The organism is Burkholderia contaminans, from assembly GCF_029633825.1.
In the GTDB taxonomy this organism is placed as follows: Bacteria; Pseudomonadota; Gammaproteobacteria; order Burkholderiales; family Burkholderiaceae; genus Burkholderia; species Burkholderia contaminans.
In genome coordinates this window covers 57,672-113,009 of record NZ_CP090644.1, presented here as the reverse complement: position 1 = coordinate 113,009, position 55,338 = coordinate 57,672, and the positions used below count along the sequence as shown (strand labels likewise).

Sequence of the window (55,338 nt, the reverse complement as noted above, 5' to 3'; positions counted from 1 at the left end):
AGTCCGACGGTACCCGTAGCGAGCTGGCCAGCCAGGGCGGAGACGCTCTGGTTCGTCGCATAGAGTTGACGTCCCGAGACCGCGTCGGTGCTGTTCGCCGTCAAGGCCGCATCAGCGACGTTGGTTAGGGCGACGGGCGCGCCTGCCGTGCCGAATGTGACCCGCGTATGCGAGGCGTCGTCGTAGGCGACCGCGCTCGCGCCGAGCGCGCTGGCCTGAGATGCCACGCCCTGCAGCTGCTGGAGGTTGACCGCATCGGTGGCGTCAGTGCCGGCAGCTACGCCCTTGACCTGGCGCGCGCCGGCAGTGCCGGCGATGTCAAACGCCGTACCGCCGGTGCTGGCGCCGACCGTGATCGTGCCCGTGCTGGAACCGCTGGCTTGCTGCACCAGGCCAATCGTACCGGCCGCCAGTCCCGATTGCAGCGCGGCCAGCGTCGCCCCGCCGTTGGCGACGCCGGTGGACAACGACGACACGGCGAGGCCAGTCGACGTCGACAGCATTGCGATCGAGACCGCGTTGGCGCTGATCGCCTGGTTGGCGGTGTAAAGCTGCCGACCAGACACGGCGTCCGTGCTGGTGGCCGTCAGTGCCGCGTCTGCGACGTTGGTGAGCACGACGGGCGATCCGACGCCGGGGGCGCCGAGCGTGACGCGCGAATGCGTCGAGTCATCATAGGAGACTGCGCCGTCGCCGACGGCGCCCACAGCCGCCGTTACGCCCTGCAGTTGCTGCAGGTTGACCGCGTCGGTGGCGTTTGTGCCGGCGGCTACGCCCTTGATCTGGCGCGCGCCCGCAGTTCCGCCGACGTCGAGCGCGATGCCGCCGGTGCCGGCGCCGACCGTAATCGTGCCGGTGCTGGCGCCGCCGGACTGCTGCACCAGCCCGACAGTCCCGACCGCAAGACTGGACGCGAGGGCTGATATGCCGGCGTTGGCCGAGGACAAGCCGGTCGACAGCGACGCCAGGCCATGGGAGACGCCGGTCGAGAGAGAAGAAAGCGCCGTGGTCGTGCTGGTCGACAGGCTCGCGATCGAGACGACGTTGCTGGCGATGCCCGTGGAAAGCGAGGACGCTGCCGCCAGCGTTGACGTGGACAGGGCAGCGATCGCGCCGACGTTTGCGTTCGTCGCCTGCTGGGCAGCATAGAGCTGCCGACCCGTGACAGCGTCGGTGCTGCTCGCGTTCAACGAGGCGTCCGCGAGGTTGGTCAGGGTCACAGGCGACCCTGATGCACCGAGCGTGACGCGGGTATGCGACGCGCCGTCATAGCTAACTGCGCTCGCGCCGATTGCGCCCGTCTGGCCTGCCACGCTCTGCAGCTGCTGCAGGTTGACCGCATCGGTGCCGTCGATGCCCGCGGCAACGCCCTCGACCTGACGCGGTCCAGATGTGCCGGCCACGTCGAGGGCCGTACCGCCGGTGTTGGCCCCGACCATGATCCGGCCACTGCCGGTCCCGCCGGTCTGCTGGACCAACCCGACGGTTCCGGCCACCAGGCTCGACGTGAGAGACGACACACTTTCGTTGGTCGCGGACAAGCCAGTCGACAGGAGCGAGAAAGTGGCAGCCGTGCTGGATGAAAAGCTTCCGAACAAGGCCGCACTATTAACCGCGCCCGTCGAAAGCGACGACGTGACCGCCTGCGTTGAAGTAGACAGTGCGGCGATCGCACCACTGTTGGCATTCGTCGCCTGCTGCGCGGCATAGAGTTGCCGGCCGTTGACCGCGTCCGTGCTGCCGGCGTTCACGGAGCCGTCCGCGAGGTTGGTCAAAGTGACTGGCACACCCACCGCACCAAAGGTGATGCTCGTGTGGGACACATCGTCGTAGACGACCGCGCTCGAGCCGATTGCGCCTGTCTGAGCCGCCACGCTCTGCAGCTGCTGCAGGTCGACCGCATCGGTAGCGTCTGTGCCTGCGGCCACACCCTTGACCTGCCGCGCGCCCGCGTTGCCGGCGACGTTGAGCACCGTACCGCCGGTACTGGCGCCGATTGTGATCGCGCCCGTGCCGGCACCGCCTGCTTGCTGAACCAGACCAACGGTCCCTGCAGCCAAAGCGGACTGCATTGCCGAGAGTGTCGCGCCGTCGCCGGCCAGGCCAGTCGAAAGAGACGAGATCGATCGGCTTGTCGTAGTCGACAACGTCGCAATCGCGCTGGCCGTGCTCGTCGACAGACTTCCGATCGTTTGTGCGGTCGACGTCGAGAGCGACACGAACCCTGCAGCCGTGCCCGTCGACAAGCTCGCGACCGTCGTGCCGACGTCGGACAGCCCAGTTGAGAGCGAACCAAAGCCTGATGCCGTACTGCTCGACAGACTCGTGATGTTGGCCGTGTTGCTGGCGAAGCCCGTCGACAGCGACGTGACAGCCTGTGCGGTCCCGGTCGATAACGAACCGATCGCACTGGCCGCGCCGGTTGACAGGCTGCTGACCGTTTGAGCGGTCGACGTCGACAGTGACGAGAACCCTGCAACCGTGCTCGTCGACAAGCTCGCGACCGTCGTGCCGACGTCGGACAGCCCAGTTGAGAGCGAACCAAAGCCTGATGCCGTACTGCTCGACAGACTCGTGATGCTGGCCGTGTTGCTTGCCAGGCCCGTTGACAGCGACGTGGCTGACTGCGCAATACCGGTCGACAAGCTGGCCAACGCCGTACCGGCGCCGGCCACGCTGGTTGAGAGCGAACCTACGCTTGAGGCTGCACTGCTCGACAGGCTCGTGACGTTGGCCGTGTTGCTCGAGAGCCCTGTCGATAGCGACGACAAAGATTGTGAGGCGGTGGTTGACAGCGTAGCGAGTCCGGAAGAGACGGCGGCAACTCCCGTGGCATTGTTGGCGGTCGCAGTCGACAGCGACGTCACGGACTGACTCGTCGACGTTGAGAGACTCCCAACTGCCTGTCCCATGTGATAGAGCTCGGATCCGTTGACGGCGTCGAGACTTGTTGCACTAACGGCGCCGGCGGCAACATTAGTCAGTTGCCTCGGACTTTGCGGCGCACCGAAACTCACCACCCCGTTGGACGTTGATCCCGCCACCGAGTAGTTCTCACCAGCAATAACGAAGCTACTAAGCGGGTGCGCGGCGCCGGTCGTGGATCCCGATCCGATTGCGACATCCTGCGAATTGTTCGCGACGGCGCCGGTTCCGATCGCGACGGAACCATTGCCCGCGGCAGTGGCGGCGGAACCCATTGCCGTTGCATTCGTACCGGCCGCCGTCGTATTGCCGACCGCTACCGCATTCGTCTGCGCGGTGCTGGACGTCCCGAGCACGATCGAATCGGCTCCGGCCGCCGTCGACGCGTAACCAAAGCTCAACGAGCGCGGCCCGGCAGAGGTAACCGCCGTGCCGATCGCAACGGAATAATCGCCAGAGGCAACGGCACCATTCCCATCTGAAAGCGCACCGTCTCCGGACGTCTGAGCATGCACTGGACCAGCCATCGATGCGATCGCCGCGGCGATCGCGATCGATAAACCGCTTGGTGTAGGGCGTTTCGAAAATTTCATTACAATCCCCGCTTAACAACGAGTGCCCGGTCTACGGGACGTTTACGCCTGCGCTCGCGCAGGACCTGGAGCCCTCTGTTCCTGTCCTCCGCCAAGATTCCGGGAACAGAGGGGGTTTCTTTCGGCAACATCGCCATCGATCTGACGGCGCTGCCTTTGGTGAATCTCAAGCACGGCACCCTCGAAGGCGTCGCGCAGCATCGGGATATCGGCAGTCAGGGGCGGGAATTCCCCATCGTGGATGCCGACGCATGCGCGAGCGGGTGCTATCGCGTGGTGCCGAGCGGCATGGAGGTGGCTGAACCACTTTGGCGAACCGGGGTCTGTCGTACAGACCGCATAGGCGTACTGGGCACGCGAGAAGGGAGAAAGGACGGCCGTCATCGCGACGCCTCCGACTGCGACAGCAGTGCAGCAGCAATCACCGGAAAGGTCCGCTGCATCGGCGGATAGCAGATCTGGTTGATTGCACAGCCTTGATAGGTCACCGTGAGGCCGAACATCTCGCGAGCATTGACCGGCACACGCAACGTCACTTCTCGCTCGAACACCTCAACCGGACGCCCAGCACTCGGATCAGCGACGACCTTGCCGGCGCGGTGCTGAATTGAACCGAGGTGCGCGCGGCCGTCATCACTCGCGACCCGGAAGCGGTCGCCGTAAAGTCGGTAACCGTCAGCGATCGCAAAATGGAGGACGACAGCGCCACGTTCTTCGGTCATGCGAACGCGGAACGCTTGCTCGGGCGACAGAAACTCCTGCGCGTGTGCCTGGCGAGCGAGGACACCGCCAACGATCCACGCAAGCAACGCCAGCGACACGGCCACGACTAAACGGTGCAGAACGCGAGTTCGAGCGGTCATCGCGCACCTCGCTGCTTCCACGCCGATTCAGTGCGGGCGAGAATATATAAGACCGGCAGCGCCAGTAGGCTCCAGAAGTACAACGTTGCGCCGGCAACCATTCCGTCGAAACACAAGTCGAAAGCCGATTCCGCCAACCCGGCCGCCGACGAATCGAAGTTCCCGACGATCACGATCATCAACAGCATGCAAATGAAATAGACACACATGCCGAAACGGTGCAAACCGCGTTGCGCACGACGTAGTGCGCTCCACGTTCCACGTCGAGTGCACGTCGAACGTACAGCCGCCAAGAACAGTAGCGCCGTAACAAACGCGGCGATGAACACGGGCTCCGTGCTATTCCAGAATCCGAGCGCATCAAGGTAAGCAATAGGCGCAATCAGTAACCAGGTAACGAGCGCCAACACGCCAAGCATGATTCGCACATGTCGACGATGAACGGGGGGGTGAAGGGGACGCGTATGCATACGGCTTTCTCCTTTACATGCCGCGTATTTGTCCAATTCCATCGTGGTGTTCAGTTCGCAGACCCACTGACCAGATAGCGCAGGGCGTCCTGACCGCCTGCCGCCGCGGCTCGACGCATGAGTTGCATGCCGATTTCCTGATCCGAATCGGTCGCCGCCGTGGTGTGGCCGAAACCCGCGTGCTTTTGCAGGTGCATGCGAGCAACCAGGTACATCGCTGTCGGTTCGCCAGCGTCTGACTCGGCCTGGAGCAAGCCCGGATAGTCGCGATTGAAATGAACGGCAAGCCATGTACCGGCGGAACGACTTCCGGCTTTCAGGGCGGCCTCCATCGCAGGTCGCATGTCGAAGTGCTCGCGCGAGCGAGCCCAGGACTGCAAGGGCCCGTTTGTGCAAGTGATGGAAAACAGGCAAGCCGCCGCCGCAAGCGCGACCGCCGCGCCCTTCAGCGTGCGTTGGGCAGAGGGATCCGTGTTGGTCAGGATCAACGTGCCTTTTGGCCAGGCGATCGAGGCTGCAGCTCGCCGGCGCTCGATGGAAGATGCGCGATATCGATTCATTGCGGGTGCCTCTACAGAAACGCGAGATCGGGGAAAAAGACCAGCCGGCAAGCCGGCTGGCGTCAAAGGGAAGGCGCAAGGTAAGGAACAGCACCTTCCCGCCACTAAATTGCGATCAGGCAGGCGCTACTGGCCGATGCCTCCCTTGGCCACGTCGGTGGTCTCGGCAAACGTGTATTTCTTGACGACCCCGCTGTCGTCGAACAGCACTGTCAACGTCTTCTTCCGCACGTCAGCGCCATGTGCAAACGCACCGACGATCGGGACGAAGTTGATAGCGTGCGGCGTGGCGTGCGCCAGCTCGTATGTCCAGATCTCGAGACCCGAATCGGTGAATGTGGTCTTGTTCGGTGAACCGAAAGCATCCTGAACGTCCTGCTTCGTGCTCTTGCCCTGCTGGATTTGGGCCTGAACGCTTGATTGCGTCGCGGATTCGAGGTGCTCGTTGCCAGTGGTGGCGCAACCGGCAAGTAACGCAGTGGCCGACAACGCGACGATCAGGAGCGTGTTCTTCGTGAATTTCATGGTCTTCCCCTTGGTGTGATCAACAGTCAAAAATGGCGGTGATTCGTTGCTGGCCTAATACAGGCGGCCGGATCGCGCCGCTTCACATACAGTGCGATACCAGTCGTCCATGTGGCGCCTGACCTGCAGCTCGACGTAGCTGATGTACGGTCGCCACCACGCGTAGAAAAGCGAAGCGACGAGGCCGGCGAACACGTACATCGGCAGCGAAGCGCGCGGCTCGACGACGATCGGGTAGTCGAGGTGGAATCCGTTGGAGATCAGCCGCCACCAGAGCAACAACGCCGGTGCCCATGCCAACCAGCACAGTGCGAGCCACTGCACGACGTAACGCGTCGCCCAATCGGCTTCGATACGCAGCAGTCTCGGACTGGTCCACAGCCGACGGCGAATGTGTCGACGTTCGGCCAGATAGAGCCGCGTAAAATGCGGAACGGGACGCACACGTCGGGGGCGATTGAAAATAGACATGGCGGCCCCTATCGCTCGATAGAAAGCTGGTGGTCGTGTGATCGGTCTGCGCGTTCCGCTTCGTGATCGCGCTCCCTGACCTGGTGCAGCGCGCTGTCCGGCGAATACTGAATCGCGATCTGCTCGCCGACCTCGACATCGCGGGACAGACGATCGCGCGGATAGACGATGCCAACGGTCTGACCGATCTTGACCAGCGAGTGGTGCGTCGAGTTGGCGAGCACCTCACCGCGGTAGTGGCGCTCCAACTGCTGCGCATCGCGCAGAATCAGGTTGTGGTAATCGCCGGCCAGGCCGATCGCCCGGCGCGAAACATCGTCCGGCACGTCACCCTCGGGTAGCTGGCCCCGATGGATCTGTTCGGACAGGTTGGCGCGTTCGATTTCGCTGTGGGGAACCGTGCTGATCGAGGTCCGCGTTTCGAGGTGGTGGTAGGCCGCGTCGAGCTCGGGGAAGAGGGCGAGCGCCTGGTCACGGCCCAGCGTGTCGAACGCGCGGCCGCGCTCCGCGTCGCGCGCGTGGTCAACGGTACGCCGGCGCGGCGCGCGCGCCGTATCGACTTCGACCTCCGTCTTTGGCTGATCCGGTTGGCGTGCAGACGGCAGAATGGCCCGTTCGCGTACCGGCTCTATGCCACCCGGATCGACGACGACCACACGACCGTCCACGATGCCCAGATTGTCGACGCCCTGATCGCTCCAGTGGTATCCGCGCTGACGAAGCGCGTCGGCCGTGCGCGCGACGTCGGCCGATGTCACGCCTCGCATATCGGCGCGGGGCATGATTTCGTATCGCAGATTGCCTTCGGTGCCGCTCGCCACCGGCTGCAAGACCTCGGGAATTTTTGGCCGAACGGCAAGATCGCCGGTTCCGAGCCGCACCACATGCTTGTCGTCGGCCGCCAGCACGACCGACGACGCGCCGGCGTCCAGCGGTGTCAGGTGAGTCATCCCGTGCGAGCGAAGCCTGGCCTCGAGGGCGGGCAGATGGCGCGACGCAGCGATTTCCTCGGCGACCGGATCGGGGAAGTGGCCACCGACGTTCGGCACGTCACGCGTCATCGACCGGAGGACGTCGCGCAAGCCGCGCTCCGGTGCCGGCCGCGCATCCGCAGACGCTCCGTTGACCCGTGCTTGCGCATCCCTCTCCGGGACGCGTAGCGCCTGCTCACGACGCAGCGAGATGTCGGCAATCTCCGGCGCCGGCGCGCCTCGGCCTGTACGAGCGTCACGAATGTCATCGAGCATTTGAACGTGATGGGCTATCTCGTCGCGGGTCATCGGACGCTCGCGCTCATGCACGATCGACGCCGCGGCCGCTTGCGGCTCGCGCCATTCACCCTGATGCAGTTCGTTGCGGTATATCTCGCGGTGATGCCGATCGACGATCAGGATTCGATCCACTGCCTTCTCACGCTCGAGCAATGCGACCGTTTCCACCATGCCGGCATACGCCTGGTCGTGCTGCTCGCGATTGACCACCCGTCCCACGCCCGTCGTCGCGATTTCGCGCTCGGTACGCATCTGCGCACGCGTAAGCGACACGTCCGCTGGCATGGCCACGCCCCGAACCTCCAGCGTGTAACCGCGGTCCTTGAGCCGCCGCGCCAGATTGCGCAGGCTATCGGGGTTACGCATCGTGCCGTCGACCACAAGATCACGGCGCACGTCGGATGCGGCCGTGGTTAGCCGGCCCGCCCACCGGCCAGCATCGGCATGCGTCAGGTCGGCTGCATGTTGCGGATCCTCGCGAAGAAGCCGGCTGTACTGCGGCAGGTTCTCCCTCATGCGATCGGCGTCGATCAAAACGGCACCACCGCGCTCGTTGAGTTCGCCCATCGCCTGACGCGCAATGGCCGTCTTGCCGGCACCGGGTTGGCCACCGATGAGGATCGCCTTCGGCTCGGCTTGCTCGCGGCTGCCGTCAATCGCCTCGCGCTCCACTCGCGCATACGCGCGCTGCATCACGACATCCGGAATAGTGTCCATGATGGGCTCCGGAATCAGGCGTGACCGATGTTCAAGCGACGGACACGCAGGCCGTAGATGTCCAGCGCACGAGCGATCGCAGCCGCATCATCCGGATGCAGCGCATCGCGAGCGGCAACCAGAGTCTTGCGTTCCGCGTCGGCTATAGCGATGCACTCCGCATCCGGCTCGCTGCGCGACTCCTCTTCAGCGATGACGGCGACATAGTGGGCGATCAGCTGCCCGATCGTCTGGCAGGCGACTTCGAAATCGACATGAGGCATCGTGTTCTCCATTAAAAAGTTCGGCTTACGCGCGTGATTGCCGGGTCAAACACCTGGGTAAGGCTTCGATTCATTCCATAGGCGCGCCCACGCGGCGCGCACGGCTGCGGCGACCGTGGCGTGATGCCAGATGACGAGGACGTTTTCAGCGTTGTGATTGGCACCGGCCTGCGTGTAGTTCATCGAGCCTGTCTGGGTCGTATCGCTATCAGCGACGATGAACTTGTCGTGCATGAGCGGTACGGCCATGTCGATGCGAACCGGTATTCCGGCCGCGACGAGATCCGCGAGCTTCGAGCCGCGGCCGTCAAGCTGGGAGCGGTCGAGGACGACACGGACCTGGACACCAGCGCGGGCGCGCTCGATCAGATGGGTAACGATGCGACGATTGGTGAGCTCGTAAGCGGCGACGTCGAGCTCCGACTGCGCGCTGTCGATCACGCTCAGCACGAGCGCCTCGGCCTGGCCGTCGGGTGAAGTCGCGAATTGGACGGAGGCGTGGTCGCCAGAGCCTGCGCTTTCAGAATGTGAGGCGTTGTCGGCTGGGTGCTTCAGAGAGCTCGCAAAATGCCCAACGGACGACGACAAATTGCCGAGATCCGGCGTCGGCCCGTCATGCAGCACGTAGTAGCCGACACCGGCCGTGATCGCGAGGAAGAGGAGAAACTTCATGCCGACCTCCCGACGTGGGAGGCGTGGCCATCCGCTGAATAGGAGCGGGCGCAGGCGTCGTAGCTGTGCACCGAGGCGCAAGCAGCAAGAAGCAGGGCAGAAAACGTGAGCGCGACCAGACGCACTCGACTCACCGTCGAGATCGCGCTAATTAAAGACGCAAATGAATTGACACCACGACGAATTACGTCATCAAGGATTAACTTGCCAGTACGAGAAATCAGGCGTAACGTCGATACTAATTGCGTACGGGGGCGCTCATCATGGACTATGTGCTTGCGAATTTCATGGCGATAATGGCAGCAGCGATTTTCTCGGTTTTCACATCGTTTATCGCCTCGCGCAGTGGCCGATTGATTTACCGGAAAATCATGTGGGGCTATCTGACCACGCTCCTGGTTGCGGCCATCGTGATTACGGTAATGCAGCTGCCCTTTACCATTTTGGCTTTTGGCGCTCTCTTTTCCTGCATCTTCGGCGTGTTCGCCCAATTGGGCGTTGCAGTCAAGCTGGGCCATCTCATCATGACCGGCGCGCACTATGATGACGGCTGGAACACCGCTCGTTCGAGCAACAATGCAAGCAGCGACCTCTCGAACGATTGGTTTTGGAGAGACCAAAGAAATCAGATGAGTCATAGCGATTGGCGTCATTGATTGGGGAATTACCGTCCGGGGCCGCAAGGCCCCTTTTTCATTGGTTGTCGGGATCATCGTTTGCAACGCCCGCGCTCGGGAGCGACTTGACTCCACGTGCGTCATCTGCAGAACCGCGTCCTAGTCGACTCGCCGAAGCCAAAACGCTCGGGGAAGTGGCCGCGCCGCTTACCGCCGAGTCGTCGTGCGGAGCAGATGCGTCGGCTCCGACGGTTGCGGCATCGAGGTATTGCGAGGGTGTCGATGGCAAGGCATCCCCTGCAGCAGATGACCCGCCTGGCGCGCGACCGATCTGCACCTTTCTGTCGACGCCACCGACTTCTGACCCGACGCTTGCGAGGCCGATGCCACCGGACGGCGAACTTCTCCGGCCAGCTGGTTCAGGCGCGATAGGCGCCGGCGTAGCCTGCTCCTGACCAGAGTTAGCTGGTTTGACGTTGTCGATTCGTGAACCAGGGTTGCCAGCCGTCGTTCCAGGAGCCATGACTGAGACCCCGCCGCTACGCTTCATTGATGCGGTCGGCAAGCTACTTCCCCGACTTCCATCGTCAACCACCCGGCGACCCCGTATCGAGCCGACGGGCCGCGCTACAGCTTCTTGATCAGGGCTGGGTAGCTCCGGAGACGGCCGGCTGTATGTCCCGTCAGGAGCATCGGGCACTCGACGATCACTCTGCCGATGTGACATGTGATCATTGCCGGCCGGCAGAGTCACGATCCTGAAGTCAGATTCGGACAGACGCGGTTGAGTCGCGGGCGAGCCCGTGCCGGTTTCCGTCGCTCGAGCGGCTTCAAGAGTCGGGCCATTTCCCGTAGTTCGCGGATGTAGGAAGTTTTCAATTGGTGCCGAGGTGGACGTTGTTCCAGCCGGCCCGCTCGGCTGAATCGAGTTCACCCATGCCGACAGGGGCCCCTTGCTATCGGAAGCTGACGGCGCCGCGGGCGGAGAGGAAAGCAAGCGGCCCGGCGCCCGCTCGGGCGTCATGAGCGGCTTGTTGTCGGCCGACGGATCGACGTGGTCACGCACCTGCTTGATCGGCGCGGCGGACTCGCTCGCGACCCGTTGCTGCGTAACATCCACACGGTGCTGTGCGTCGGTCACGATTTGGGGCATCGGCGTCGCAACATCCAGGGGTGTCGTATCCACTGGTCCAACCGCACCTGCAAAACGCTGGAACGACGCGGGGGCACTTGCACCAACGCCGGACTGGTTGCGTTGGTCCTGGCGAACGACGTCGATGCCGCTCGCAGGGAGAGTAGACCCATCACGAGCCGTGGTCGGCAACGTCGAGTTGCGCGAAACGATGTCGCGCATCGCTGCATCTTGGGCGACCAGCTGAGCGATCTGCGGGGACGGCAACGTCATCAGCTGGCTGTATCGGATACCGTTGCGCGCAGCGACCGCCTGCAGGTTCTCAGGCGTCATCAGGTTGGTCGAGGTATCTACGCGCGAAACCACTTGCGTCGATCCGCGCTGGCGCACGTCTGCGCTGCGAGTGAGATCCGCTGCAACGCGAGAGCCGGACGAAACCTGGTCCGTCAGAGACGCCGACCGGTCGCGGCGAACGTGCTGCCCGGACTCCATTCCGGTGGAGTCATTGTGCATCTGCGAGCCTTCGTGAGAGACGTTATCGCTCTCGGTGTAGGCGGCCAAACTACTGTTTTGATCGACGAATTTTTGTGCGTCAGAATTCCGCCAAGACTTCGTATATCCACCTTCGCCCGAAACATCGAGACCAAACTTCAGACTCGACTGCCCTTTCCCCGTGCCACCGCCATTTGCATAATCCGCAGCCCGCACCTTCAATCGATACGCATCCCGAATCGCTTGAACTTCGTTCGGCGATTTTCCAAGTGACTCGGCCTTACGAGCGAGTTTGTCTTCTTCTGCTTGGTTAAAAAGAGGCGAGTTCGAGACCGGATTGCTGCTTCCTTGCCGACCATTGCCGGAAGGCCCACGCCCGCTACCACCGGCTGAGCCGCCGCCTCCACCGCCGGCGTTGCCGGACGGCGCCCCATCCTCGCCAAACGACTTGGCAAAGCCGCCACCAAGCATGATCGAACCTTTGGCTCCTGCAGAAGTTGTACCGTCGACGGAGTGCGACTGATCTATCGCATATTGCTGATCATGTGCGGTCCGCCGCTCACCTGTTTGGCTAGACGAGGCCCGCGTACCCGAACTGGAATCGTCGGACAGGCGCTGTGAGCTTCCACGCTCCTGGCTGCTCGAGACACTGTTCGTGCTGGACGCAAGCTGCTCCCGCCCAGCGAACGTGGAATTCGTGCGGTTTGCCGCGACACCCGTCGAGGTGTCGGTGCCGAGCGACCGCTCAAATGCGTCCTGGGACGTGGCCGAAACGCCGAGGCTGTTCTGAAACTCGGTGCGAGCGATCAGGCCATTGGCAAAGTTCGTGAAGGCCGAGCCGGTCCCGGTATCGACGTTCATCGACCCGGTGCGCGACTGCACAGTGTTGTCGTACTTGTTCGCCGAGGTCACGTTGCGCGACGCGTTATCGATCGACGACGAATCCATGTGCACGTTGCCGATGTTTTCGTCGCCTTGCGCCTGTTGACCACCGATCTGTTGAGCAGAGCCGGTCAACGCGCCGCTCAGTTGAGAGAACGCACCGACAACGCCGGCCGATGCGAAGTTCAGCAACAGCCACGCAAGGGGAGGCGTAATAATCACCATGTATCCAAGCAGCGCCTGCTCGTCGAGCAACGTCTGTCCGAACTTCGCCGCCATGCCGAACGGCACGCCGGCCTGCAGCGACATCGAGCGCATCTCATGGCTCAGGTGAATCAGCGACAGCCCGTTGATGACCGCGAAGAGCATCGGCCAGACAGACACCCATGCCACCGTCTTGGCGTACATCGCGAGGATTCGTTTGGCCCCATCCGCGCCGCTGATCAGGCAGAGCACCAGAATGAGCGGGAAAACCGCATAGATGATCGCTTCGGCATAGTTGCGAACGGTCGGCAGCGTGTTCTTGGCGAGAATCGCCATGGAGGCGAGTGAGCCGTTCGTCGCCACTGCAGCCTGGGCAGAACTCATCAACGCATTGACCTCGGCCACGCGCGCCGGATCGTTCAGCATCGCGGGCAGCTCCGCTCCCGCCTGGCGCCATACGTTGTTGAACATTGCCTGTCGTAGCGCCGACGACGCGTTCTGCGACGACTGGAGGATGAAGCCGTACGAATCTCCAATCGCGTTGACGAATTCCGCCTTCGCCATGGAGGGGTCGGCGATCTCCGGATACATCTCGCTGCCATACATCTGCTCGGCCGCTTGCTCAGCGTCCTGTACGCGCAGCAGCAACAAAGTGCCGGTCGCGGAACAGGTGTCCGTCGTAGGGTTCGCGGTGAGGGTGTTCGTCGTCACATATCGGGCAGGGCTCGTCGACGTGAACACGGTATTGAAGGGGTCGGTGCCGTTCATGATCGTCTTCGGATCAATCGCGCCGTCCTGGATGTCGTAGACCGTGCACTCCTTGAAGAACTGGATAAGGTCAGCGTGCAGCCCCGGATCGGTGATTTCAGCCTTGTTCACCTTCTGCAGCACGGAGATGCCGAAACCCACATCCCCCTTTTTCAGGGTCAGCGTATCCGGCACCGAAAAGATCGTTTCGTACGACTGTGTCAGCACGCGAGAGATGAGCGTGAAGCTCTGGGCAACCGCGGCGAGATAGGCGGGGACGTGATCCACCTCCCGAGTCGGCTGCACGTTGTTGACGTCCGTGATGAACACGTTCTCGACCGGTAGCAACAGCAGCTGCGTCATCAGCATCGCGGCGGCGAACCACCGGAAGATCTCATAGCCTTTCCGGCCGATCGCGACGATCGTCCAGATTACGACGCCGCTCAACAACGTGTAACGGATGAGACCTGTCCAGGTTCCGCTACCCATGAAAGACGCGATACCCTGCATGACGTAGTACAAGGTATCGACGTTCCCATAGGTGTCGATTTCCATGTTCATTGAGTCCCCCCGCCGTTCAACGTCTGGCCAAAGGCCAACGAGTTCCGAAGCGAGGACGACACATTCGCGTGCACGGCGCGCTCGATCGATTGGAGTTGCTCGACCAGTTGCCACGCGTTCGACGTCTGGCTGAAGGCTTGCATCACTGCGCTGCGTGCTTCCGATTCGACCGTGTCAATGTTGGTATTGAGCTTCGTGGCCTCGTCGAGCAGCGACGTGCTGGATTTCACGGTGCCGTAACGCGCGATTGCCCGGCGAAGATCTTCAGCGGATCCGTGGATATACGCTTCGGCGTACTTGGCAGCGATCAGCGACTGGTAGGTACTCAACAACTGGTCAGCCAGAGACGAATTGTTCAGACGCGTGCCGACCGCGATCATTTTGTAGACCGGCAGGTCCGTCATGCTCAGGAACCGAAACGTGTCCGCCGGGTTCGGGATCGCGGAGCGCGATGCGATCGCATCCGTGATTACCTGCAGCTTTTGCTGTACGAGCGTACGGAAGGGGGTGTATCCAATTTCCTGAACTGACGGATTCAGGCACTTCGTCGTCTCGTCACACACGTACACCTGAATCGTGGTGCCACTGTTCGCAGCAGGATCGTTACCGACCAACTCCTGCACCGTGAGGCTGCCGATTCGCGGCAGGAATACAGGATTCACCTCCGTGCCGCCCGAATCCGACGGGTCGGGAAAAATGACCGTCCCCACCAGCGACATGAGGAATTCGCGATCCGACGTGCTCAGGTCCGGCAGCTGCTGCAGCGCCTGCCACGTCACATTGCCGTACGGCTGCTTGGCCGCGAGATTGGAATCCGATGCAGTGGCCGTATTGATCGTCTGCGCCGCTTGCGCCGAGCTGTTTCCGGTATTTGTCCAGGCATCCGTCATATCCGAATACAGGTTCGTGAATGGCCCGAGCGTGTCGGCCAGGTTCGCCTGCTCTTTTTTCCATGCAACAGGCGTCACCGCATTGACGATGCCCTCAGCGGCCTGGCACGAGTCGATGTTCATCCGGTTGACGTCGCGGGCGATGGTCTGCAACGACTGCATGACGTTGTCGCAGGTCGGGCAGAGGTTCTGCAGGGCAAGCTTGAATGCGTAGCCCAAGGCGTTCGAGCCGATGTTGCGCAGCAGCGCAACAAACTGCTCCTTATTGATGAAGCTGAACCCGCCGGCAAACAGGTCAATCCCGCCGCAACCCGCACCCCATTCCGGGGCGGTGACGCTCGCGAGCTGGTAAGTCTTGTGTGGCGTGCGCATGAACACACTGCCGCCGCTGTACATATCCATCGTCTCGCCCTGCAACGCCCGAGGGCTCGATACGTTGCCCATGGCGTTGATTGAGTCGAAGACCTGCTGCATCGACATCGCCTGCGCACACACCGGAGCGATGGCAACCACTGCAGCCGTCAGTACGGCAAACCAGCGTGTCGGTTTCATCAGAAAAGCTCCCCGGGCTGCGAGGCAGTGAGAACGAAAATGCGGTCGATGATGTCCTGGAGGGACATCGTTCCCGAGCCGATCATTGCGTGGTCGCCGGTCTCTTTGGACGCAATGAAGAGGGCGGGCACCTGCTGCACACCCCAGACCGACGCCTGACCGTGGTCAGGCGTCGGGTTCGGAAACTCGCCAATACCCCGACCGTCCAGAGAGACCGGCAGCACGTCGATGCCATAGCGCTGCGCGAGCAGCACAATCGTCGGGGCCATCGCATGGCAGTACGGGCAGTCCGAGCGGAAGAAGAAAATCAGGCCGTGCTTCTGCGCGAGTGCACGCAGTTGCCCGTCCTGGTCGGAATCCCGGGTCCGGTCATAGGTATGGACAGCGACGTTGTTGGTCGGACGCTTGAGCGAGTAATCGAGGCTCGGGTTCTGCCATACGACTCGGCGCCATTGATCGGCGAAGACAGCGCTCTTTTGCTGGACGTACTCCCAAAGCTTGATGTACTCCTTGATGTGCTCGGGCGTCGGGTCCATGTTTGCGACGTCGAGTCGGTGCTTCAGTGCCTCGCGCATCTCGTCGGCCGACTTGATCTGATCGAAGTCGTCGGAATCGACCGGTTTGGCCGCGCTCGCACCCGCGGGCGCCGCGGGCTTGTCGTCATCGCAGTACCAGTTGAATTTCTCTTGCCCGTCGCAGCTCCAGGCGGACTTGTAGTCCAACCCGTCTGCGTCCGCAAACGGCGGCACCAGCAGCGCTGCAGGAAGCAGGACCGCTACCGCGAGCCGGAATCCACGGAATGCGCTCATGGCCGGCTCCGCTGCGCGTCGACTTCAAAGCCGGCGTCCTCGAGCAACACGGAAATGGCTTCGCGCGACGGCGCGGCGCCGTGCGTTACCCGGAAGGTCGCGCGGTCACTGGCGGCACCAGCAAAGAGATGGCTCGGCAAGTCGGGCGCCGGCGCGGCGCGCATACTGGTGATCGTAATCTGCAGTCTCACTTCACCTCTCCTTCGCGGATTGCACGACTAAGTTCGGCACGCGGCCGTCCGATCGAGTCGAGACGTCTGCGCAGTCCGATAGGCGAGGGCGGGGAAACGCCGAGATCCGTCGCAAGCATGACGACGACAGCAACGAGCCACGCGACGAACAAGCCGTGACCAACCTGAGGGGCGAGCGTCGTGATCGGCACGTCGTCAGTGCGCCAGTGCATACAAATGGCGGCCGACGGCGCGTGGCGAGCCGCCGTATCGGTGCATGTCCGCAGTCGGATCGTGTCCGGATTCGTACCGCTTCCAGCCGCCTGTTCGAGCACGGTCGTTGCCATACCCGTGAAAGACCCATGATTCAGTATTGCGAGCGCGACGACGGGGACGGCCGCCGGCACAATGACGAAAGCGAAGAGGAATCGCCGCACGTAGCAGGGCAGGCTGGCGAGTAGCGCATAGCGCCAGTTCGAGCGGACACGCGAAGGGGGAAACAGGCTTTCGATGGACATGATCAACGCTCCTGGGTAGTGAGGGTTTTGAAATCTGCAACCAGTGGGCGGCCCCGCGTCACGGTGTATCTCCTGCAGGTTGCGCCGGCGCCGCCGGCGCCAAGCCAATCGGCGGAATTCGATCGCGGCAGTAGTTCATCTTCACGTCCAGACGCCCGCTGGTTTCGCCCGCCTCGGTCTGGATGCCGCGGACGTCGAACAGCACATCCAGACGCTTGCAGCCAGGCCGCGGCAAGTCGCCGATCGAGCGAGCCGTGACGTAGACCGGACCGTTGGCGTGCAGCTTGGTGACGAGTGAACCCGCAACGGGTCCACGCAGCGCGCCAAACGCTGACCCGTGATCAATCGCGTCGATGAGAACTGCACTGAAGTCGTCGTAGCTGCCGGCGAAGGCGGCGGCCGGCAGCGCAAAAATCGCAGTAGTAAACGCTGCGGAGACGAGGCGCTTCATTGGGATACCCCTTTGCCGCTTCCGATCGATTGCCGCACGCGCTGCAGAATCGCGTCCTCGTCGACGGCTTTGGACTGGATCGAATTGACGAACTCGGTAAAGTCGATACTCGAAAAATCGATACGCTGCAGCTGGTCGGCCGTGAAGCCACCGCAGCCTGCGAACGGGATGCCGAGTTGCGCCTTGCCCTGCTGGTTGACGAGCTTCGCGATCAACGAATTGAAACAGCAGTAGCTCTTCTTTTCCTCGACGCAAACGCCGAGCACGCGCTTGGAGCAGCCCTGGTTGTACTGGACACAGAGGTTCTGGCCACGCTTCAGACTGAGCACCTGCTCGTCAGGGGAACAGGCGAGCCACATCTGGATCAGCTGCGCAGCGATCTCGGCCGCGAATACGTACGGATTGAAATCGGCAAGCTGAACACCATTGGTGAGGGAGAACGAAAAACTAAAGCCGTAGGCACCAAAGGTTCCGGAGGTAGACAACGCCCTGTCCGCCCATGCGCCCATCTGCAAGAGACCAGAGTTCACGATCGAGCTATCGACCGTTTCGTACAGCTGGTCAAAGACATACTTCGACCCTAACGCGATGCCCTGCTTCGCCGCCGTTCCGCCAACCGACAGTCCAGCGCTGACCGCGGCGCTTCCGATCGCGTTGTTCGAGTAAGCGGCACCGCCGCCGTTGCTGGTGCAGCAGCTCTTGATCTCGAGGCCGCCCAGCACCTTGATCGAGCAGCTGCTGTCGTAGCCTTTGAAAATGTTCACGTTACCGCCACCGACACCGTAGGCGCCGGCTTCGCGCCCGGTTTCCAGCCCTGCTACGACCTTGCCGAGCGCGCCGTCCGCACCACTACTTGACGAGAAGCATCCGGCACCCGGTGCGCACATCGTGTTCGTGCATTGGGTGACGGTCGTCGTGTGCGCCGGAGTATCGAGACACTGGTACGTGTACTGCATCGTGTCGCAGCTTCCCTGCACCGCGTCGTTGTATGACACACACTGCTGGTTCACTAGGCCGCAGCCTTGCTGCTGCAATGGCGCGCAGTCGTTAACGGTGGAAGCGGCTTGGCATTCGTAGGTATCCTGGTAGTTCCAGCAATCCTGGTAGAGCGGAATCCCGTTGATGATGCGTGTGCCGGCCGGCTCGATGCAGGTTGAACCAGTGCGTTGGCAGGTGGGCGCGGCATACGCTACCGGCGCGGCGAGCAGGGTGACGGTCATTACACTGCCGACGAGGGTGAACGCACGCGCGGCGAACATGAGAGCGCGGATATTCATTGTGCGGCCCGCTGTTCGAACGAGCTGCACTGGTCGATCCAGTTCGGCGTGCAAGTCGCGGTGCAGATCTGGTTCAGCGTGAGCTGAACTCGGGCCTGCCCGCCGCCCTGGAAACCGTACCCGCCTATCGCCGCTTGAATCTCGACGGTATTGACGCCCTCGTGCAAATACGCGCGGATGTCGGTGTTGGGCGCAATGGTCGACGGGTTCCCCTCGTACTCGCTACCGAAGGTAAAGAACGGTCGATACTCTGTGAGACCGCCATCTGCCGTAAAGGCAGTTTTATCCGAACACACGCTCCGAATGCCGTTGTAAATCAAATTGTGTGTGAAGGTCACACCAGGCGAAGACGCGGCAAGATAGCCGGTGGTCTGCCGTCCATCAATACCGCCGGCCGACGCCGGCAGCGTCGCCACTCCGCATTGGAGAATGCGCCCGCCGTCCGGCGCATCGGTGTAGACCGTGACGCCGTTAATGTCGACGCTGCGCAGCGTATTGTTTGCCGTGATCTGGCTGATGACTGCGGTACCGATCTGACCAAGGTTCTGGACGCTGAAACTCATCGAGCCGGACACGGTCAGTCCGTTGTAGCCTGAGTTGTCGTGATAGCCCGTGTCAGCGCCGAAGTTCCAGAGCGCAGAGTTCGATGCCAGGCGCGCGGCAAACCCGCCGGTGAAGCTTCCCTCGACGACCCCGCCAGCGGCGCAGCCTTGATAGGGTTCGGTGCAGACGGGGTCATTGATGCGGTTGCAGGTATAGGTTTGCGTACCCACGGCCTGTTCGCAGGTTTCCTTCCGGTAGGTCGCCGGCACCGTCGACGTCACGTTGTGGCAGTCCTGCGAACTCGTCGTAGACCCGGGGTTATTGATCGCGCCCTTGCTTCCGGTCACGATCGGATCGCTCGCGGTGATCGGCATGCGATTGGGAGGCTTCTTCGCGAGGTAATTCACGGCATCGCATTCCTGACGCCAGTAGGCACTCGGGTTCGCTGGCTGCGTTGAGCAATCCGCTTCCTTCCCTGACCCGGCCGGCCCGAGACTGCCCTGCCCACCGCCATACAGCGGCGTCAGCTCGCCGTCCTGGTTCGTGTAGTTCGGCACGTTCGAGCTACCGCCACTGATGCTTCCGTGAGCCGCGTTCATTCCTGACTTACCGAACGACTGGCCTTCAGTAAACGCAGTCCCGGTAGATGGGGCGTCCGCAGCAGCGCACACGGCGACCGCAGCCAGAGCGGTCGCGATGGCCAGTGGTGCGCTTCGGCGCAGGGTTGCCCGCATTCCGTTCATTCGACATCCCCCAGTGCACGGAGATATCGCTCGGCGATCCCCCCGTAGGTAGGGCTGTGATCGACGATCTGGCGCAGGGCATACGCGGGCGTCACGTCTCCCGACAAGGAGACGTACGACGCCGGCAGCGCACATCCGCTGCTGTCGACCTGACTGTTGGCGTCTCCACCGCGTGTGACGACATAGGCGGGCACACGGGCGATGCGATACTGCGTGAACGCCTTCGGGTTGACGACGATGCCGCCGGACGCAATCCCCAGCCGCTGCATTTCAGCGGCCGTCGCCTTCAGCGAGTCGTTCTTGAAGCCCCGGAACACCACAGTTCCCCCGGCCTGATTCATGGTCTTCACCAGGCGTACCAGCGAGGCAGCGGGCATCGAGAAGCTCGCGAACGCGACGAAGGAGTCGGTCACACGACGCTGCGTACGGCTTTCGTACCGTTTGGCGACGGCGAACGGATCTGCACCGGCGGCGGCTGGCGCCGGCGCCGGTAGGTTCGGGAACGCGTTGCCATCGTGAGCTGCCTTTGCTGCCGCCTGGGCCATCTGCCGATCGCGACTGCGCTGGATACGGCTCATCTCGGCATCAATCGCATCCGACGATGGCATCACGCCTCGGTAACGTGCGGTGCCGCTGGCTGCCTCATCGAAGATCGCTCGGCGCGTGGTATTGATCTGCTGCTGCTCACGCGCGAGCGCGTCATTCGACACGGTTTGTGCCGACACATGACCGGCCGCGAGGGCGATCGTGCCGGCGGCTATGATGGAGAAAGTGAGCCGACTCATTGGGGCAAGTCTCCGAGGTTCGCACCCATGCAGCAGTTGCGCTTGCGGAAAATCTCGTACGCGAAGTCCTCCCCCGTGTACGGGATCATCTTTCCGGCGCCCCAGAGCGCCGACGTGCGGCCATACGGCTGACAGCACTGACCGTTGATCTGGTCGGTTTGCGCAACGGGGTAGAGCATCGTGTACTTGTATTGGGTCTTGTCCATCACCGGCTGCAGGTAGTAGCCGCACATGGCCCCGTCACCTGTCGTGCCCCACATCAAACCCTCGCGATGCAGCTTTGCGGTCATGCGCTCGACCAGCAGTGACGACGCCTGGATCGCGGACACATGGGCCTGAACGTGGCCGTTGAATGGATAGATCGAGCCGTTGCAGCCCGCGCACCAGAAGAGCAGGTTGCTGCCGAAACCTAGGCTCGAGAGCACGCAGTCACCTGCGCAAGCGGCCTGGGCGATCGGACTGCCGAACAGGTAGGTCTCCGGCTCGAGGAGCATGGTGAGATCGTCGTCGCTCCACGTCGGATCGACTTCGGTCATGTACGCGACATCGAAGCTGCCCGTCTCCATACAGGGGTCGTCTAGCAGGATCTCGGTGTAGTACATGACCGGATCGGTGTACCAGTGCACCTGATAGAAGCTCTGCTTGGTGTCGTCCTTCTGCTCGCGCACCTCCCCCTCCGGGGCGTGGATGCCCGGGTTCAGCGAGATCCCGCCGAGCGACACGAAGCAGTAGGGCGAGCGCGTGACGTCGACGCGCCGGATCGGCTCCCAGAAGCTGAACTTGACGCCAAACGTGCCGCTACAGAAGCAGAGGAATCCGCCCGGGTTCGGGGTGTCGTCCTGGCCCATATTGAGGAACGTGACGCTACCGATGGCCATCGGGAAAGCGCATTCCCAGCAGATATCCGTGATCGGATTGGCGAATCGGCCGACACACTGACCCGCATCGGCCGGCGCCGAGAACGAGAAGCAGCTGGCAACCAGCGCGATCGCGAGAATCCAGCGGCGAAGGAGAGGGCGCATGCTCATGAAAGCAGCTCCCGCATCGCCGGATACACGTGGAAGACGAAGTCGATCAGGTATGCGCCGACGTGATGGCCAAGGCGATAGACGATCGGCAGGAGGATCACTGCAAGACCGCCGGTCGCCGCACCGGCAACGCCCCAAGCGGCGACCCATACCACACGTGACGTTACCGTGGCCAGGATGTCGAGCAGCTTCGCTCCAATCGAACGACGTGCGGACTCAACAACGCCGGAGACGGGAAGAGGCTCATCCAACTGGACCGTATGGGTCGATTCGACGCCGATACCGAGGGCGCCCTTCACCCCCTTCTCGATACGACCGATCAGCTCAACGGCTTCGACCTCGCTCAGATGCTCGGCGATGACCGCAGCAGGACGGTGGATATCATCTACAGCACCCACCACAACACGAAAGGTTTCCCCGCTGCTGTCTCCTACGATCTGGCGGTCAGGTTGAACGGATAGACGAGCGACCCTGCTGTCGTAGGGGCTCGCGCGCCAGTAGTAAGTCGCGAGCACACCCTTTCCTGAAACGACGACCTGATCATTGGTGACGTCTACGACATACCGGATCGGCTCGACTGTCGCATTGAAGTGCTGAAGAGCAGCAGCGCCGTCGTGGGGCGAGTTCTTCTCGACGACGTCGATAACGGCCGGGTCGGCAGTGAAGTCCAGACGGTCATAGTTGTTCATCGCGATTCCGATAAATTGGGAGGTGACAGGTGATTTGGTCGCCGGGTCAACGCAGTTGCTCCGCAGGTTCTTCCTCAAGAAGCAGTTGGTTGCCGCGCTGGCTGATGACGGCCGGCACGCGGGTGATCCCGAAACGCTGGCTAAGTCGACCCTGCTGATCGAAATACACTTGCCGTTTCCACGACTTCGTCAGGTCAAACCACGAACCAGCAGTCAGGATCGGTTTGATGGAATCGCCGGAGCGGGCCGCGAGCGCCTGCACCGCCTTGACCTGTCCCGCATCGCGGCCGTCGAAGAACACCAGGCGCTCGTGCAGCGTGACAATGTCGAGCGGATTGATACGCGTGCCGGCGGCGACGATCACGGCGCCCTCGTCGTTGGTGACGGGCTTGGAGTAGGTGACCGTCGGATCAATCAGGCGACTCGAGTACGCGCTGACGGTCGAAATGCCCGGCACCGGGGGCAGGGACGTGACGTCATGCAGCGCGCGCTGGCGCGCACGGCGCTCGATGGCCGCCAGCCCACCATTGGCTTGCAGTTCGAGCAGGCGGCGCTTCAGCATCGCAATCGCGTCGTGCTCCGCAATCGGATACGTCGGGCCAACCACGCCCAGGTCCTCCGCAATCGCTGAAATCGGGGATACCGCGACCGTCAGTGCCGCGATCCACAGGACTGCAGCTCGTCGGATAAGCTGTCGTAGCTGCCTCCAACCAACGAGCAAGCAGGCTGGACCTATCCCTGTGTCCACTATTTGGACGATAAAGAAATGTGGTGTACCAATGACATGCCTATAAACCAGGCCACCAGAAACCCCACACCAAGACAGAACACGATCACGCACATCCATACGGCCCATATGAACAAGCCAATTGCAAGCATCAGAAGCGTCATCTGAGCCTCCAGTTGAAGCGCCGGCCGGCGTGCTGAGGGCGCGGCAGCGGTTAAAAAATTTCATAGGCCTCCCCGACGATTGCGGTTTGAGGAACGGTGCCGGCGATCGAGTACCGCGAATCGAGGCTGTTCGGGTTCGGCGTGGCCACGAAGTAGTGTCCCGGCGGAATCACGCCGTCTTCGGTCGGAAACAGCGCCATCCCTGCAAGCGAGAGCGGCTTGGCGTAGCCGATATAGGTCTGATTGACCCAGACGTTGCGACCAACGACGTGCACGACATCGCCAGGCAAACCAGCCACGTGTTTGATGAAGGTCAGTCCTGCGGGGTAGGTCGCCCCACCGTGCCACCGAAATGCGATGGTGTCGCCGAGGCGCGGCCGACAGGGGCCCTTGCGGATGAAGTAGAGCGTCCCCGGCAGACTGGTCGACATGTTGAACGTCAGCCCATACCAAGGCGTGAGGCCCCATGCGACAGCCGCCACGACCGTCAGCGCGACCACGGTGCGAACAAACCGTCGATAGCGAGCCAGGCCGCTGGAGTAGGCGACGAGCGCGATCACTGCTCATCTCCGCGAAGGTCGGTTCTTGCAAAATTCGCGCCCCCCGATCGACGCAAGTCGAAATGCGTCGTTACGTTTGCAAGCGCCGCCGCACAAGTACTGGTCGAGGCGGCCAGATAATCACCAACGGCGGTCGGTGCAAATCGTCCGCCCACCATTTTTGTTCCAAGCGTGCGCGCAGAAAACTGGGAGAGGGCCGTCGATCGGAGACGAGTCATTTCGCGATCCTCTTGGCGATCAGGTCAGTGAGGTCGGGCGCATCACCTGCGAGCACGGCAGCTTTATTGACGACAACGCAGCCGCACTGTGTGCCGAGCTGGTCCAGCGCGGCCGACAGGCGCTTTGCGTAATCGCCGGCGTGTTGGGTCGCCTTATTCTTCGCGTCGTCCGTCATGTGGACGGGATCGCCATTATTGAAGGTCTTCAGCAGCGTTTCCTGCTCATCGCTGATGAGCTTCTGCACGTCAACCACGACGACCGGCGCAACTCTTTCGCGTTGCGTCCATAAGTAGACGAGCGGGGAGCCCAGCACCAACGAAGCGCCGATCGAGATAAGGCCGGTGAGTACGAGGTCGTGTCGCATGTTCACTTCCGTTTGGCTTGGATTAGGGCGCGGATCGCGTCTTCTGTGGACGTGCCGCCGGCACGCAAACGCTGCATGAATTCGTAGTCCGGCCCCTTCGTGGTCGCCATGGCCAGCGTGAATTCGTCAGGGATATGGCGCAGTAGGTGCGTGCCGCCGTTCGGATCGACGAGGACGAACTCGCTATAGCGACCGGGTACCGGGCGTAGCGACTTCAACATGCGTTTCAACCCCGGCGACAGATCCATCACGTCGCCCTTCTCGATCTTCTTGAGCGTGTCGTCGCTTTGCTTGAGGTGGAACTTCCATGCGGAGTTGTCGAACGCGGCCTGCGTTGCCTTGTTCATCCCGGCGTCGGTGATCCCCTGCGTCGCGAAAAAGAAGCTGCCTTCGTATTTGCGCGCACGCCGATAGCCTTCTTCCATGAAGTCGGCCGATTCCTGATCGTCACCGACGATCTGCCAGCCCTCGTCCTGCAGGAACAGCTTCGGTCGCGACCGGTCAAAGCGGTACATTTCGTTGGTGACCTGATTGGTCAGGCCGAGCATGATCACCGTGCGCAGTTGGGGATCGCTGTTGAGGTGCTCGAGCTCAAGTCCAACCACTTCATTGTCGAGTCGTACGTTGGTGCGCCCGTTGACGTAGTCGCCGTAAACACCCCCCTTGCAGAACGGTTCGAGACGCACGGCAAGTTCATACGCGATGCGCTCGGGTTGCCCATTCTGGTCCTTCAGGCTCAGCAGGGCGTCTCGCACCAACGTGGGACTACCTTCCTGGCCGTAGTCCTTCCATACGATGCGCACTGCGACATCGAGCAACGCGCCCTCGAACGGAGTGATAGGAGCGGTCGGCGATACCATGCGCGCGATGATCGGCCGGATGAATTTCACCTCGCTGTCGAGACCATTTTCGGTATCGATGCCAGCGGTCGAAAACGCATTGATGACGATTCGCGACCCAGGCTTGAAGTCGATGTACTGGCCGTCTCCCATGTCGATCTGCTTTTCGTACGAATAGCCCACGTCACAGATCCGGATGATTCCGCCGACCGAGCGGAACGCTCCGATGATGTCGTTCATGAGCACCGATTTACCGGCGCCGGAAGTACCATCGACAAAGCCGTTGTAGTTCGTTCCGCTCGAGTAAATGTCTACAAGCGCGGGTGTACCGCGACGGCCAAAAAAGAGCAGGCTTGCCCGTCCATTCGTACCCGACCACTCGCCGAGCACCGGTGCCATATCGGTCGCATTTACGGTGGTCTTGGTGGTGATCAACCGAAACTTCTTGAGGTCGTCCCGCATGTCGCTTGTCAGCATCATGGGCAGGGCCGACAGGAATGTCGTCAGCTGCTGGGTCAGCATCGGGAACAGCTTGAAGCGCTCCGAACGCCAGATGCCTTTCGCGGCCGCCACACACTGCTCCATCTTCTTGCGCGGCGCGAAGAGCGTGAGCGTGTGATAGAGCTCACACATCGAGCCCCCTTGCGTGAGCTGCATCGAGACGGCTTTCCAGTCCTGATTCTGCAGCGCCAGTTCGGGCTGCAGCTTCGCGATCTTCGATTCGGCGTTCTGCGTCGCGCGCGCACTACGCAAAGCGGCCCGTGTCTCGACGGCGGTCTGATCGAGAATCAGGACGCCGAGCGTGATCAGGTACGGGCAGGGGTATTGATGGACATCGTTGAAGAGCGAGCCGACGATGTTGTTCATCTCCCACAGCTCTTTGCTCTTCGGATACTGGTGCACGCCAAAGCTGCGCACAGCGATGCGTGCGTCGGGCTCGTCGGCATCCTCCGGCGGCACTCCGTAGAGCAAATGCTTTGCCTTCACCCGCATGTGGTGACCGAAAGCCGTCAGTTGGTCACGAATGGGCTTGTCGTCGCTATAAGTCTGATCGATCGTTTCAGCCCCATCGCCAAAGAACGCACCGGGGTTGAGGATCGGCCAGAGAAAACGCAACAGATCGTTGGGCTCCGCGCTACGGCTTGCCAGGCTTGCGGAACTCAACGTCGCACCGACGACGTCGCGAATATTCTGGATTTCTTCGATCAGCTTCAGATCGTCGAGCGAGCCCTTGCGCACGATCGACAGCAACAGCCGCTTGTCCGTGATCGAATAGTTTTGGCCAAGAAACAGCGGCTGGCCGAGTTTGCCGCGAATGAATGCGGCGCGGCGCTCGGCCTGTTCCAGATAGAACGAGGGCGCACGTCCCGCCTCGGCGTACTCGCGCCGAAGGTCGACGTAGGCGTTCAATGACTCCTCGATGATGGGGTCGCCCAACAGCATCCATTGGAGCCCATAGCCGGCCGGAACCGAGTCATATAGGCCGTGGAGACTGCGGGTCAACTCCGCGTCGGCGCCCGTCTGCGGTGCAACCGCAAGCACGAAGCCAACCGAATCCGTGTTGTAGTAGAGCTCGGTGGCGGGGTCGTACTGGTCATACGGAAGCAGGTTATGAAGTCCGACCGTCTCTATGCGTCGCTGGTCCGCGGCAACGGGCGCGGGCGGCCCGAGATCGTCCTCGGTGCCGAGAATTGCTTCGCTGATCGCAATTCGCGCGAGCGATTTCGCGTCATCGATCCAGGCCTGCAAGGTGCTCATCAATGACTCCTGGATCAATGGTCCGTCGCTGCGGGCATCGCAGCCGCTGCACGGTCGACTGCGCCGGCAGGCGTGAGAATGCCCTGCATGACCCGATCAGCACTCGATATCGCCCCCGACGTCGAATCGCTGTTGGAGCTGGAAGTAGCCGCCTTGCTACCGCTACTGCTAGCATCCCGCGCAGGAGTCGGCGGCATCACCGGCCGGAACGCGGCCTGGATGCGCTGCTGGTTGTGCGCGATCGACCAGTGGCCAGGATCGACGATCAGATAGACGTATTCCTGGTCATGCAAGTCGGAGTCCGCGTCCTGCCACGGCGCGAACCAGACACGCATTTCGCGCGAAGCCGTGTGAACCGGAGCGCCGCTATCGAGCGCTTTGGGGAGAATCTCGGCGGAGCCGACGACGGGTCGAGAACTGGCACTGACCGCAGCACCCGATGCGTTCGATGCCGGGCCGGGATCTCCGGCATAGCTGCCGAGTGCGATATTGGTCGTCGCGCCCGCGCCTGTATGAACGTGCTGATCAGGCAGGTTATGCGCCATCGCGTTGGCATAGATGCCGGACATGCTGCTGCAGAGCACACCTTCAGGCGCCTTGCAGGCGAATTGCGAGTTCGCGTCGTAGCCGCTGAAGCTGCAGCCGGTCAGACTGAGAAGCGCTGAAAGCGTGGCGAGCATGATCTTGTTTTTCATGGTCACTTCGCTCCAAGCCATTGATCGATTGCTTCGGCGCTGGCGGCGCCCGGCAGCACCCGCCCGTCCTCGCTCACGAGCGCAGGCGTGCCGGAAATTCCCATGCTTGCGGCCAGGGCTTCGTTCGCGTCGATGGGATTTGCGCACGACACGAGCTTCGGCTCGACGCGTGGCGGGGCAGGTGTCTTGGCAGCGACGCCAGTCGGAGTCGATCCCTGATCACGCATCCAGCGCGACAATGCGAGGGGCATCCACGCGTGCCAGGTGGCAAGCCTGTCCTCGGCGCACCAGATCGCTATGGAATGGGCGCGGGCACGCGGATGAATCGATTCGAGCGGGTACATGAAGCGGTAGATCGTGACGTCCTTGAGCTTGGAGAGGTCGTCCTCCAAGGCCAGGCAGTAGGGACAATCGGGATCGTCGAAGATTGCGAGCTTGCGGCGGCCGGTACCGTGAACCTCGACGAACGCGTCCTGAAGCCGATCCGCCGGGAACCGCACCTTCTGCAGCGCTTGCTCGAGCGGCACGGTCAGATCCTGCTGCGTCACCATGTCGAAGAGATGGCCAAACAGGAAGTACCGCCCGGTGACATCCGTATAGGCAACCTTGTTACCCATCACGACCTCATAGATGCCGACCGACGGCGTGGCGGCGACCTCGCGAAACTTGGTTGCCGGGTAGCGTGCATGGAGCGCCGCCTTGAGCGCAGCTACGCCGGGATCAAGGTTCGGGTCGGCAGGGTTTATCTGCGACGTCGCAGCCTGAGCGACGGACGCCGTGACACCGACTTCAGAGCTTGGCCCGGCGACGCGCGCCGGAACCGTGGATGGCACCGCGGATGTACCTTGGGTGGTGCAGCCCCACGCGATGCACGTCGTCATCAGAAGAGCGAAAGTGAATTTGGCGTGTTTCATTGGATCATTGAGCATGTTGAGGGCGAGGTGCCGGCGGCGAACGTGGGCGCCGACGCTGGAGGGACGGTCATTTGCCGAGATGGCTTCGAAAAAGCGTGATGCTTGACCCCATCGATCGTGCGGCCAGCCAGCTTCTTACCAACGCGCAGCATGCGGGCGTCGCCGTCGTCGTAGGCTGCTGAATCGATGCCGTCGTAGACCTGGCCAGTCCGTTTGGCCCACGCTCCAAACCACGTGCGGTCGCACCACTCGATCTTGCTGATCTCGGTCATCGCCGCACCATCATGCAAAGGTCCGCCCGGCGCTTGATCTCAGCCGCGTATACGGTCAAGTCGCCGGTCAACACAACATGCGTGCGCGGTGCGGCCGGCACACCGACATACTCTTCAACAGGGGAATCCGCGGTCTGCTTATCTCCGGCAATGCGGACGTTGTAGCCCCGCGAATTCGGAACATGCGCAATCGAGAGCGTGCCCTGCGAGACCATCGCTTCGAGCAGCGGGCGAATCCGTGCCGCGCTCAGGTGAAACTCGCTTGCCAACGCGTAGGCTGCATAGGCGACACGTGGGCGCATCGCAGCAAGTACATCGTTGGCAGTCGGCATATATTTGGCACGAGGCATGGTCAGTCCTCCAGGGGCTTGCGGCGTTGCACGAAGTCCCACAGCGCGGCCGGCAAGAACCGCGCCTCTGCACCTCGCTGGTCGAGCATCATCGCGACGTTGGCAACATCCACGGGATCGCCCATCGCGACGACCTCGATAAGCTCGCTCGCGAGCGTCATCGCCGAGACGGTCGCGGGGTCGCGCCGTCCGCGACGGCCTTCTTGACGCTTCTTGGCGAGCTTGCGTTTCATCCGTGCAGCGAAGAGGTCAACGGCGACATCGTCCGGATGTACTGAGCCAGCGCGTCGATTCCAGGCGGCTGCAGCGGCAGCGGCGTCGTTGAAGAGCAGCACCATCTGATAACCGGGGCACGCGGGTTCGACGCAACTCCCACCGAACATCGCTTCGGAAACACGCATGACCGCGTCAAGGTCGCAGTACGGACACGGGACAAGTTGATAATCGCGGGGAGAGTTCATTGAAGTTCTCCAGAGACGGCCGCGCGCGCAGCGACCCGCTCGAAATAGAAGACGACAGGCGCCCCGGTTTCCTCGATCAACCCGTAGCACTTCGCCAGGCGATCGATCGGGTGATACGCGTTGAGGGAGGCGACATGCTTCATGAGCGCTTGGCGCCACTGCTCAAGCGACATCTGCCCCTTGCTGATGTTGCAAGGCGGACAGGACGGCATGTAATTCGACTCGACGTCACGCTCCGGATGCCTCGACGGGACGCTCACAAGCTTCCATTGGCCATTCGCGGTTCGCTTGGTCTCGACCGCGCGTACAACCGGGTCTACATGGTCGCCATGCCACCGATCGGGCAATGGCATTCCACAGTACGCGCAGCGGCCGTCGTATTTGCGCCGGAGCCGATCGCGCTGTGCTTTCGTCAGCCGGCTCACGCTTTATGCTCCACGGCAGGTGTGGCAGCATCCTGGCAGGCGACTCCACGATCCGCGCCTGCGTCCAGCTTGACGGCGCCGGCGCGGCGCGCTTCGGCCGTGGAACGGATCACAATCTCCACCTGTTCCCAGAGCCAGGGCTTGCAGTCGCGCGCAAGTTCGTTCGGAAAGCCGGTAATGCCAATGGCACCGGCCGGCGTCCTGATGTCGAGTTGGCCGCCCATGACCGGACTGCTGGAAATCTTCGTGAGCTCGCCAGCGGCAACGATCGCGTCAGGCTGCGTGGGGGCAGACGCGACGGCCTCGTCCATGTACCAGTGCATCATGGCGAGCAGGCCGATATCGATGGGGTCGCCCTTGTCGACGTGCGAGCGCAACATAGTCGACAGATCACCCCGTTGTGCGCTCCACCACCCGGCACGCCCCTGGGCTCTACCCACTGCCATCTTTGCCTTCAACACGCGGTTGAACCCGTCGAGTGCTGCATCGTCGAACGCTGCCGCACTTGTCAGTGGATTCGCGTCGGTCACGTCGGTAACGGCTGACGAACCAAGCTCGTTGCTGGAGAGGTCGAGCAGATCCGCAGCTTGCTTAAGAAATTCAAGGAAGCCCGATTGAAACGCGGGATCACCGCGAAATCGATCGGCACCGATATCCGCGAATCCCCGCACCTGCTCGGCAATGAGCAAAGCAGCGCCGCACCAACCGGCAAGCGCCCGGCGCATTTCCGGTTGGTGGTAGTTGCCGTCTCCATCCTTCGTGAACGACGCTTCGTGAACCGCTTGGTCCGCACACCGCAGCATCGCGGCCTCGAACGCTGCGATGGTCACGCTCTTCGTTTCATCAATCATCGGTGTAGCCCCCATCGTTAGCACGGCCATCGTTGGCCAAGCCATCGTTGATGTTGCTGATATCGGAGAGGGCGCCGTCGTATTCGGCTCCCTTTGACACGGCGAACTCGACGATGCGACCACCGTCCGTCTCGATCACAGGGAAAAGCTTTTCGGCCGCTCGGATGTAGTACTGCTTAAGAGTGTCTGCACCCCCAGATACGCCGCTGCCGATGGCGGCACGGCCGACCTGGCTCGGGTTGATAATGGAGGTGGACCCGAGTGCGGTATTGCTGAGGGTGTTGGCTGATTCGTTGAACGCTTGCCCAATCCCGGAGGAGATACCGGCGAACACCGACATGGCCAGTGCCGATCCTGCCTTCGAGACTAGTCGACCTCGCACGCCTTCCTTGCCGTCCTCGCCCATGACGTTGCCCTTAATCGGCATTTCCACGGTTCGGCCGTTCTTCAGGATGCAGTCGAGCGTTTCACCGCGCATGTGAGTGCGCTCGCTGGAAACGTCGCCATACGCCTGCGTCAGGATGCGGCACTCCGTGATGTCGAGCTTGCGACTGTTCGGTAGATTGGCTGCGTCCAATACCTGGAGGAACACCGGAAGCGGATCGTGCTGGGCCTCGCCGCCCGTCGGAGCGTCGACGCCGTTCATCATGAATACGCGCACGAAGGAGGTGGCAGGGATGAAAGTGACTTTCTTCTTGCCGTTGGCCTTCAGGCAGTCCTGCTGTGCGCGTGTCGCCTGATCCAACGGCAACGACGAGTAGCGGGGGTCGACGCAGTCGACCCCGTTGCCGGTCGGCGCATTGAATTGAATGATGGCGAGCTTTGGAGGGGCGGCAGCCATATCGACACCGGGGTTGCCGGATTTGCCGAATGGCGGATTCAGGATTGCGCCCGTCTTGGCCGGGGCCCCGTTGAGGGGAATTGGCTTGTCCAGGGCCGCGCGGTCTGCCGTTGCTCCGGACGCGGCCGCGGGGGCGCTTGCCGGCGTGCTCTTCATCGCGTCGATCCGCTTGCTGAGCTCGTCCTGGGCTTTCGACAAGGCTTTCATCTGTGACACGGCATCGTCGGCGCGCGAATCTATACTCGACATCCTGCGCGTAAGCTCAGCGAGTTGCGCCTCCGAGTGAGCCCGCCAGGCATTGCGATCGTTCTGGTCGCCGAGGCTCGTAAACGGCACCTTCGTGGTGAACTGACGATTGGCCGGCCCGCTCTGCGTGAAGAACATACCAACGGTGAAGAGGCCAGCGAGGACGGCGAAGCAGGCCACGGTCAGGATCCGCTGGCGGCGCTTGGTTGCTTGATTGACATCACTCATGGTCGCCCCGCTCACGAACGACATAGACAATCGTGCTGGCGCCGGCCGGCAGGTTTGCGTTTTCGATCGCGATGGCGAGCACGCCCGGCGCGTAGAGTTCGCGCTCGTCGATGGCCATGTCGGTGTGCGAGGTATTCGAGAGCGTGTAGGTCTCGCCAATGAAATCGCCGTCGCTGTACTGACGGACCAGCGTCAATACAGCCTCCTTCCAGAGCGGCACGACAGTGTCGAGCGACGTGTACGACAGCTGCGGTGCCCCCCGACCACCGGCCATCGCCAGCATCATGAGTTTCACCCGTCGTTGAAAAGCCGACGCGTGGAGCGCTTGGGTCGAGCGCGCTGCAGGCGGTTCGATACGGATATCTTCGGCCGGTCGCGGACCGGGAACGAGCAATAATCGGTAGGTCGTGCCGGCGTCATCGATCACGAACACCGTGATCGACTCATTCAGCGCGGTCGGATTCGCGGGCATGAGCCAGAGCTTTCCGCCGTCTTGCGTCCACGAGATCGAGCCTGGTAGAGCTGGCACGATCTTCGAAAAGCTGCGCCCCCCGGACATTGACAGAACGTTGTATTCCGCCGCGGAGATCGAGACCTGCTGCGTTTGCCGATCCGCTCCCTTGACGACCTGGATCGCATGCGCACTAGTGGTAGTCAGGAACATCATGGCGGCAAACACGAGACGCGGCCTGAATGCCGTGCACAATTTCGGCGACTGTCGATTGAAGGCAAATTTCATGATGCGGGAGTCTCCGTTGTGACCAGCGGCTCGACGCCTTGTTTGCCGCGCGCGGCTTCTCGGATGTCGAGGAGGACTAAGCGGCCGAAGACGGTGATTCCGAAATAGACCTCGTAGGTCTTTTGTTCCGAGCTCGTGCGCTTGCCGGAGATGTAGGTGGTCAAGGTGCCGGTGACCTTCACAGCTTTGTTGCGGAAATCCACCTCGCCTACCCCCATCGGCTCGAAGACGTCCGTCACGCCGTCGTGCTTGATCTGGAGTGCGTCGGCCTCCCATGCCGTCTTGAGCGCGGCGCGTCGATCGTCGTCGACCATGGACAGGAGAATCCGTACGTTGTTGTCGACGGTGGTCGGCGTGACACTTTTGGAAAGGGAGAGCACGTACGCGGCCTGATCGGCGAGGTACTGGTCGTTTGCATACCGAGCCCCGACGACGTAGGTGCCGCGAACGGCTGGCGGCATGATGATGACGCGCTGCGTGACGACCAGCCATGCACAGGTGAGCGCGATGACCACACTGGTGGTGCCGTTTCCGAGCAGCACTTTCTTCAGAAAGCGGTTCTCGGCCTGCAGCTGTTCGCGTGATTGGGCGGCTTTACCGGGTGTCATCGAATCACCCGTTCAGTTCGCGAAGATCGGACGGCGGAAACTTCTTCGGCGCTGGCTGACCCAATACCCAGTACATGACGTGAGCCGACATACCGGGATGCTGGCCCGAGCTGAACTTCTGCCAAAGCGCCGCGATCGCAACGCCCGCGACTAGACCAAGCAGGGTGTGGTTAAGCAACACACCGCCGATCGTGCCAGTGAGCCCGATCGCTGCTACATCCTTGCGAAAGAACAGAAACTTCTCCGGGTCGTCAAGGCGACTGGGTACGTAGTGACTGAGATCATCCGACATCGCCGCTCCCGGTCAGATCGTCGCGGTATAGCTGGCGTCGATGATGCCGACGATTATCCCGGTCAGGATGCCGATTCCCGACGGGACAACGAAAGCACCGTAGTCCTTCACGAACATCGCGCGCACACTCCCGAACATCAAACCAGCGAGTGCGCAGCTTTTTCCGGGATTGCCTTTGACCCATCCCTCAAGGGTGGTCGACCCTTGCTGGAACTCCACGCCGTCCGTTCCAAATGCGTAACGGGCGACCATCATTAGCGTGACCGCGAGGATCACGGCAACGACGAAGTTCAGCGTTTCACGCACTTCGGATTTCTCCAGAAGCGCCTTCGCGCGATCCTCGAAAGCAACGAGGGCGCTCGCGGCTCGATATTCGAGCATCTCGAGCTGGTTGAATTGAGCGGTATTCATCTAGTCCTCATGTGGTAGCTAGCCAGCAGCGCGGGCCGGGGGTTGTGCTCGCGCCGCTATATGCAGCGCGAGCACGATTCAGGGGGAAAGTAGTTAAACGAACAATCGAAATTTCATTACGGATTACTTACTGTCGCGTTTCCTCCTTGGTCGAGTGGTGAATCGGTGAGCTGCGCGGACTAACGGCCCGCCAGGTGCTTCGACGCCGTCCCGACCGCGGCGCCCGCGGTGCAAAGCGTTCGATTCGCCACCTTCGCGACTCGGTGGACATGTCGGATTCGCGCTTGCAGGGATTGGTGGCGCTTGGCGATCGGCGTGGAAAGCGCTTGAACGGGCCGGGTTTCTGCGGCCGATACAGGGAGCGATAGATTCTCTTGAACGACAGGCGCCGGCGCCGCGAGGTGCTTGATCGTCGGTTCAGGGCACGAGTCGCCGGAACAGAACACGTAGCGGCCGGAGCCGGGTTCGCCGATCTGCGTGACGTCGTAGTCCGGAAGGCGGGAAGACGCAAAGCAGGCTTGCGTAAGGGTCCCGACAATCAGGCCAAGAAGAGGGACGAGGCGCATCATCGCGCGCCTCCTTCGGCGACCTTGCCGAGCGCCGACTGGGCGCGATAGCCCGCATATGCGCGCTGCACCAGCCGGACATAGCGCGCCTGGGCGGCGATGTTCGTGGAACCGGGCCCTGTGTTGTAGCAACCGACGGCGGCCCAGGTCGCGCCCTTGGCCTGGATGCAGTTGGCGAGCACCCACGCGCTGAGCTTAAGGTTCACGCACGGGTTCAGGAGGTCGCGTTGGGTGACGCCGTAGCTGACGAGTTCGGGAAGATGGACATCGTTGATTTGCGCGGCTCCCCACGCCCTGTGGCCGTCCGGCAAGCGCGGCCCAACGGCGCCGGGCACGCCACGGGATTCGACCCAGGTTATCGCCCGCAGGAGATCGGGATCGAGGTGATAGAGTGCTGCCGCCTCATTGAAGATATTGCCCTTGCAAACGTCCGCGGTCGCTGGCGGAGAAGCGAGCAGGGCGATCGTGGCAGCAACTGCCACGCAGAAGGTGCGCATCGCACACGATGAGTGGCGACGCACGGAATAAAAAACGTAGCGTATCGGGTTGCCCCGAAACGCTACGAGACCGCCTGCAGTCGAGGCACTGAGAGAAGAAAGCGACAGGCGGGATACGAGCGAAAGCTGCTCGTACCAAAAGAGCAACATGGAGCAAAAAGGGGGTCCGTCCGAAAAGATGCGTGACACCGAACCCGCAGGGCAAGACATGCCGCTGCGGAGGAGGTTTGACGCGGAACAGCGATCGAATGTCTTGCTCGCGCGTGATATTCCGGTGCGGTGGACAAGGCGTATCGCCGTCGCCTTAAAAAGGGACGCATCGAATGCGTCAATCCCGAAGGATTGACGTACAATATCTGTAGCCACGAGTGGTCTCTCTCAGCTTTCCCAGCTATTTGCTTGTGGTCAGGACATATGGGGTGTTGGCGCACCCTGTATGTCCGTCTTAATTAACTACAACTGCACAACACAGACATGAATGTTCGGAGACTTTCCGAATCTGCGGCGTGACGATATTCGAAGCGCCGCACATGTTTTTTTGTCCACTTCAAAACCCACGGCGGTCAATTGACCAAGATCGCGTATAGAACAGCTAGTCACACGTGGGCAGCGCTCAGAACTCATTACGCTTTCGCGCGAGCGGCTCAGAGGCCGGGCCGACTTCGCATCGGTAAACCTGGCGACTGCCGCTACCTGGAGCTACCAGGTTCGTACCGCTCATCCCTTTGGATTCCACTGCAGGGTGATCACGTTAACGTTCAGCTCGTGCTTCTCAAAGTACTTCATCATGCTATCCAGGCTTGCCCATGTCCTCGGTTCATTGCGGAACGTATACAACGTGTGCAAGCCCTCTTTCCAAGACAGTTCGACGACGAAGAGATAGCCCCTATCCGTGCGCAAAACCGATGCGTGCTTGATAGCGTTGTTCTTCGCGGCATCCCGAAATTCCGCCTCAGTAATCTTGCTCAACCCACCCTCCAATGTGCTCAACTGGAGGATAGTAAAGCGATAGCTACCGATTCGGATGGTTCGATTCAATTTCTACCAACATTACCTGTATTGCACTGCATTAGAACATGACTTGCATTGCAAAACAACATATTTTGCAGGGCGCAGCGGGAGACGACGATCTTGTCCTCTCACCCTGACCAGCGCCGATCGGTCGACCAGCAAATGACGTTACCAACTGTAACAGGATGTTGAAAATTTTCAACTCCTTCGTTGAACAAAAATTAGGGTCGGACAAAGCGCGTGAAGAAAAAGGAAGAACTTGCAAGTCTAGCGGCCACGTTTGTGGCAACAATCAAACACTTGCAGCAGGAGGCCGGGGTTAACGACTCGGAACTGTCGCGCGCGATCGATCTTGACCGGGGGACGCTCAGCCGCCTGTTATCGGGTGAAACTATCGATCCGAGACTGAGCACGATTTCAGCAATTGCCCGGTTTTTCGCCGTTCCGATGTCGTCCCTCTTCGGCGAAGAGAGCAGGGGGTTCGTGCCTGTCTATGAGCAGCGGAGTCTGCGCGACGCGCGAAAAGTATCCGCGGCGCCGCGCCACGGTCAGCTGTGGATCAGGGTATCGAACGCAAATTCGAGTCGATTTGCGATTGCACTCGCCCCCAAGAGCCGCACCGAACCGCTTCCGCACAATGCCATCCTTGTCATAGGAGATTATGCTTCTCTTGATTCAGGCGATTTTGCATTTGTCGAAGTAGATGAACAAACTTACACCTTCGTCAAGTTGACGGATGGCGAAAAACTCATCGGTTACGACATAGAATCAACCTCAAAGCGCCGGCCCATATTGATAAATGAGCAAGCGATCATCGGAAAAGTTGTGGAAATTATAATGGGCACTAGCTCCGAATGAAATTCACCTTATAGTCGTAATGATCGACACCATCACGCGACTTTATCCAGAGAACGATTCTGGAAAACAAGACAGAGAACGCCATTTCGTACAACATCTTTATCGTGATTTGTGCAAGCACGATCTTGAGAAGCACAGTCAACGGCACAACACCGTAAAACAATAGTGTCCCAAATAGAACGCTATCGACGACTGCTCCGACTGCATTGGCCGCAAGAAAACGAAGAATCAGGGCGCGGCCTCTTAGTGCGATCTTCAGCCTAGATACGACCAGCGAATTAGATAACTCGCCTGCGAAGTAGCCGACAGCCGACGCGCCCAGCGCCCTCATCATTTGATGGGACACTCCGAGAACGCTACCGCCCAGCCATCCCGCCTTCTCGAGCGACAGAATAATCAGAATAACCGGGATGTTCACTAAAAACGCACCCCATATCACATGGCGACTTACAACAAATCCATACGTCTCCGTTATGCAAGCCCCAAAGCAATACGTCAACGGAAAAACGACTAGCGCGGTCGGAAAGAGGACGCTGTACCCATGCAGGAACGGCAGGTTGATGGTGGTGATACTATCTCCAATTAAATTGGTAGTGACCAACATGACGCTGAAAAGTGCCGTAAGATAAATAATCCCGTAAGGGAAGTGCGGCACTCGCTCGGTGATGTTCTGGATATTGACGTCGTTAGCATTTACCGTAGCGAGCAATGCGACATCGTTGGCAGAGAATTTGCCAATCCAATCCGCCTCTAACAGTTCACCAACGGGCAGCTTCATCGAAATACCCGTATCATTCACGCGCACTCTCGCGACCGAAAATCGCTTTTCACCATCCTTCGGAAGAATCGCCTCTACCTGGCATCTCGGGATACTATTTGCCGTTACCATAATTGCGCCTGTTCAAAATCGATCCACCAAACAACCAAAAGCACCACCGGCCTACCTTGGAAAACCGAACACTTACGTCACTTGGGCAGATTCTGATACGCCATCTTCAATATGATATCTCGATATTGCGGATACTTTCCCAGCAACTCGGACTGAGTAAGAATTCTATAATCAGCATCGTCAAATCCCGGCACAACAGCGCAACTGACCAACGTGTAATCACCTGAATCGACCGACGCCCCGAAAATCCATCCTCCGCGCATAACTACAGAAAGTACCTCTCCATGTTCCACGTTCGGGCCGAGACGGACCGTCCGATATGCTCCCGTTTCATCGATGACGTGCATCATGAGCGGGTCGCCAGAGTGGTAGTACCATATTTCATCGGATATCATCTGATGGAAGTGCGACGGGCTATCATGGGTCACCATGAAATAGATTCCGCTATAATTTTTCCTTTCAGCGCCGCTCGCCGTCTTTCGATAAATGTCAGAACCAAATGCGTATCTAAAATAGCCTCCTTCCGGATGAGGCTCCAGACCAAGTTTCTCCATCCAGAATTCCCTGGATTCGCGAGGTCTGCTGCTATTTGAATTTGGCATAACGTTTCCCGCAGATATCATGAAAACTATTACAAAAATCGAAACGAAGGTTACTCGTTGAAGCACCGCCTTCGGCCCTCTACACATAAATTTATTGTTTTTCGCAAACATACGATGTGGTTTTAGTTGAAATTTCTAATACATCGCGAGACCGCAGGTGCACGGGGAAATAGTACCGCTGCTGATCCTACACGATGATATCGACATCGATTTGGAATTCTTTACCGCTTTGCAATACGGAGGTTCCCGCGCCGAACAGATGTCAACAAATCGAAAGGTATATTCGAGACTCCAACACAATTCTTTCGATTTGATTTAATTTGAACGCGCAGCGCGCCTGCGACCGAGCATCGCCCCTATAACCGTAGCGGCGAGGCGATGGAACAGCGTCCGTCGCGGGCGCGCGCCGCAACCTCAGTCCGGCTCGATCTGCATCTGTTGCGCAGCTTGTTGACGTCGCTGGCGCTGCGGCTGGGTATTCGCCTGCTCGGCCAGCTCATGTTCACGCAGCGTCTCGATGGCGCTTGACTTGTCCTGGTGGCGTGAGACGGCCGCTCGAGCGAGAATTGCGTCGGTCGTGAAAATCTGGAGATCCTCGACCGCCCGGGTGAGCCCGACATAGAAGCTCCGGTCGCCGAAGATCCTACGCACCGTCATCGCGACGTCTGACTGGCGCCGAGCATCTTCCGGATCACGCTCCATTTTGTGTGAAGGGATATGCAGCATGGCTTGCTCGCGGGTCGCGCCTTGGCCTGCGTGAACCGTCACCGCGTACGCGTGATCCCAATGACGCTGCGCGTCGAGATCCCAAGGAATTTCCTTGCCATCCGCGAGCCGCAGGACCGCCTGGTTCTCGTTGACAGAAACGACGGTCGCCTCGTGGCCATTCTTGACGAGCTCGTCGCCGCGGGTGAAGCGGATGACGTCACGCGCGGCGAGATTCCTCGTTTCCGAGAGATACACCTCCACCCGGTTGTACTTTTTCGGTTCCCATTCCATTAGAGACCCGTCGGACTTCCGCAGAACGACGATACCCTCGTCGGGTCGAGTGCCCACAACGCCCATGTATTCGCCGCGGGAGGCGAGTATTTTCTGATAGTCACGACCAAACCGGACGGTCATATCCTTGGTGTAGTACTGCGCCTCCTTCTGCTTGGCCCGGGTCAAATCGCCGTCGGACCGGAAGATGGTGTGTGCCGAGTCGTTGACATCGAGATCGCCACGCTCCTGCAGCTCCGCCCGAACCGCATTGTTGATTTCGACGCGGTCCTCGTTAAACGGGGTGATGATGATCGTCTGATTTCTTCGTGGTCCCCGGTCGACGTACTGGCGCGCCAACAGGTCGATCAGGTCTCGCGGATCCTCGTGTTCCGTCACGCGCCCAGCTCGCTCGAGAAAGTCGAAGGCGCGAGCGTTACGTGCGAGGTTCAGGTCGGTGAGGGGCTCATCCGGTGCAAGGTCGGCGGTGCCCACGGTGATCGCGACTGCCTGCTGCAACTCGGGATTCTTCTGGCGCTGGATCTGGGTCATCTGAGCGGTGGTCACGCCCTCGTCCTGCAGGATCTCAAACGGTTTGCCCGCCTCGATGGCCTGCAGCTGGAGGCGGTCGCCAAGGAGGATGACCTTCGCATCCGCTCGTTCCGCCATCTTAAATAGGCGAGCCATTTGCCGTTGGGCGAGGAACGATGACTCGTCGACGAGCCAGAGCTCGCGCTCTCGTGATAGGTCCGGCACATACTCGCGCAGGACCTTCAAATCATCCTGGCGCCGCTGCTCATGAATCTCGAACATCGTAACCGTATCGGCCTGGATACCGGAGTCGTTCTCGAGCTGCTTGGCAGCCTGCCCGGTTGCGGCCATCCCTCGTACAAGCCAACCCTGCTCGTGCGCGACCTGGACTGTTCCCTTGACCATCGTGGTTTTGCCCACGCCGGCGAGCCCCTGCACCGCGACGATCCGGTCTCTGCTCGTCAGCGCATGCTCGATCGCGCCTCGCTGGCCGGGGGTGTAGTCGAAGGTGGAATCGTTCCGCTCCGCACGCGCGGTGGCGATGGCCTGTTCGATTCTGGACCGGACTAATTCGGCAGGCGCGATCGCCGGCGTCGCATCTCGCTGCGCGAGCGCGTTCTCGACCGTCCAGCGCTCCGTGTTGAGCATCTTCTCGGTGGTAATGTTGCCGTCCGGAAGGTCGACGATCTTGCCTTGATGGACCAGCTTTTTGTAGGCATCGAGAATCTGATTCGGAGACGTTCGGCCGACCGCATGTTCGAGCGCGGTCTGGACGAGGTCATATTGGTTCAGCACGATTTCGCGCTCACCGAGGTGAGACGCAGCGAACCGTAGGGCTTCAATACCGGACAACTTGACGACCCGTGCATCCGTTCCCGCTTCCCGCGCCTCCCGTGCCTTCTGCTGGATGACGCTGTAGTCGAGGTCGACTGCTTGTGCGCGCTCACGCCATTGAACCGACAAGGCCTCATGGTCGACGCCGACCTTGCGTTCGCGGGTCGCGAGCACGGCACGCTCCTTCTCGGCGGCCGTGGCGTTTGCAGGATCGATTCCGTTGGCCCGCAGCCATCGATCGCGCGCTGCCGAGCGCTGGCTGAAGTGTTCAATTTGCTCCCGCGTGACGCCGACCAGTTCGAAATTCCCGTTCTCGTCGGGTGCCGTGATGGCATAGCCGCGCTTCTGCAACCCGCGCGCGAGCGAGGACGTGTAGATTGCCCCGATCACCTTCTGCTGCACGTACAACTCGTCATTGGTGAGCGATCGCCATTCGCCATCGGCGCGTTGGGTCGCGTTCATGACCAGGGCGTGGGTATGCGTATCGGGGTCGAGATCTCGGCTCGTGTTGTGTCGAAAGAGGGCGGCTACTACATTGCCGGTCGGCTCGACCAGCGTCTCGCCATCGACCGTTTTGCGGGCCTGCGCCACATACGCCTCGACGTACTCGAGCGCCTCCTTGACGGCTTCCTCGTGGGCGAGACGGACCTCGCGATCTTCGAAAACTTCGGCAGCGATACTGACGCTTTTCGGTGCCGAAAACGTCAAATCGATGCCGGGCCGATGCACGACCTCGGGCTCGCCATTCTCGTCCAAGACGACGCGACCGAGTTGCTGATCGCCGACCTGCCCAGACAGCAGTTTGAAAAACACGTTCCGATCGACTTGCCCGTTCAGACCGAGGGTGGCCGCCCCCTTGCCGAACCAGGCGGAATGTTCGAGTCCCTGATCGGTGGTGTAGTAGTTGTCTTTCGAAAAATAGTGGAGCGCTTGGCTGGCGCTGCCGACATTGTGCATGCTCATCATGGCGTGTCACCCCAACAGGTCACCGAGGCCGGCGCGGCCGGTGGGCCGTTCGCCGGCGCCTGGCTCGCGGGAAGCCGACGTATCGTGAACCTCGCCGGTGTCACCGTCGACGATTTCGCCGGTCGACAGCGAGATCACGTTGGACGGCTGTACTACGGAACGAGGAGTGTTCGGCGCGGAGGCACCGACAGCCGGGCCGGCCGCAGCGGCGTTGGTCGCCGAATCCTCGGCGGCCGTGGTCGGTGCGCCGGAAGGATTGGGTGACGGGGAGTGGGACAGGGACGGGTCGCTGCCGGATCTCTCCGGCGCAGCCGGACGGTCAGCTACAGCGCCTGCCGGAAGCCAGAGATCGTACGTTTGGCGCGGGATGAAGGGCGTCACCGTTTGGGGATGGGGGACGTATTCGTACTTGACCCGAGCAACCGGATAGTCGCTCGGTGTGACCAGATAGCCCTGCATGTCGGGCAGGTGCAGGATTTCGGATGAGAGGACGAGATCGCGGAGATTGCGTCGCGCAAAAACGCTCATGCCGTCGCGCCGCTCGTCGATGCCGAGATTCAGGCTTTCTTCCTTTTCGTCGAGGTCGGCCTGACCGATCGCGTTGGCCAATGCCTTGGCCGCGTCACCATCGGTCACGCGCAACAGGAGCTTGGTCTGGCATCCGGAGATGATCGTGCGCGCCAAGTGCTCGCCGTAGATCTGGAAGAGTTGGGAAAAGTCCTGGATGCCGAGCACGAAGCAACCGCCGTACTTCCGAATGTTGGTAACGGCGAGCTTCATGATCTCGAGCTTTTGCAGAGTGGGGAGCTCGTCATAGAAGTACCAGAGACGTTCGCGATGAATCGGCTTGAGTGTCAGCAGCGAGCGGATGGCGATATCACACCAGAGGCTGATCAGCGGAAGCAGGGCGGTTTTCTGCTCCTCGTTGACGGAAATGAACAGCCAGGAATCGTCGTCTTCATCCTCATTCTGGATCCATTCTCGGATCGAAAATGGCTCGCCTTCGTCGTGCAGGTAACGAAAGCAATCGAGCTGGTTCTGCACGGTCATCTTAAGGCTCATGCCCGTACGCTCAGTGACTGGATCGACGTAGGTCGCCGCGGACTCGTTCGCTAGGATCGCGTGCAATTCCTCGAGATTGCTATGGGCGATGGCCTTGTACAGCGCTGCGTTGGTTCGTTTGTTGTCGCCGCCAAGCGCACGAATCGCTCCCTTGAAAACCATGCGCCCCGCAATCGCGAAGAATGGGTCGGCGACATTCGGCGGAATCGGAATGAGCCCCTCAGCCAGCCCGTCGTAATGGATCTCGCTTTGGATTTCGCGCCAGGCATTCCAGTTCGGGCTACGCGCGTCGAGGGGATTCAGGATGACGTCCTTCCCTTCGCGATAATACGCAGCGGTGAATTCACCTGATGGGTCATAGACGATCGCCCGTTTTTTGCGGGCGCGCACCTGATCCATCAGCGCAAAAAACTGCTGGGACTTGCCACTGCCTTGGGCACCAGAAAAGAGTGTGCCGAGCACTTCGGCCTTCTTCCGCATCGGCACGCCGGCGATGCGATAGGGGCTCGCGTCGTCTCGAGCCTCCAGTTCCTTGATGAGCTCCTTTGCTTTGACGAGCTTGGCACCGCGCACCTGCTTGTCGGTAAGTTTTCCGCGGCCGTACTCCATCCAAAACAGGACGGAAAGGAACGTGACGGCAATCGCCGTTAGAACAGCGTACACGGCAGCATTGCGCGCATAGACGAAGAACTCGTCGGCCGCATCCTCGGTAAACGACCGCGCCGCAGCGGGCGGCAGTGCCGTGTCGTCGTTGCCGAGATGGAACGAGACGTTCGGATTCGCCATCGGAACGACGGTGAGGATTTCCGCCTCAAGGTGCTTGATCGTCAAATAGCGAGTTTCGGCCGACGTGACGAAGTACACGTATGCACCGCCGGCCAGCGCACCGACGAGAATTGCCGCGACGACAACCGCCACGATCGCACTGGTGAGAAGCTTTGCCTGTTGCCACCAGAGGGCAGTTCCTCGTGAAAAGGTGGCGAGTCCGCTGGGTGAGCGTTGATCAGCCATTGCTCTCTCCCAGCAGTTTCTTGGTAGCGGCTTCGGCGCGATCCTGTGCCTGGTGGAAGAACTGGATGTTTCTGTCGCTGATGATGCTGGTCAGGACTTCGCGGCTGAAGAACACGGCTTGAACCAGTTCGGACGGTAGCGTCTGGACGGATTTGCCGGGGCTGCCATCGGACGGCGTGTGCCCACTCAGTTGCTGAATGAGGGCCTTGAGACGCTGGTCGATGAGCGAGACATTTTCGGTGACGACGCCGAGCGCAAGCTGCTTGCGAATGTAGTCGGACAGCGACACACCGTTCTCCTGGGCCTTGCGCCGATAGAAGCGTTCCGACTCGGGATCGAGTTTGAAGGAGATGGGTTTGGACGCACCTTTCCCCGGCGTTTTGAGACGCGGCATGAAGACCTCGTAGCGAGAGATCCTTACCTTTTTGTGGCCGTGGTTATGTGCGGATTGCGCTGCCGATACGCGCTTCTGTCGTGTGAAGATGTTAGCACATGGTCACGCTGTTTCGTCATACGGCTATGTGTTTTTCTGGGAAGGGCGACAATCTTGTCGTTTCGCATTGTTTTCTCCATCAACATCCCCCTCGCGTCTTTAAAGCACTGATTTAATTATCGTTTGCTGTATATCTGGATCTTCATCGAATTTAGGTGTACTACCGTGACGCCAATGGTGTAATACGCATATAGCCGTTGTCACGCGCGCTTTCGATCTTAGGTCGAACGGTATTAAAAGGGTTTTACGGGCGTCATACCGGCATACGCTATATCCAGCTTTGAGTCTTGGCTCTACCTTATCGATATCGCGATTTTAGGCGTCGTACCGCTTAAAGGCTTGCGCAGCAAGGCTTTAAGCACCCGCAACGGAGTTGCGTGGTGTGTGACCGTCCGGTCGGGGGGTGGGGCTTGCCCCACGGGTCGCCCCTCGGACGGACGGACGGTATCTGGATGGTGATACCCGGACGGGTCCGGGTATCACCGGTTTTTCAGCAGGCGTGGCGATCGGCATCGCAGCCAGCAAGAGCGAGGATTTCGTTCCGTTGAGGCGTTCGCCTGGGTGGAGCACCGCGAAAATTTTGCAGAAAAGTGAAGGTTGAGTCACCGACACGAAAGAGAGAAAAACGAGGCGAGCGTCGATCCGTTCCGCACAGGGAAAAAACGGAATAGGGAGGTCGAACGGAGGCAGGGAGCGGACAGGGGGAAATTCGGAGCGACGAGGGTGGTTATGCCACGCAGGTTTTCCACATATCCACGGGTCCGAACCGACGCAGCGATGCGCCTACATCGCAAGAGCGTTGGCCGCGCGCCGTTTTCCACAACGGTGTTGGTTGTGGGAAACGGGAGAAGCGCGGGGACCGGTGGGTATGTGGAAAACCTGCCGGCGTGCGCGGATTACGGTCGTGGATAGATGGGGTGTCGAGCAACAGCCAGAGAGAAAACGCTGTGAGCACGATCGGTTTGGCGGTATTCGGCGGGCGCGACTTGGCGGCCGCCGATCACGGTCTGCGCAATTCAGGATTGCGCACTGAATGGGTGGTCCGCGCGGGGCGACGGCTGCGCAACGGCGCGGGCGACGCCCGCGCGGCGACTAGTGCGAAAAGCGCGGGGCGGGCGCTCGCGCGCTGGCTTGGTCGGGTCGACGGCCGCGACGGTGGCGGCCGCCGCGCTCGAGCTACGCAATGCGTGCATTGCGTCTGGGTGGATGGTCCGCGCCGGGCGGCGGCTGCGGAATGGCGCGGGCGCCGCCCGGCGCGGCGACAGCATGAAAGTCGCGGGGCCGGGGGCTCGGCGAGCGGGTTGGTCGGGCCGGCGGTCGCGACGGTGGCGACCGCCGTGCTCGAGCTGCGCAATGCGAGCATTGCGCTCTGGCTAGGTGGTCCGCGCGGGGCGGTGGCCGCGGAATGGCGCGGGTGACGCCCCGCGCGGCGACAGCAGGAAAAATGCGGGGGCGCCGGATCAGCGCTCGGAGCGGTTGCGTCGGCGGCCGCGACGGTGCCGGCCGCTGCGCGCGAGTTGCGCAGCGGGCAATTGCGCCGCGACGGATGACGCGCGGGGCAGCGGTGCGACAGCGGGGTATCAGGCCTCAGTGCTTTACGTTGCGCGGCCGAATTCCGTTACACTTCGCGGCAAGGGGGAGGGACAAGATGGAGTGATAGAGGCCATGACAGCAGATGCAGGGAAGACAGCGCGCAAGCCGCGATCGATCGAAGACGAGATCGCGAGGGCGGCGGCGAAGCTGAAAAAGCTGCAGGACCAACAGCGCGAGATGATCCGCAGGGATCGCGAGCGGAATCATAAGGCGGTGCTCGAGCTGCTGCGCGCGGAAGGGCTGGACGAGATCCCGGCGGAACAGTGGAAAGAGCGGCTTGATGCGGTAAAAGTCGCACTCGCGAAACCGTGCGAGACCCCGGTGCCGGCGAAACCCGCCCAGGGCGTGCCGGCCGCCGCTGTCGCCGACGGCGCGTCGGTGTGATCGTTGGGGCAATCCGGCGACGCACGAAGTGTGCGCGGAGCGGGATTGCCCCGATTCGTTTGCGCAGCGCGCAAACTGGCTAACGCATTGGTCGCGGGCTGGCGGGTGGTCGCGGCGTAGCGGCGAGCGCCCGCCAGCCCGCGACGCCGCGAAAATCCCGGCTCAGGCGTGCTCGTGTACGGGCGTCGTCACGGTCAACGTGAGGCCGAGCGCGCGCACAACACGCAGGATCGTCGCGAATTCCGGGTTGCCGTGCTCGTCCAGCGCTTTGTAGAGGCTTTCGCGGCCGACGCCCGCGTCGCGCGCAATCTGCGTCATGCCACGCGCACGCGCCACGGTGCCGATGGCTTCCTGAATGTCGGCGGAATCGCCGGTCTCGAACGAAATCCGCAGATATTCGGCCTGCGCCTCGGGCGTGTCGAGGTATTCGGCCGCATCGAACGGCGTTGTCTTGATACCCATGTCAATCTCCCAATTGCGCCGAAAGCGCGATAGCACGCTCAATGTCGCGCTGCTGCGTTGACTTGTCGCCACCGCATAGCAGGACGACGAGCGTTGAGCCTCGTTGGACAAAGTAGACGCGATAGCCGGGGCCGACGTGCACGCGCATTTCGCTCACTCCGGCACCCACCGGCTTCATGTCCCCATATTGGCCGCGCGCGAGCCGTTGAATCCGCTTGGCGATCTGCGCGCGCGCGATGTGATCGCGTAGGCCGCGCAACCATTTCGCGAAGTCGTCTGTCTGCTCGATTCTCATATCCTATATAGTATCCCATAGGATACACGATTTCAAGATGCATTCTGGGTGCCGGCTGAACGCCCCGGCGACGCGAAATGCGCCCGTCGAAGGGGGTACGGTTTTCACGCGACGCGCTCGACTTCTACAAGCTGCGACCCAAAAGGCGCTTCCGCACGGCTCCAAGCCTCTTCGAAGCTGCTTGCGTCGATGATCTCGACGTCGAATCCAGTCTCTGTCTTGTAGGTGATCGCCCACTGTGCCTGCATGTCATTCTCCTTCGCGAACTCCGGCTAAATCGAATGCGGGTCGCGTCGATGACGCGTTATTTCGAAAACGCGCCGTCGAACGCGGCGCGTTGCGTGTCCGACAAGTGCGCCGCGTCGATCTGCGTCGCGCGGTTCACGATCATCAGCGCGTAGGGTTCGGCAAGAATCCGCGCTTCGCGGCACAGGATTGGATCACCGTCTACGCTCGGTTGGCGTGCGCGCCAAATGTTGATCGCGCGCTCGATCTGCTCGATATGCAAAACTGTTGTGCTGTTCATCGTTTTCGCTCCGTGGAGTGCGCCGTGTACACGGCGCACGCAGGTTAGTCGATACATTCGTCGAAGTGCCAGCGCGACTCCATTTCCTTGGCGGCACCGATCGCCTCCTGAAGCGTCTCGCGTGGATGGCCGGTGTTCGGCTCGCAATCGCCGCCACGATGAGACACTTCGAGGGCGGGGACATAGCCGTGCCGGGTCAGGCTCACGCTCGGGCGCGTTTCGTTCAATCCGTCCATGTCGCTGAACCATTCTCCAAACCAGACGACCCGACCGCATTCCTCGGCTTCGAAGCCGTCATCCCAATACGGAAGAAGAGTGGGCTCGTCCGCCAGCATCAGCGACATGTCGGACCCTTCGCGGCACGCGCGCACACCGCTCTCTCGGGCGCAGATAACGGCGTCAATCAAGTGCTGCTCCGCGTTCCACTGGTTTCCGGCAATCGCGGCGATGCCGTGCAGCGCAAGCTGTATGCGCGCTTCGAGGGCAAAATCGAAACTGTCGATGGGAGGGCGATCATTTTTCACAGCTCGCTCCGATCGGCGCGCCAGCTTCTGCGCGCCGGCAAGTGGGTCAATGGAAGATGCCGAGCGCTTCACGAACGACGCGTTGAGCGCTCGCGGCGCCGTAGCGCTCGCCGCGCGCGTACGCCTTTTCGTAGATCATGATCGCGACATTGATTTGCCACGCAGTCCAGTCGATCGTGGGCAGCGTAAATGCCAGTTCGCCATCGTCGCCATGATGTACCCCGATGGAGGACGCAGCACGTTCGGAACACGCAATTGCGAAAAATCCTTCGGTGATACCTTCGATCATCAGTTCGTCAGTCTCGTAGCTCATCGTGAGTCTCCGGGTTATTGCCAAACCGGCGACCACGCGCCGGACGAAAGGCGAAACAGGGTGATGCGCTGAGCGCAACCGTCGGTCCTCGTTTCGAGCCGCACAGCGCGCGCGTCGTCATCAGGGCGGGTCCAGCGGTACAAAACGCGAATGGGGGCATCGACCGGGCAGCCGAGCCAGTGCGCGGCGGTCGCGCGCAGGCGATTTTTCGTGTGTCGAATGCCTGCCTGGCGGTGAGCCTCGGGGGGTGCGGGGGGAACGCCCGCGCGTGTGTGCGTGATTCGGTCGGGGGTGGTTGTGCTCACGATTTCGTCCTTTTGTGTCGGGTTGTGGATCTGCCATTGGGAGCCGCCTCGACGCGGGTTTAGCGCGGGCGGGCACGGGTGCAAGGGCGCGCCCGGAGGCCGCATGCGGAGCGCAGGCGTAGCCGAGCACCGAACGGGTGAGGACGTGGGCGGAGCGAAGCGCAGGCTTTACCCTTGCGCCCGTGCCCGCCCGCGCTATGCGTCGAAAAGGGGCGGCTCCCAATGGCAGATCCACGCGCTTAACCCGGCGCAAAAGGATGGAGCGCAACCACGCGGTTTCCCCGACCGGATCGCGCACACGGCGCGGGGCAGCCGGCCCCGCGCCCCCTCGGCCGGCGTAGCCGGCCGCTAGACCTGCTGTCCGCCCGCGCGTAGCGGGCGCGTACTCCACGAGCAAGCGAAGCGCGCAGCGCCGGCACGGCGCGCAGACGTCAGGGATTGAAGCCCGTCAGGGGCGAGACACGCGCAGCGGGGCTCGACGCGCAGCGCGAAAGCCCGGCCCGGAGCGAAGCGGAGGGAGACGCCCCAGCAGCGAGTCAGGAAAGTGCCGCCAGCGCATGCGCCACAGCGACGGGCGCGCATGCGCAGCATCGGAAAGGTGATCCTTTACGGGAGCGGCAGAGAATCGAAAAGTGAGAACTTTCGGGAGTAGATCATCATGCTGCGGACGGCCCGCCGAAGGACACTGACCGGCACACTGCGCCAGCGGGCGTAACGCACCCGCTGGCGTCGATCCGGTCAATCTCGCGGCGGCATGCCTTTGCCTTCCGCTACAGCGGCATCGTCGCGCACGTCGTCGGCCGACACGGCCAGAGCACGGGCGTCGGGCTCCGCTTCCTCAGCGCTCGCCTCGGCATCCGACGCCTTCGCCGGAACGTCCCACAGCTTCACCCGCACGACTTCGGCCTTCGCGAAATGCTCAGGCAACCAGCCGCGCCCCCCGATCAGCCGTTCGGCCTCTGTCGCCGCGTCCCCCTTCTTGAGCTTCGCCACGCGCATCGCATCGGAAGGCGACACGGCCGCGCTCACGACGTCCACGATCCGATCCTTCGAAACATGGTCGAAATATCCCGCCTTCGTCGGTTGCCACGCATCCGCGAGATTCAGCCCGAGCGCCGGGATCAGCGCGTTGATCGCGTGCGGCCGCTCGTCCGGGCGCACGCTGTCCACGCTCGCCGCGACGTACTGCGCGAGGATCAGCTGCAGGCGCTCGTCGGTCTGCTCGATCAGCCAGCGCAGCAGCGCGTCGCTGTCGTGGGGGATTACGCCTCCCCAAACCCGGCGTTGCTCTCGGCGCATGGTGAACGCAAGGTCGTCGTCCAGTTCCGGCGCATGCTTCGTCAGGGTGTGGGAGTGGTCGCGGAACGTCACGTCCAGCGCGCTGCCTTCGGTACTGTGGCCGTACTCGCCCGCCAGCAGCCGGTGCACGAGCGCGGCGAGCGCGACGTGCGGCTGCTGCGCGAGGGCGGCGGCAACGGCCGCCGTGCGATGCGCGTTCAGACGCAGCGCCAGCCGTTCGGAGTGCGGCCCCTTCACGGGCTTCACAGCCGACACGGCGACGCGCGCGGGCTGACCATCTGACGAGTCGTCGTCATCGTCGTCACCATTCTCGCCACTTTCGGTCGTCGCGGCTGCAACCGGCTCACGCGTAACGAGTCCGCGCTCGATCACGGGCTCGCCGTCAGCATCGAGCGAGAGAAGCGCCCCAGCCTGCGCCATGTCGTCGGGATGGTAGACGAGCAGGGACTCTTCGATTTCGTCACGACGCACGGTCAACGCTTCTTCTTCCGCCTCGACGCGCTCGGCGACTTCGTCGTCTCTCTCGTCGGCATCCCAAAATTGGGCGAGTTCGGCCAGCCGCTGATCGATCGCTGTCAGTTCTTTCTCCACCTCATCGGTGGGTTCCGTTCGACGCGGCAGCACCGGGCGGAACTGCGACCGGGTGGCATGGTCGCGTTCCGGCATGGCTTTCACCCACGCCCAGCCTTCGGCCAGCACCGACGCGCCGAGCGCTTCCAGTTGCTCGGTCGCGAGGCGCAGCATCAGCGCATGATCGCGATACCACGCATCCTCGGCTGCGGAGAACAGGTCGCGTCGCACGGCACCGCCAGCCGCTTCGAACGCCTCGACGCCTACGAATTTCGCGACGCGGTTGCTCACGAACGACTGTTCGTCGCGCACGAAGCGGCGGCGGATCGCGTGCGCGTCGCGGTTGTACGGCTCGGCGTCGAACCACGCGGCCTCTTGCTCGTCGTGACTGTCCGACAGCGCGAGCGCCTGCATTTGATCGAGCTTGATTTCACCGGTGCGGAACAGGTCGACCAGCTTCGGAGAGACGCGTGCGAGCTTGAGGCGGCGCTGCACAGTTTTCGGATGCACGCCGTACAGGTCCGCGATTTCCTCGATCGATCGACCGGATTCGACCAGAATCCGGTAAGCGTCGCATGCGTCGGCCGGGTGCATCGGCTCGCGCATTTCGTTCTCGGTTGCCGACAGCAGCACTGCGTCCTCGACCGGCACGACCCGGCAGCGCACCGGGTGGTCGGCGGGGATGTAGTCGTGTTCGAACAGGTAGATGAGCGCGAGGCGGCGGCGTTCGCCAGCGGCCGCGCCGAACGTCTGCGCCCTCCGCGCGCCGACCTTCATTGGATGGACGATCAGGTTCTGGAGCAGACCGACTTTCCAGATATTGAGGGCGAGTTCCTTGATGCCGGTGGGCGGCACGCGCCGCACGTTGTAGGGGGACGCGACGAGCCGTTTAAGCGGAATGTCGCGCAGCTCGTCTGCCGTTCGGTGAGCCTCGGGGGGTGCGGGGGGAACGCCCGCATCGTGGGCGAGGGCCGGGATCTCGGTGGTCACTGCGTTCATAAAAGCCTCCTTTACGTCGGGGTGGAAAAAGCTGCCATTCGGAGCCGCCTCGACGCATGGGGAGTGCGGACGCGCAGGCACTGCAAGGGCGCGAGCAAGGCCGCAGCGCCGCGGCCGCCAGGCCCGGCGACCGGGCGCCGCGCGCGGCAACGCGAACCCTTGCGGTGACGGCGGGCCGCACTATGCGTCGGGATGAGGCGGCCCGATGGCAGCTGATGCGCCGACGGGAGAGGCTGGAACGCGGGGACGGCTGCCGAGACCCGGACATCGCCGGCGCGGAGCCGCACGCGCGGCCCGAGCGCGAACTCCGCGCGGCTCGCCGCGTGGCTGACGGGCGGCCAGCGCCGGGGCCGGACGCCGGTGGCGGCCGAGCCCCGTGAGCGGACAGCCCGTTTCTCTGGCGCGCGGGTGCCTGCGGCTTGCGTGCTGGCGCAGCCGGGCGCGCAAGGTGCCGCGCGCCGGCTGGATATTGGGAACGGTGAAGATCCACCGCGGCCAGCTGGGGCGAGCAGTCCCCGCCCGCGCCGGCCGCTCGATGCGGGCGGGGTGGGCCGCCCCGGATCAGTGGAACATCTCGCGGTACGGAATCGGCTTTCCGCGTTCCAGGCGCCGGCCGGGCCCGCGGGCCCACGCCGGCGGTGGAACATGGTCGAGCGGCGAACACCGCCGGCGCCAGGCGCGCGCCGGCCGCCGCGAGTCACTTCGAAGCGTTTCGGCGCCCGTCAATAACGCCAGCGTCGTACGCCGCGGTCAATGCGGCACGGATACACCAGACGGCACAATCGTGGAAATCCAGCCGGTCGCTGTAACGCGTTTCAAGCGTGTCGATGTTCAGATGGATACGCGCGATCGCAAACAGCAACATTTCGAATTCGCCTTTGTTCATGGGTTTCTCTGGAAAGGCCGGCCCCGGGCAAAGCCGGGGCCGGCGAGTGGATTTATCGCCGCGCGCACTGGCCGGCCTGGAACGCTTCCAGCATCGCGTAACGCAACGACGTCGGCAGGACTTCGATTTCCGTATCGGAATCCCATACGTCCGAGATCTCGGGACCGAAGGCGTTTGCAGCGATCGCGGCCAAAATTGCATCAATCAAATATCGGGGCATGCTGTTCTCCAGTTGCGCCGGCCGCAGCGCGCGGCCGGCGCTCGTGTGGTCAAGAAAGCTGCACAGCGCCGCAGTTCTCGGCCAGGCAGAAGGCGAAATACCAATTTCGGTACAGTTCGGCGAACAGGTGATCGCAATCGGCGTCGATTGCCCCAAGGAACTGACTGAAATCGTCGGCCAGCTTTGCGGAAGTCCGAGTGCCGATCGTTCCCGACGTGATCGAGAAATCGATCAGTTCCTTGAACGGGCCGTCCTTTGCCGCGATGGCGCCGTTCGTATGGCAGATCCGCGCGGCGCCGATCGAGATCGCCGGGTAATCGGCGAGCTCGGCCAGGCGCTCGCGGAAGATGTCGTGCATGACGTAGGTGCCGGCGCTGAACTCGAACGAATTCCGGTAGCGGTAGATACGCGCCATGTCCAGGTCGCTGGCGCGGTGCGGGAACCGCGCCGCGGCGTCGAGGCGGACGCAAAACACGTCGACAGGGTCGCCGTTTTCGTTCGTGCGGGGATGGTCGAGCTGCTCGAGACCGGAATAGGCTGAAACGATCAGTTGCATGATGAATGTCCTCTGTTCGGGTCTTAGGCGGCGGCCAACGCGGCGCCGGCGACGGGCGCCGTCAGGCGCGCCTTGGCGGCCGCAAAGTAGGTCGCGTCCAGTTCGATGCCGATATACCGGCGCCCGAGCTCGCGGGCGGCAACGCACGTCGAGCCGGAGCCGGCGAACGGATCCAGTACGACGTCGCCGGGCTGCGTAAAAGCGGAAATGAGTGTGCGCAGCGCGGCGACCGGCTTTTCGGTCGGATGGTGGCGATTGCCGCTGTACGGAAACGGCATGACGTCGGCGATCGGCGCCGCCGGCGCCACGGGCCGCCCCTTGGCGAGCAGGTAGGCGGATTCGTGTTGGTACTTCACCAGGCCGGCCTTGGACGCGTAGGATTTCGTGAAGACGAAGTGGCCGGCCACGCGAAAGCCGGCGGCCTTCCAGGCGTCGAAAAACAGGTCGACCTTGTTCCAGCCGTAGAACGAAATGCACACGGCATCGCGTTTCAGGACGCGGAACATTTCGGCGAACGCCGGCGCCAGCCAGTCGCCGTTCACGTCGTTCGCGATCGAGCGACCGCTCCGATCGCGGAAATTCACGAGGTAAGGCGGGTCCGTCACGATACAGTCGACGGATTCGGGGGCGAGTTTGGGCATGGCGACCAGGCAGTCGCCGTTGTACAAATAGCTCACGGTCAGCTCCATAGAGTTGAGATAGGGGCAGCCGGAGCACAGCCAGAACGATCTGGCTCGCAAACCGTGCTACCCGGAGCTGGCGAGCGCCCGCAGGGGAATGGCGGGCAAGGGGACCGTGGAATACCGGAGTGCGCGAAGCGCGCGAGGATATGCCGCGAAAGCCCCTTGCAGGAGCGGGGCGCCGTGCGACATTCGTCGCGCACGGCGCAGCGGTCCGTCCGCCAGGACACGGCGGGCGAACGTGGGCTCCGGGTTGAAAGGTCGACGGCTGTGGAATGCCGACGGAAGGGGATGGACCTGCAGGACGTAGCGGACCGACGGTGCTGCGTCCCGGTCATGAGCGCCGCGGCGATCTCCGATCGCGCGGCGCGATCGCGATTCCGTCAGCGCGGCCGCGAGAGCGGCCGCCGCGCAAACTTGCCCGTACGACGGCCGAGCAGGTTAAGGTACGGCAGCGTCAGAACAGCGCCAGTTGCTGCGCCTCGAGGCGCACATCTCGACGCTGCACGTCGACGTCGCTCGCGAGCAGCTCGATCGATGCACCATCCGGGTCTTCAACGCTCGCGTCGAGCCGAATGTCCGCACGTCGCGTGGCGTCGGCCGCACAGATGCGCTCGAATTCTGCACGCGTAGCGGCCAAAAGGGCACGCGTGGCATGCTCGGGCAGCACGCAGTCGGCCGACGCGTACTGGCCGTCAAAGAATCGTGTCACGCCATACCGTTCTCCGCCGCCGTGCCTCGGCTGGTATACGACCAGAGCGATACGATCGGCGTCGCGCAGGCCGTTGGACCAGCCCGCTGGCCCGCAAGGCGCTAGACCACATTCAGCGGCGATCGCCGCGCCGCGCGCAATCAGATCGGCGTGCGCACGGTCGATGACGCGATGCAGATTGGGCATCTTCAGGAAAAGTTGATTCATTGGGTCGTCCTGGTCGTGCTCGAGGCAGCCGAACCACGGCGGCTGGCTGCCCGCAAAATGTGAGATCGCGCACCATCCATCATCACCATGTGCGCGACGATCGGCGTCAGCTCATCGGGAACTGT

General features: G+C 61.9%; 61 protein-coding genes (2 of these 61 running past the window's edge). 4 read left to right on the top strand and 57 right to left on the bottom strand.

The features are described from left to right. The 9 genes from LXE91_RS41735 to LXE91_RS41695 form a co-directional block, all read right to left on the bottom strand. A protein-coding gene (locus LXE91_RS41735) for a beta strand repeat-containing protein (protein ID WP_027811100.1) crosses the window boundary here: on the bottom strand, nt 1-3,518 show its 5' portion. Its footprint begins 1,051 nt before the window's first position; the window shows 3,518 of its 4,569 coding nt (coding positions 1-3,518); it begins with the start codon at nt 3,516-3,518; the stop codon falls past the left edge of the window. A gap of 380 nt (nt 3,519-3,898) precedes the next feature. Then, nucleotides 3,899-4,381 (bottom strand): protein-disulfide reductase DsbD N-terminal domain-containing protein, encoded by a 483-nt coding sequence (locus tag LXE91_RS41730; protein WP_034175799.1) that lies wholly within the window; start codon nt 4,379-4,381, stop codon nt 3,899-3,901. Then, nucleotides 4,378-4,851, bottom strand: a complete 474-nt coding sequence (locus LXE91_RS41725; protein ID WP_125380539.1) for a hypothetical protein — start codon at nt 4,849-4,851, stop codon at nt 4,378-4,380. Before LXE91_RS41725 ends, LXE91_RS41730 begins: the two co-directional genes overlap by 4 nt. A gap of 50 nt (nt 4,852-4,901) precedes the next feature. Beyond that, a complete protein-coding gene (locus tag LXE91_RS41720; RefSeq protein WP_027811097.1) occupies nt 4,902-5,411 on the bottom strand; it encodes a hypothetical protein in 510 nt (169 codons plus the stop codon). A gap of 126 nt (nt 5,412-5,537) precedes the next feature. Next, nucleotides 5,538-5,936 carry an outer membrane protein assembly factor BamE domain-containing protein gene (bamE, locus tag LXE91_RS41715; protein ID WP_027811096.1) on the bottom strand — a complete coding sequence of 133 codons (399 nt, stop codon included), beginning with the start codon at nt 5,934-5,936 and terminating at the stop codon, nt 5,538-5,540. Between the two features lie 54 nt (nt 5,937-5,990). Next, nucleotides 5,991-6,407 carry a hypothetical protein gene (locus LXE91_RS41710; protein ID WP_027811095.1) on the bottom strand — a complete coding sequence of 139 codons (417 nt, stop codon included), beginning with the start codon at nt 6,405-6,407 and terminating at the stop codon, nt 5,991-5,993. Nucleotides 6,408-6,415: 8 nt separating this feature from the next. Continuing rightward, on the bottom strand, nt 6,416-8,395 hold the full coding sequence (locus LXE91_RS41705) for a zeta toxin family protein (RefSeq protein ID WP_027811094.1): 1,980 nt from the start codon (nt 8,393-8,395) through the stop codon (nt 6,416-6,418). Nucleotides 8,396-8,409: 14 nt separating this feature from the next. Further along, nucleotides 8,410-8,670 (bottom strand): hypothetical protein, encoded by a 261-nt coding sequence (locus tag LXE91_RS41700; RefSeq protein ID WP_027811093.1) that lies wholly within the window; start codon nt 8,668-8,670, stop codon nt 8,410-8,412. Nucleotides 8,671-8,703: 33 nt separating this feature from the next. Further along, nucleotides 8,704-9,330: a phospholipase D family nuclease gene (locus LXE91_RS41695; RefSeq protein ID WP_027811092.1), complete on the bottom strand. Its 627-nt coding sequence runs from the start codon at nt 9,328-9,330 to the stop codon at nt 8,704-8,706. Nucleotides 9,331-9,593: 263 nt separating this feature from the next. On the opposite strand from LXE91_RS41695, the gene LXE91_RS41690 reads away from it, so the two are divergent. Then, nucleotides 9,594-9,986, top strand: a complete 393-nt coding sequence (locus tag LXE91_RS41690; RefSeq protein WP_027811091.1) for a hypothetical protein — start codon at nt 9,594-9,596, stop codon at nt 9,984-9,986. Between the two features lie 37 nt (nt 9,987-10,023). Here the strand turns inward: LXE91_RS41690 and LXE91_RS41685 are convergent, their stop codons facing one another. From LXE91_RS41685 to LXE91_RS41540, 30 genes are all read right to left on the bottom strand, one after another. Then, nucleotides 10,024-13,959, bottom strand: a complete 3,936-nt coding sequence (locus LXE91_RS41685) for a conjugal transfer protein TraG N-terminal domain-containing protein (protein WP_223274480.1) — start codon at nt 13,957-13,959, stop codon at nt 10,024-10,026. 2 nt (nt 13,960-13,961) lie between these two features. Continuing rightward, nucleotides 13,962-15,407, bottom strand: a complete 1,446-nt coding sequence (locus tag LXE91_RS41680; RefSeq protein WP_027811089.1) for a conjugal transfer protein TraH — start codon at nt 15,405-15,407, stop codon at nt 13,962-13,964. Continuing rightward, nucleotides 15,407-16,216, bottom strand: a complete 810-nt coding sequence (locus LXE91_RS41675) for a conjugal transfer protein TraF (RefSeq protein ID WP_027811088.1) — start codon at nt 16,214-16,216, stop codon at nt 15,407-15,409. Before LXE91_RS41675 ends, LXE91_RS41680 begins: the two co-directional genes overlap by 1 nt. Further along, nucleotides 16,213-16,407 (bottom strand): hypothetical protein, encoded by a 195-nt coding sequence (locus LXE91_RS41670; RefSeq protein ID WP_027811087.1) that lies wholly within the window; start codon nt 16,405-16,407, stop codon nt 16,213-16,215. The genes LXE91_RS41675 and LXE91_RS41670 overlap by 4 nt, the downstream gene beginning before the upstream one ends. Then, nucleotides 16,404-16,904, bottom strand: coding sequence for a hypothetical protein (locus LXE91_RS41665; RefSeq protein WP_027814060.1), 501 nt, complete (start codon nt 16,902-16,904; stop codon nt 16,404-16,406). The genes LXE91_RS41670 and LXE91_RS41665 overlap by 4 nt, the downstream gene beginning before the upstream one ends. A gap of 58 nt (nt 16,905-16,962) precedes the next feature. Further along, nucleotides 16,963-17,355 (bottom strand): hypothetical protein, encoded by a 393-nt coding sequence (locus tag LXE91_RS41660; protein WP_027811085.1) that lies wholly within the window; start codon nt 17,353-17,355, stop codon nt 16,963-16,965. Continuing rightward, entirely contained in the window at nt 17,352-18,632 is a 1,281-nt protein-coding gene (locus LXE91_RS41655; protein ID WP_049030196.1) for a conjugal transfer protein TraN, read from the bottom strand. The genes LXE91_RS41660 and LXE91_RS41655 overlap by 4 nt, the downstream gene beginning before the upstream one ends. After that, a complete protein-coding gene (locus LXE91_RS41650; RefSeq protein ID WP_165581455.1) occupies nt 18,629-19,909 on the bottom strand; it encodes a hypothetical protein in 1,281 nt (426 codons plus the stop codon). Before LXE91_RS41650 ends, LXE91_RS41655 begins: the two co-directional genes overlap by 4 nt. A gap of 5 nt (nt 19,910-19,914) precedes the next feature. Further along, nucleotides 19,915-20,703, bottom strand: a complete 789-nt coding sequence (gene trbC, locus LXE91_RS41645) for a type-F conjugative transfer system pilin assembly protein TrbC (protein ID WP_027811082.1) — start codon at nt 20,701-20,703, stop codon at nt 19,915-19,917. Next, entirely contained in the window at nt 20,700-21,731 is a 1,032-nt protein-coding gene (gene traU, locus LXE91_RS41640) for a conjugal transfer pilus assembly protein TraU (protein WP_027811081.1), read from the bottom strand. The genes trbC and traU overlap by 4 nt, the downstream gene beginning before the upstream one ends. Next, nucleotides 21,728-22,420: a hypothetical protein gene (locus LXE91_RS41635; protein WP_027811080.1), complete on the bottom strand. Its 693-nt coding sequence runs from the start codon at nt 22,418-22,420 to the stop codon at nt 21,728-21,730. Before LXE91_RS41635 ends, traU begins: the two co-directional genes overlap by 4 nt. A gap of 46 nt (nt 22,421-22,466) precedes the next feature. Continuing rightward, a complete protein-coding gene (gene traW / locus LXE91_RS41630) occupies nt 22,467-23,108 on the bottom strand; it encodes a type-F conjugative transfer system protein TraW (RefSeq protein ID WP_027811079.1) in 642 nt (213 codons plus the stop codon). Between the two features lie 253 nt (nt 23,109-23,361). Continuing rightward, a complete protein-coding gene (locus LXE91_RS41625; RefSeq protein WP_049030195.1) occupies nt 23,362-23,871 on the bottom strand; it encodes a S26 family signal peptidase in 510 nt (169 codons plus the stop codon). A 214-nt stretch (nt 23,872-24,085) separates the two neighbouring features. Beyond that, nucleotides 24,086-24,454: a TrbI F-type domain-containing protein gene (locus LXE91_RS41620; RefSeq protein WP_205713840.1), complete on the bottom strand. Its 369-nt coding sequence runs from the start codon at nt 24,452-24,454 to the stop codon at nt 24,086-24,088. A 2-nt stretch (nt 24,455-24,456) separates the two neighbouring features. After that, nucleotides 24,457-27,051 carry a type IV secretion system protein TraC gene (traC, locus tag LXE91_RS41615; protein ID WP_027811076.1) on the bottom strand — a complete coding sequence of 865 codons (2,595 nt, stop codon included), beginning with the start codon at nt 27,049-27,051 and terminating at the stop codon, nt 24,457-24,459. Nucleotides 27,052-27,065: 14 nt separating this feature from the next. Continuing rightward, nucleotides 27,066-27,746: a type IV conjugative transfer system lipoprotein TraV gene (gene traV / locus LXE91_RS41610; RefSeq protein WP_027811075.1), complete on the bottom strand. Its 681-nt coding sequence runs from the start codon at nt 27,744-27,746 to the stop codon at nt 27,066-27,068. Nucleotides 27,747-27,748: 2 nt separating this feature from the next. After that, nucleotides 27,749-28,660: a DsbC family protein gene (locus LXE91_RS41605; protein ID WP_223274479.1), complete on the bottom strand. Its 912-nt coding sequence runs from the start codon at nt 28,658-28,660 to the stop codon at nt 27,749-27,751. Next, nucleotides 28,657-28,932 (bottom strand): hypothetical protein, encoded by a 276-nt coding sequence (locus LXE91_RS41600; RefSeq protein WP_027811073.1) that lies wholly within the window; start codon nt 28,930-28,932, stop codon nt 28,657-28,659. The genes LXE91_RS41605 and LXE91_RS41600 overlap by 4 nt, the downstream gene beginning before the upstream one ends. After that, entirely contained in the window at nt 28,929-29,282 is a 354-nt protein-coding gene (locus LXE91_RS41595; protein WP_027811072.1) for a hypothetical protein, read from the bottom strand. The genes LXE91_RS41600 and LXE91_RS41595 overlap by 4 nt, the downstream gene beginning before the upstream one ends. 2 nt (nt 29,283-29,284) lie before the next feature. Beyond that, nucleotides 29,285-29,743, bottom strand: coding sequence for a hypothetical protein (locus LXE91_RS41590; protein ID WP_027811071.1), 459 nt, complete (start codon nt 29,741-29,743; stop codon nt 29,285-29,287). Then, nucleotides 29,740-30,168, bottom strand: a complete 429-nt coding sequence (locus LXE91_RS41585; protein WP_027811070.1) for an HNH endonuclease — start codon at nt 30,166-30,168, stop codon at nt 29,740-29,742. Before LXE91_RS41585 ends, LXE91_RS41590 begins: the two co-directional genes overlap by 4 nt. Continuing rightward, the gene (locus LXE91_RS41580) at nt 30,165-31,019 is read right to left on the bottom strand and encodes a hypothetical protein (RefSeq protein WP_175048440.1); all 855 of its coding nucleotides are present in this window, start codon (nt 31,017-31,019) and stop codon (nt 30,165-30,167) included. The genes LXE91_RS41585 and LXE91_RS41580 overlap by 4 nt, the downstream gene beginning before the upstream one ends. Next, a complete protein-coding gene (locus tag LXE91_RS41575) occupies nt 31,012-32,358 on the bottom strand; it encodes a TraB/TrbI/VirB10 family type IV secretion system protein (protein WP_224755994.1) in 1,347 nt (448 codons plus the stop codon). Before LXE91_RS41575 ends, LXE91_RS41580 begins: the two co-directional genes overlap by 8 nt. Beyond that, complete coding sequence (locus LXE91_RS41570; RefSeq protein ID WP_027811068.1) at nt 32,327-33,073, bottom strand: type-F conjugative transfer system secretin TraK; 747 nt, start codon at nt 33,071-33,073, stop codon at nt 32,327-32,329. Before LXE91_RS41570 ends, LXE91_RS41575 begins: the two co-directional genes overlap by 32 nt. After that, the gene (locus LXE91_RS41565; protein ID WP_027811067.1) at nt 33,070-33,681 is read right to left on the bottom strand and encodes a type IV conjugative transfer system protein TraE; all 612 of its coding nucleotides are present in this window, start codon (nt 33,679-33,681) and stop codon (nt 33,070-33,072) included. Before LXE91_RS41565 ends, LXE91_RS41570 begins: the two co-directional genes overlap by 4 nt. 4 nt (nt 33,682-33,685) lie before the next feature. After that, nucleotides 33,686-33,973, bottom strand: coding sequence for a type IV conjugative transfer system protein TraL (gene traL / locus LXE91_RS41560; RefSeq protein ID WP_027811066.1), 288 nt, complete (start codon nt 33,971-33,973; stop codon nt 33,686-33,688). Nucleotides 33,974-33,985: 12 nt separating this feature from the next. Further along, nucleotides 33,986-34,384, bottom strand: coding sequence for a hypothetical protein (locus tag LXE91_RS41555; protein ID WP_027811065.1), 399 nt, complete (start codon nt 34,382-34,384; stop codon nt 33,986-33,988). A gap of 179 nt (nt 34,385-34,563) precedes the next feature. Further along, nucleotides 34,564-34,953, bottom strand: coding sequence for a hypothetical protein (locus LXE91_RS41550; RefSeq protein ID WP_034192246.1), 390 nt, complete (start codon nt 34,951-34,953; stop codon nt 34,564-34,566). Next, a complete protein-coding gene (locus LXE91_RS41545) occupies nt 34,950-35,597 on the bottom strand; it encodes a lytic transglycosylase domain-containing protein (protein WP_223274478.1) in 648 nt (215 codons plus the stop codon). Before LXE91_RS41545 ends, LXE91_RS41550 begins: the two co-directional genes overlap by 4 nt. Nucleotides 35,598-36,164: 567 nt before the next feature. Further along, nucleotides 36,165-36,416 carry a hypothetical protein gene (locus LXE91_RS41540; protein ID WP_034192245.1) on the bottom strand — a complete coding sequence of 84 codons (252 nt, stop codon included), beginning with the start codon at nt 36,414-36,416 and terminating at the stop codon, nt 36,165-36,167. Between the two features lie 282 nt (nt 36,417-36,698). Between LXE91_RS41540 and LXE91_RS41535 the strand changes: the two genes are divergently transcribed. Next, on the top strand, nt 36,699-37,316 hold the full coding sequence (locus LXE91_RS41535; RefSeq protein ID WP_049120948.1) for a helix-turn-helix domain-containing protein: 618 nt from the start codon (nt 36,699-36,701) through the stop codon (nt 37,314-37,316). Here the strand turns inward: LXE91_RS41535 and LXE91_RS41530 are convergent. The 5 genes from LXE91_RS41530 to LXE91_RS41510 all read right to left on the bottom strand — a co-directional run bounded on the left by LXE91_RS41530 (nt 37,303) and on the right by LXE91_RS41510 (nt 44,583). Then, nucleotides 37,303-38,115: a VUT family protein gene (locus tag LXE91_RS41530; RefSeq protein ID WP_027811061.1), complete on the bottom strand. Its 813-nt coding sequence runs from the start codon at nt 38,113-38,115 to the stop codon at nt 37,303-37,305. The two genes, LXE91_RS41535 and LXE91_RS41530, sit on opposite strands and share 14 nt — an antisense overlap. Nucleotides 38,116-38,282: 167 nt before the next feature. After that, nucleotides 38,283-38,759 carry a cupin domain-containing protein gene (locus tag LXE91_RS41525; protein ID WP_034192242.1) on the bottom strand — a complete coding sequence of 159 codons (477 nt, stop codon included), beginning with the start codon at nt 38,757-38,759 and terminating at the stop codon, nt 38,283-38,285. 462 nt (nt 38,760-39,221) lie between these two features. Further along, nucleotides 39,222-42,116 (bottom strand): MobF family relaxase, encoded by a 2,895-nt coding sequence (gene mobF / locus LXE91_RS41520; RefSeq protein ID WP_027811060.1) that lies wholly within the window; start codon nt 42,114-42,116, stop codon nt 39,222-39,224. Nucleotides 42,117-42,122: 6 nt separating this feature from the next. After that, a complete protein-coding gene (locus LXE91_RS41515) occupies nt 42,123-44,189 on the bottom strand; it encodes a type IV secretion system DNA-binding domain-containing protein (protein WP_027811059.1) in 2,067 nt (688 codons plus the stop codon). Further along, nucleotides 44,182-44,583, bottom strand: a complete 402-nt coding sequence (locus LXE91_RS41510; RefSeq protein WP_027811058.1) for a hypothetical protein — start codon at nt 44,581-44,583, stop codon at nt 44,182-44,184. Before LXE91_RS41510 ends, LXE91_RS41515 begins: the two co-directional genes overlap by 8 nt. A 1,016-nt stretch (nt 44,584-45,599) precedes the next feature. Between LXE91_RS41510 and LXE91_RS41505 the strand changes: the two genes are divergently transcribed. Both LXE91_RS41505 and LXE91_RS41500 read left to right on the top strand, forming a co-directional pair. Beyond that, complete coding sequence (locus LXE91_RS41505) at nt 45,600-46,100, top strand: hypothetical protein (RefSeq protein WP_278068199.1); 501 nt, start codon at nt 45,600-45,602, stop codon at nt 46,098-46,100. Between the two features lie 247 nt (nt 46,101-46,347). Continuing rightward, complete coding sequence (locus LXE91_RS41500) at nt 46,348-46,659, top strand: hypothetical protein (RefSeq protein ID WP_027811057.1); 312 nt, start codon at nt 46,348-46,350, stop codon at nt 46,657-46,659. A 162-nt stretch (nt 46,660-46,821) separates the two neighbouring features. On the opposite strand, the gene LXE91_RS41495 is transcribed toward LXE91_RS41500, so the two are convergent. From LXE91_RS41495 to LXE91_RS41435, 13 genes are all read right to left on the bottom strand, one after another. Further along, a complete protein-coding gene (locus LXE91_RS41495; protein WP_027811056.1) occupies nt 46,822-47,121 on the bottom strand; it encodes an addiction module antidote protein in 300 nt (99 codons plus the stop codon). A 1-nt stretch (nt 47,122) separates the two neighbouring features. Then, the gene (locus tag LXE91_RS41490; RefSeq protein WP_027811055.1) at nt 47,123-47,416 is read right to left on the bottom strand and encodes a type II toxin-antitoxin system RelE/ParE family toxin; all 294 of its coding nucleotides are present in this window, start codon (nt 47,414-47,416) and stop codon (nt 47,123-47,125) included. 104 nt (nt 47,417-47,520) lie between these two features. Next, nucleotides 47,521-47,664 (bottom strand): hypothetical protein, encoded by a 144-nt coding sequence (locus LXE91_RS41485; protein ID WP_154233621.1) that lies wholly within the window; start codon nt 47,662-47,664, stop codon nt 47,521-47,523. Nucleotides 47,665-47,720: 56 nt separating this feature from the next. After that, the gene (locus LXE91_RS41480; protein WP_027811054.1) at nt 47,721-47,942 is read right to left on the bottom strand and encodes a DUF3717 domain-containing protein; all 222 of its coding nucleotides are present in this window, start codon (nt 47,940-47,942) and stop codon (nt 47,721-47,723) included. 44 nt (nt 47,943-47,986) lie between these two features. Continuing rightward, nucleotides 47,987-48,538 carry a hypothetical protein gene (locus LXE91_RS41475; RefSeq protein WP_077186813.1) on the bottom strand — a complete coding sequence of 184 codons (552 nt, stop codon included), beginning with the start codon at nt 48,536-48,538 and terminating at the stop codon, nt 47,987-47,989. Then, on the bottom strand, nt 48,513-48,779 hold the full coding sequence (locus tag LXE91_RS41470) for a hypothetical protein (protein ID WP_027811052.1): 267 nt from the start codon (nt 48,777-48,779) through the stop codon (nt 48,513-48,515). The genes LXE91_RS41475 and LXE91_RS41470 overlap by 26 nt, the downstream gene beginning before the upstream one ends. Before the next feature lie 1,043 nt (nt 48,780-49,822). Next, entirely contained in the window at nt 49,823-51,952 is a 2,130-nt protein-coding gene (locus LXE91_RS41465; RefSeq protein WP_039350079.1) for a ParB/RepB/Spo0J family partition protein, read from the bottom strand. A 697-nt stretch (nt 51,953-52,649) separates the two neighbouring features. Further along, entirely contained in the window at nt 52,650-52,838 is a 189-nt protein-coding gene (locus LXE91_RS41460) for a DUF6900 domain-containing protein (RefSeq protein WP_027810081.1), read from the bottom strand. A 52-nt stretch (nt 52,839-52,890) separates the two neighbouring features. Beyond that, a complete protein-coding gene (locus tag LXE91_RS41455; protein WP_165581456.1) occupies nt 52,891-53,058 on the bottom strand; it encodes a hypothetical protein in 168 nt (55 codons plus the stop codon). A gap of 49 nt (nt 53,059-53,107) precedes the next feature. Further along, nucleotides 53,108-53,614: a hypothetical protein gene (locus LXE91_RS41450; protein ID WP_027810082.1), complete on the bottom strand. Its 507-nt coding sequence runs from the start codon at nt 53,612-53,614 to the stop codon at nt 53,108-53,110. A gap of 23 nt (nt 53,615-53,637) precedes the next feature. Next, entirely contained in the window at nt 53,638-54,291 is a 654-nt protein-coding gene (locus LXE91_RS41445; protein WP_027810083.1) for a DNA methyltransferase, read from the bottom strand. Between the two features lie 460 nt (nt 54,292-54,751). After that, entirely contained in the window at nt 54,752-55,006 is a 255-nt protein-coding gene (locus LXE91_RS41440; RefSeq protein ID WP_226151565.1) for a hypothetical protein, read from the bottom strand. Nucleotides 55,007-55,324: 318 nt separating this feature from the next. Further along, nucleotides 55,325-55,338 carry the 3' portion of a hypothetical protein gene (locus LXE91_RS41435; RefSeq protein ID WP_034175683.1) on the bottom strand. It continues 268 nt past the right edge of the window, so the window shows 14 of its 282 coding nt (coding positions 269-282); the start codon falls outside the window, past its right edge; it ends in the stop codon at nt 55,325-55,327.

What these genes read in the sequence shown, in the direction of transcription:
- LXE91_RS41710 (WP_027811095.1), bottom strand. Translation starts at nt 6,407, where the DNA reads ATGTCTATTTTCAATCGCCCCCGACGTGTGCGTCCCGTTCCGCATTTT.
- LXE91_RS41525 (WP_034192242.1), bottom strand. Translation starts at nt 38,759, where the DNA reads ATGGAGAAACTTGGTCTGGAGCCTCATCCGGAAGGAGGCTATTTTAGA.
- LXE91_RS41565 (WP_027811067.1), bottom strand. Translation starts at nt 33,681, where the DNA reads ATGACACCCGGTAAAGCCGCCCAATCACGCGAACAGCTGCAGGCCGAG.
- LXE91_RS41660 (WP_027811085.1), bottom strand. Translation starts at nt 17,355, where the DNA reads ATGAAGCGCCTCGTCTCCGCAGCGTTTACTACTGCGATTTTTGCGCTG.
- LXE91_RS41650 (WP_165581455.1), bottom strand. Translation starts at nt 19,909, where the DNA reads ATGCGGGCAACCCTGCGCCGAAGCGCACCACTGGCCATCGCGACCGCT.
- LXE91_RS41480 (WP_027811054.1), bottom strand. Translation starts at nt 47,942, where the DNA reads ATGAACAGCACAACAGTTTTGCATATCGAGCAGATCGAGCGCGCGATC.
- LXE91_RS41665 (WP_027814060.1), bottom strand. Translation starts at nt 16,904, where the DNA reads ATGTCCATCGAAAGCCTGTTTCCCCCTTCGCGTGTCCGCTCGAACTGG.
- LXE91_RS41730 (WP_034175799.1), bottom strand. Translation starts at nt 4,381, where the DNA reads ATGACCGCTCGAACTCGCGTTCTGCACCGTTTAGTCGTGGCCGTGTCG.
- LXE91_RS41675 (WP_027811088.1), bottom strand. Translation starts at nt 16,216, where the DNA reads ATGAGCGCATTCCGTGGATTCCGGCTCGCGGTAGCGGTCCTGCTTCCT.
- traC (WP_027811076.1), bottom strand. Translation starts at nt 27,051, where the DNA reads ATGAGCACCTTGCAGGCCTGGATCGATGACGCGAAATCGCTCGCGCGA.
- LXE91_RS41500 (WP_027811057.1), top strand. Translation starts at nt 46,348, where the DNA reads ATGACAGCAGATGCAGGGAAGACAGCGCGCAAGCCGCGATCGATCGAA.
- LXE91_RS41690 (WP_027811091.1), top strand. Translation starts at nt 9,594, where the DNA reads ATGGACTATGTGCTTGCGAATTTCATGGCGATAATGGCAGCAGCGATT.
- trbC (WP_027811082.1), bottom strand. Translation starts at nt 20,703, where the DNA reads ATGAGTCGGCTCACTTTCTCCATCATAGCCGCCGGCACGATCGCCCTC.
- LXE91_RS41490 (WP_027811055.1), bottom strand. Translation starts at nt 47,416, where the DNA reads ATGAGAATCGAGCAGACAGACGACTTCGCGAAATGGTTGCGCGGCCTA.
- LXE91_RS41605 (WP_223274479.1), bottom strand. Translation starts at nt 28,660, where the DNA reads ATGAAACACGCCAAATTCACTTTCGCTCTTCTGATGACGACGTGCATC.
- LXE91_RS41575 (WP_224755994.1), bottom strand. Translation starts at nt 32,358, where the DNA reads ATGTCGTTCGTGAGCGGGGCGACCATGAGTGATGTCAATCAAGCAACC.
- LXE91_RS41515 (WP_027811059.1), bottom strand. Translation starts at nt 44,189, where the DNA reads ATGGCTGATCAACGCTCACCCAGCGGACTCGCCACCTTTTCACGAGGA.
- LXE91_RS41545 (WP_223274478.1), bottom strand. Translation starts at nt 35,597, where the DNA reads ATGTTGCTCTTTTGGTACGAGCAGCTTTCGCTCGTATCCCGCCTGTCG.
- LXE91_RS41570 (WP_027811068.1), bottom strand. Translation starts at nt 33,073, where the DNA reads ATGAAATTTGCCTTCAATCGACAGTCGCCGAAATTGTGCACGGCATTC.
- LXE91_RS41455 (WP_165581456.1), bottom strand. Translation starts at nt 53,058, where the DNA reads ATGCCCCGATATTTGATTGATGCAATTTTGGCCGCGATCGCTGCAAAC.
- LXE91_RS41720 (WP_027811097.1), bottom strand. Translation starts at nt 5,411, where the DNA reads ATGAATCGATATCGCGCATCTTCCATCGAGCGCCGGCGAGCTGCAGCC.
- LXE91_RS41700 (WP_027811093.1), bottom strand. Translation starts at nt 8,670, where the DNA reads ATGGAGAACACGATGCCTCATGTCGATTTCGAAGTCGCCTGCCAGACG.
- mobF (WP_027811060.1), bottom strand. Translation starts at nt 42,116, where the DNA reads ATGATGAGCATGCACAATGTCGGCAGCGCCAGCCAAGCGCTCCACTAT.
- LXE91_RS41595 (WP_027811072.1), bottom strand. Translation starts at nt 29,282, where the DNA reads ATGCCTCGTGCCAAATATATGCCGACTGCCAACGATGTACTTGCTGCG.
- LXE91_RS41655 (WP_049030196.1), bottom strand. Translation starts at nt 18,632, where the DNA reads ATGAATATCCGCGCTCTCATGTTCGCCGCGCGTGCGTTCACCCTCGTC.
- traU (WP_027811081.1), bottom strand. Translation starts at nt 21,731, where the DNA reads ATGAGCATGCGCCCTCTCCTTCGCCGCTGGATTCTCGCGATCGCGCTG.
- LXE91_RS41495 (WP_027811056.1), bottom strand. Translation starts at nt 47,121, where the DNA reads ATGGGTATCAAGACAACGCCGTTCGATGCGGCCGAATACCTCGACACG.
- LXE91_RS41725 (WP_125380539.1), bottom strand. Translation starts at nt 4,851, where the DNA reads ATGCATACGCGTCCCCTTCACCCCCCCGTTCATCGTCGACATGTGCGA.
- bamE (WP_027811096.1), bottom strand. Translation starts at nt 5,936, where the DNA reads ATGAAATTCACGAAGAACACGCTCCTGATCGTCGCGTTGTCGGCCACT.
- LXE91_RS41460 (WP_027810081.1), bottom strand. Translation starts at nt 52,838, where the DNA reads ATGAACAAAGGCGAATTCGAAATGTTGCTGTTTGCGATCGCGCGTATC.
- LXE91_RS41705 (WP_027811094.1), bottom strand. Translation starts at nt 8,395, where the DNA reads ATGGACACTATTCCGGATGTCGTGATGCAGCGCGCGTATGCGCGAGTG.
- LXE91_RS41550 (WP_034192246.1), bottom strand. Translation starts at nt 34,953, where the DNA reads ATGATGCGCCTCGTCCCTCTTCTTGGCCTGATTGTCGGGACCCTTACG.
- LXE91_RS41695 (WP_027811092.1), bottom strand. Translation starts at nt 9,330, where the DNA reads ATGAAGTTTCTCCTCTTCCTCGCGATCACGGCCGGTGTCGGCTACTAC.
- LXE91_RS41620 (WP_205713840.1), bottom strand. Translation starts at nt 24,454, where the DNA reads ATGCGACACGACCTCGTACTCACCGGCCTTATCTCGATCGGCGCTTCG.
- LXE91_RS41680 (WP_027811089.1), bottom strand. Translation starts at nt 15,407, where the DNA reads ATGAAACCGACACGCTGGTTTGCCGTACTGACGGCTGCAGTGGTTGCC.
- LXE91_RS41590 (WP_027811071.1), bottom strand. Translation starts at nt 29,743, where the DNA reads ATGAACTCTCCCCGCGATTATCAACTTGTCCCGTGTCCGTACTGCGAC.
- LXE91_RS41635 (WP_027811080.1), bottom strand. Translation starts at nt 22,420, where the DNA reads ATGAACAACTATGACCGTCTGGACTTCACTGCCGACCCGGCCGTTATC.
- LXE91_RS41485 (WP_154233621.1), bottom strand. Translation starts at nt 47,664, where the DNA reads ATGCAGGCACAGTGGGCGATCACCTACAAGACAGAGACTGGATTCGAC.
- LXE91_RS41470 (WP_027811052.1), bottom strand. Translation starts at nt 48,779, where the DNA reads ATGAGCTACGAGACTGACGAACTGATGATCGAAGGTATCACCGAAGGA.
- LXE91_RS41685 (WP_223274480.1), bottom strand. Translation starts at nt 13,959, where the DNA reads ATGGAAATCGACACCTATGGGAACGTCGATACCTTGTACTACGTCATG.
- LXE91_RS41510 (WP_027811058.1), bottom strand. Translation starts at nt 44,583, where the DNA reads ATGCCGCGTCTCAAAACGCCGGGGAAAGGTGCGTCCAAACCCATCTCC.
- LXE91_RS41555 (WP_027811065.1), bottom strand. Translation starts at nt 34,384, where the DNA reads ATGAATACCGCTCAATTCAACCAGCTCGAGATGCTCGAATATCGAGCC.
- LXE91_RS41450 (WP_027810082.1), bottom strand. Translation starts at nt 53,614, where the DNA reads ATGCAACTGATCGTTTCAGCCTATTCCGGTCTCGAGCAGCTCGACCAT.
- LXE91_RS41580 (WP_175048440.1), bottom strand. Translation starts at nt 31,019, where the DNA reads ATGATTGATGAAACGAAGAGCGTGACCATCGCAGCGTTCGAGGCCGCG.
- LXE91_RS41600 (WP_027811073.1), bottom strand. Translation starts at nt 28,932, where the DNA reads ATGACCGAGATCAGCAAGATCGAGTGGTGCGACCGCACGTGGTTTGGA.
- traL (WP_027811066.1), bottom strand. Translation starts at nt 33,973, where the DNA reads ATGTCGGATGATCTCAGTCACTACGTACCCAGTCGCCTTGACGACCCG.
- LXE91_RS41465 (WP_039350079.1), bottom strand. Translation starts at nt 51,952, where the DNA reads ATGAACGCAGTGACCACCGAGATCCCGGCCCTCGCCCACGATGCGGGC.
- traV (WP_027811075.1), bottom strand. Translation starts at nt 27,746, where the DNA reads ATGAAAAACAAGATCATGCTCGCCACGCTTTCAGCGCTTCTCAGTCTG.